At 66.2% G+C, this 56602-nt stretch carries 52 protein-coding genes (1 of these 52 cut by a window edge); 13 read left to right on the top strand and 39 right to left on the bottom strand.

Features of this window, described 5'->3' with window-relative positions:
- Positions 1 to 80: 80 nt before the first annotated feature.
- Positions 81 to 779, top strand: a complete 699-nt coding sequence (locus ACU0BR_RS01980; RefSeq protein WP_446155163.1) for a GntR family transcriptional regulator — start codon at positions 81 to 83, stop codon at positions 777 to 779.
- Positions 780 to 867: 88 nt separating this feature from the next.
- On the opposite strand, the gene ACU0BR_RS01975 is transcribed toward ACU0BR_RS01980, so the two are convergent.
- The 3 genes from ACU0BR_RS01975 to ACU0BR_RS01965 all read right to left on the bottom strand — a co-directional run bounded on the left by ACU0BR_RS01975 (position 868) and on the right by ACU0BR_RS01965 (position 2874).
- Positions 868 to 1602 carry a hypothetical protein gene (locus ACU0BR_RS01975; RefSeq protein ID WP_446155162.1) on the bottom strand — a complete coding sequence of 245 codons (735 nt, stop codon included), beginning with the start codon at positions 1600 to 1602 and terminating at the stop codon, positions 868 to 870.
- Positions 1603 to 1735: 133 nt separating this feature from the next.
- Complete coding sequence (locus ACU0BR_RS01970) at positions 1736 to 2464, bottom strand: HupE/UreJ family protein (protein ID WP_446155161.1); 729 nt, start codon at positions 2462 to 2464, stop codon at positions 1736 to 1738.
- Positions 2465 to 2526: 62 nt separating this feature from the next.
- Positions 2527 to 2874: a hypothetical protein gene (locus tag ACU0BR_RS01965; RefSeq protein WP_446155160.1), complete on the bottom strand. Its 348-nt coding sequence runs from the start codon at positions 2872 to 2874 to the stop codon at positions 2527 to 2529.
- Positions 2875 to 3231: 357 nt separating this feature from the next.
- On the opposite strand from ACU0BR_RS01965, the gene ACU0BR_RS01960 reads away from it, so the two are divergent.
- A complete protein-coding gene (locus ACU0BR_RS01960; RefSeq protein WP_446155159.1) occupies positions 3232 to 4206 on the top strand; it encodes a LysR family transcriptional regulator in 975 nt (324 codons plus the stop codon).
- Between the two features lie 198 nt (positions 4207 to 4404).
- Positions 4405 to 6840, top strand: coding sequence for a GcvT family protein (locus ACU0BR_RS01955; protein ID WP_446155158.1), 2436 nt, complete (start codon positions 4405 to 4407; stop codon positions 6838 to 6840).
- A 52-nt stretch (positions 6841 to 6892) separates the two neighbouring features.
- On the opposite strand, the gene ACU0BR_RS01950 is transcribed toward ACU0BR_RS01955, so the two are convergent.
- The 7 genes from ACU0BR_RS01950 to ACU0BR_RS01920 all read right to left on the bottom strand — a co-directional run bounded on the left by ACU0BR_RS01950 (position 6893) and on the right by ACU0BR_RS01920 (position 15079).
- Positions 6893 to 7429: a LysR substrate-binding domain-containing protein gene (locus ACU0BR_RS01950; protein ID WP_446155175.1), complete on the bottom strand. Its 537-nt coding sequence runs from the start codon at positions 7427 to 7429 to the stop codon at positions 6893 to 6895.
- A 13-nt stretch (positions 7430 to 7442) separates the two neighbouring features.
- Entirely contained in the window at positions 7443 to 8402 is a 960-nt protein-coding gene (locus ACU0BR_RS01945) for an oligopeptide/dipeptide ABC transporter ATP-binding protein (protein ID WP_446155157.1), read from the bottom strand.
- The gene (locus tag ACU0BR_RS01940) at positions 8399 to 9436 is read right to left on the bottom strand and encodes an ABC transporter ATP-binding protein (RefSeq protein ID WP_446155156.1); all 1038 of its coding nucleotides are present in this window, start codon (positions 9434 to 9436) and stop codon (positions 8399 to 8401) included. The genes ACU0BR_RS01945 and ACU0BR_RS01940 overlap by 4 nt, the downstream gene beginning before the upstream one ends.
- Positions 9436 to 10332: an ABC transporter permease gene (locus tag ACU0BR_RS01935; RefSeq protein ID WP_446155155.1), complete on the bottom strand. Its 897-nt coding sequence runs from the start codon at positions 10330 to 10332 to the stop codon at positions 9436 to 9438. Before ACU0BR_RS01935 ends, ACU0BR_RS01940 begins: the two co-directional genes overlap by 1 nt.
- A 1-nt stretch (position 10333) precedes the next feature.
- Positions 10334 to 11272 (bottom strand): ABC transporter permease, encoded by a 939-nt coding sequence (locus tag ACU0BR_RS01930; RefSeq protein ID WP_446155154.1) that lies wholly within the window; start codon positions 11270 to 11272, stop codon positions 10334 to 10336.
- A 20-nt stretch (positions 11273 to 11292) separates the two neighbouring features.
- Complete coding sequence (locus ACU0BR_RS01925; protein WP_446155153.1) at positions 11293 to 12894, bottom strand: ABC transporter substrate-binding protein; 1602 nt, start codon at positions 12892 to 12894, stop codon at positions 11293 to 11295.
- Positions 12895 to 13057: 163 nt separating this feature from the next.
- A complete protein-coding gene (locus tag ACU0BR_RS01920; protein ID WP_446155152.1) occupies positions 13058 to 15079 on the bottom strand; it encodes a CocE/NonD family hydrolase in 2022 nt (673 codons plus the stop codon).
- A gap of 166 nt (positions 15080 to 15245) precedes the next feature.
- Here ACU0BR_RS01920 and ACU0BR_RS01915 point away from each other — a divergent pair, with 166 nt between their 5' ends.
- A complete protein-coding gene (locus ACU0BR_RS01915; protein WP_446155151.1) occupies positions 15246 to 16052 on the top strand; it encodes a helix-turn-helix domain-containing protein in 807 nt (268 codons plus the stop codon).
- Positions 16053 to 16415: 363 nt separating this feature from the next.
- Positions 16416 to 18056, top strand: a complete 1641-nt coding sequence (gene ctaD / locus ACU0BR_RS01910; protein WP_446155150.1) for a cytochrome c oxidase subunit I — start codon at positions 16416 to 16418, stop codon at positions 18054 to 18056.
- A gap of 129 nt (positions 18057 to 18185) precedes the next feature.
- On the opposite strand, the gene ACU0BR_RS01905 is transcribed toward ctaD, so the two are convergent.
- From ACU0BR_RS01905 to ACU0BR_RS01885, 5 genes are read right to left on the bottom strand one after another with little or no spacing between them, the layout of a single operon-like run.
- Positions 18186 to 19664, bottom strand: coding sequence for a sulfatase-like hydrolase/transferase (locus ACU0BR_RS01905; protein WP_446155149.1), 1479 nt, complete (start codon positions 19662 to 19664; stop codon positions 18186 to 18188).
- A 12-nt stretch (positions 19665 to 19676) separates the two neighbouring features.
- Entirely contained in the window at positions 19677 to 20963 is a 1287-nt protein-coding gene (locus ACU0BR_RS01900; RefSeq protein ID WP_446155148.1) for a sulfatase family protein, read from the bottom strand.
- Between the two features lie 20 nt (positions 20964 to 20983).
- The gene (locus tag ACU0BR_RS01895) at positions 20984 to 21958 is read right to left on the bottom strand and encodes a formylglycine-generating enzyme family protein (RefSeq protein WP_446155147.1); all 975 of its coding nucleotides are present in this window, start codon (positions 21956 to 21958) and stop codon (positions 20984 to 20986) included.
- An 8-nt stretch (positions 21959 to 21966) separates the two neighbouring features.
- On the bottom strand, positions 21967 to 22968 hold the full coding sequence (locus ACU0BR_RS01890; protein WP_446155146.1) for an ABC transporter ATP-binding protein: 1002 nt from the start codon (positions 22966 to 22968) through the stop codon (positions 21967 to 21969).
- Position 22969: 1 nt separating this feature from the next.
- Entirely contained in the window at positions 22970 to 23254 is a 285-nt protein-coding gene (locus tag ACU0BR_RS01885) for a hypothetical protein (protein WP_446155145.1), read from the bottom strand.
- A gap of 418 nt (positions 23255 to 23672) precedes the next feature.
- On the opposite strand from ACU0BR_RS01885, the gene ACU0BR_RS01880 reads away from it, so the two are divergent.
- Positions 23673 to 24077: a DUF488 domain-containing protein gene (locus tag ACU0BR_RS01880; protein ID WP_446155144.1), complete on the top strand. Its 405-nt coding sequence runs from the start codon at positions 23673 to 23675 to the stop codon at positions 24075 to 24077.
- A 38-nt stretch (positions 24078 to 24115) separates the two neighbouring features.
- On the opposite strand, the gene ACU0BR_RS01875 is transcribed toward ACU0BR_RS01880, so the two are convergent.
- The gene (locus tag ACU0BR_RS01875) at positions 24116 to 25696 is read right to left on the bottom strand and encodes an amidohydrolase (RefSeq protein WP_446155143.1); all 1581 of its coding nucleotides are present in this window, start codon (positions 25694 to 25696) and stop codon (positions 24116 to 24118) included.
- 265 nt (positions 25697 to 25961) lie between these two features.
- Between ACU0BR_RS01875 and ACU0BR_RS01870 the strand changes: the two genes are divergently transcribed.
- Positions 25962 to 27125 (top strand): alanine racemase, encoded by a 1164-nt coding sequence (locus ACU0BR_RS01870; RefSeq protein ID WP_446155142.1) that lies wholly within the window; start codon positions 25962 to 25964, stop codon positions 27123 to 27125.
- A gap of 63 nt (positions 27126 to 27188) precedes the next feature.
- On the opposite strand, the gene ACU0BR_RS01865 is transcribed toward ACU0BR_RS01870, so the two are convergent.
- The 12 genes from ACU0BR_RS01865 to ACU0BR_RS01810 all read right to left on the bottom strand — a co-directional run bounded on the left by ACU0BR_RS01865 (position 27189) and on the right by ACU0BR_RS01810 (position 41278).
- The gene (locus ACU0BR_RS01865; protein WP_446155141.1) at positions 27189 to 28055 is read right to left on the bottom strand and encodes an ABC transporter permease; all 867 of its coding nucleotides are present in this window, start codon (positions 28053 to 28055) and stop codon (positions 27189 to 27191) included.
- 4 nt (positions 28056 to 28059) lie between these two features.
- The gene (locus tag ACU0BR_RS01860) at positions 28060 to 28929 is read right to left on the bottom strand and encodes an ABC transporter permease (protein ID WP_446155140.1); all 870 of its coding nucleotides are present in this window, start codon (positions 28927 to 28929) and stop codon (positions 28060 to 28062) included.
- On the bottom strand, positions 28926 to 29861 hold the full coding sequence (locus ACU0BR_RS01855; RefSeq protein WP_446155139.1) for an ABC transporter ATP-binding protein: 936 nt from the start codon (positions 29859 to 29861) through the stop codon (positions 28926 to 28928). The genes ACU0BR_RS01860 and ACU0BR_RS01855 overlap by 4 nt, the downstream gene beginning before the upstream one ends.
- Before the next feature lie 263 nt (positions 29862 to 30124).
- Positions 30125 to 31195, bottom strand: coding sequence for an extracellular solute-binding protein (locus ACU0BR_RS01850; protein ID WP_446155138.1), 1071 nt, complete (start codon positions 31193 to 31195; stop codon positions 30125 to 30127).
- A 582-nt stretch (positions 31196 to 31777) separates the two neighbouring features.
- Positions 31778 to 32896 (bottom strand): mandelate racemase/muconate lactonizing enzyme family protein, encoded by a 1119-nt coding sequence (locus ACU0BR_RS01845; protein ID WP_446155137.1) that lies wholly within the window; start codon positions 32894 to 32896, stop codon positions 31778 to 31780.
- A 361-nt stretch (positions 32897 to 33257) separates the two neighbouring features.
- Complete coding sequence (locus tag ACU0BR_RS01840) at positions 33258 to 34973, bottom strand: GMC family oxidoreductase (protein ID WP_446155136.1); 1716 nt, start codon at positions 34971 to 34973, stop codon at positions 33258 to 33260.
- A 198-nt stretch (positions 34974 to 35171) separates the two neighbouring features.
- Positions 35172 to 36953 carry an IlvD/Edd family dehydratase gene (locus ACU0BR_RS01835; protein WP_446155135.1) on the bottom strand — a complete coding sequence of 594 codons (1782 nt, stop codon included), beginning with the start codon at positions 36951 to 36953 and terminating at the stop codon, positions 35172 to 35174.
- 26 nt (positions 36954 to 36979) lie between these two features.
- Entirely contained in the window at positions 36980 to 37894 is a 915-nt protein-coding gene (locus ACU0BR_RS01830) for a sugar kinase (protein WP_446155134.1), read from the bottom strand.
- Position 37895: 1 nt separating this feature from the next.
- Complete coding sequence (locus ACU0BR_RS01825; RefSeq protein ID WP_446155133.1) at positions 37896 to 39212, bottom strand: TRAP transporter large permease; 1317 nt, start codon at positions 39210 to 39212, stop codon at positions 37896 to 37898.
- Positions 39209 to 39814 carry a TRAP transporter small permease subunit gene (locus ACU0BR_RS01820; RefSeq protein ID WP_446155132.1) on the bottom strand — a complete coding sequence of 202 codons (606 nt, stop codon included), beginning with the start codon at positions 39812 to 39814 and terminating at the stop codon, positions 39209 to 39211. The genes ACU0BR_RS01825 and ACU0BR_RS01820 overlap by 4 nt, the downstream gene beginning before the upstream one ends.
- 70 nt (positions 39815 to 39884) lie before the next feature.
- Positions 39885 to 40901 (bottom strand): TRAP transporter substrate-binding protein, encoded by a 1017-nt coding sequence (locus ACU0BR_RS01815; protein WP_446155131.1) that lies wholly within the window; start codon positions 40899 to 40901, stop codon positions 39885 to 39887.
- Complete coding sequence (locus ACU0BR_RS01810; RefSeq protein WP_446155130.1) at positions 40898 to 41278, bottom strand: hypothetical protein; 381 nt, start codon at positions 41276 to 41278, stop codon at positions 40898 to 40900. Before ACU0BR_RS01810 ends, ACU0BR_RS01815 begins: the two co-directional genes overlap by 4 nt.
- 87 nt (positions 41279 to 41365) lie before the next feature.
- Here ACU0BR_RS01810 and ACU0BR_RS01805 point away from each other — a divergent pair, with 87 nt between their 5' ends.
- The 3 genes from ACU0BR_RS01805 (at position 41366) to ACU0BR_RS01795 (ending at position 44142) form a co-directional block, all read left to right on the top strand.
- Positions 41366 to 42097 (top strand): FadR/GntR family transcriptional regulator, encoded by a 732-nt coding sequence (locus tag ACU0BR_RS01805; protein WP_446155129.1) that lies wholly within the window; start codon positions 41366 to 41368, stop codon positions 42095 to 42097.
- Between the two features lie 83 nt (positions 42098 to 42180).
- Entirely contained in the window at positions 42181 to 43290 is a 1110-nt protein-coding gene (locus ACU0BR_RS01800; RefSeq protein WP_446155128.1) for a patatin-like phospholipase family protein, read from the top strand.
- Between the two features lie 69 nt (positions 43291 to 43359).
- Positions 43360 to 44142 (top strand): 3-hydroxybutyrate dehydrogenase, encoded by a 783-nt coding sequence (locus ACU0BR_RS01795; RefSeq protein ID WP_446155127.1) that lies wholly within the window; start codon positions 43360 to 43362, stop codon positions 44140 to 44142.
- A 66-nt stretch (positions 44143 to 44208) separates the two neighbouring features.
- Here the strand turns inward: ACU0BR_RS01795 and ACU0BR_RS01790 are convergent, their stop codons facing one another.
- The 6 genes from ACU0BR_RS01790 to ACU0BR_RS01765 form a co-directional block, all read right to left on the bottom strand.
- Entirely contained in the window at positions 44209 to 44892 is a 684-nt protein-coding gene (locus ACU0BR_RS01790; protein ID WP_446155126.1) for a VIT1/CCC1 transporter family protein, read from the bottom strand.
- A gap of 219 nt (positions 44893 to 45111) precedes the next feature.
- Positions 45112 to 45525, bottom strand: a complete 414-nt coding sequence (locus ACU0BR_RS01785) for an aconitase X swivel domain-containing protein (RefSeq protein ID WP_446155125.1) — start codon at positions 45523 to 45525, stop codon at positions 45112 to 45114.
- Positions 45525 to 46766 (bottom strand): aconitase X, encoded by a 1242-nt coding sequence (locus ACU0BR_RS01780; RefSeq protein ID WP_446155124.1) that lies wholly within the window; start codon positions 46764 to 46766, stop codon positions 45525 to 45527. The genes ACU0BR_RS01785 and ACU0BR_RS01780 overlap by 1 nt, the downstream gene beginning before the upstream one ends.
- A 40-nt stretch (positions 46767 to 46806) precedes the next feature.
- Positions 46807 to 48102 carry a TRAP transporter large permease gene (locus ACU0BR_RS01775; protein ID WP_446155123.1) on the bottom strand — a complete coding sequence of 432 codons (1296 nt, stop codon included), beginning with the start codon at positions 48100 to 48102 and terminating at the stop codon, positions 46807 to 46809.
- A 3-nt stretch (positions 48103 to 48105) separates the two neighbouring features.
- A complete protein-coding gene (locus tag ACU0BR_RS01770) occupies positions 48106 to 48591 on the bottom strand; it encodes a TRAP transporter small permease (protein WP_446155122.1) in 486 nt (161 codons plus the stop codon).
- Positions 48592 to 48832: 241 nt separating this feature from the next.
- Positions 48833 to 49834: a TRAP transporter substrate-binding protein gene (locus tag ACU0BR_RS01765; RefSeq protein WP_446155121.1), complete on the bottom strand. Its 1002-nt coding sequence runs from the start codon at positions 49832 to 49834 to the stop codon at positions 48833 to 48835.
- Positions 49835 to 50017: 183 nt separating this feature from the next.
- Here ACU0BR_RS01765 and ACU0BR_RS01760 point away from each other — a divergent pair, with 183 nt between their 5' ends.
- Positions 50018 to 50785, top strand: a complete 768-nt coding sequence (locus ACU0BR_RS01760; protein ID WP_446155120.1) for a GntR family transcriptional regulator — start codon at positions 50018 to 50020, stop codon at positions 50783 to 50785.
- On the opposite strand, the gene ACU0BR_RS01755 is transcribed toward ACU0BR_RS01760, so the two are convergent.
- Positions 50778 to 51641 (bottom strand): helix-turn-helix domain-containing protein, encoded by an 864-nt coding sequence (locus tag ACU0BR_RS01755; protein WP_446155119.1) that lies wholly within the window; start codon positions 51639 to 51641, stop codon positions 50778 to 50780. The two genes, ACU0BR_RS01760 and ACU0BR_RS01755, sit on opposite strands and share 8 nt — an antisense overlap.
- Before the next feature lie 110 nt (positions 51642 to 51751).
- On the opposite strand from ACU0BR_RS01755, the gene ACU0BR_RS01750 reads away from it, so the two are divergent.
- A complete protein-coding gene (locus tag ACU0BR_RS01750) occupies positions 51752 to 51997 on the top strand; it encodes a DUF2061 domain-containing protein (protein ID WP_446155118.1) in 246 nt (81 codons plus the stop codon).
- Here ACU0BR_RS01750 and mntR read toward each other — a convergent pair.
- Positions 51994 to 52464, bottom strand: coding sequence for a manganese-binding transcriptional regulator MntR (gene mntR / locus ACU0BR_RS01745; RefSeq protein ID WP_446155117.1), 471 nt, complete (start codon positions 52462 to 52464; stop codon positions 51994 to 51996). The genes ACU0BR_RS01750 and mntR overlap by 4 nt on opposite strands.
- A gap of 252 nt (positions 52465 to 52716) precedes the next feature.
- Here mntR and ACU0BR_RS01740 point away from each other — a divergent pair, with 252 nt between their 5' ends.
- On the top strand, positions 52717 to 53994 hold the full coding sequence (locus ACU0BR_RS01740; RefSeq protein ID WP_446155116.1) for an Nramp family divalent metal transporter: 1278 nt from the start codon (positions 52717 to 52719) through the stop codon (positions 53992 to 53994).
- 72 nt (positions 53995 to 54066) lie between these two features.
- On the opposite strand, the gene ACU0BR_RS01735 is transcribed toward ACU0BR_RS01740, so the two are convergent.
- The 3 genes in view from ACU0BR_RS01735 to ACU0BR_RS01725 are tightly spaced (at most 9 nt apart) and all read right to left on the bottom strand, a layout consistent with a single transcriptional unit that may run on beyond the window.
- On the bottom strand, positions 54067 to 55098 hold the full coding sequence (locus ACU0BR_RS01735) for a phosphotransferase family protein (protein ID WP_446155115.1): 1032 nt from the start codon (positions 55096 to 55098) through the stop codon (positions 54067 to 54069).
- Positions 55095 to 56300, bottom strand: a complete 1206-nt coding sequence (locus ACU0BR_RS01730) for an acyl-CoA dehydrogenase family protein (protein ID WP_446155114.1) — start codon at positions 56298 to 56300, stop codon at positions 55095 to 55097. Before ACU0BR_RS01730 ends, ACU0BR_RS01735 begins: the two co-directional genes overlap by 4 nt.
- Positions 56301 to 56309: 9 nt before the next feature.
- Positions 56310 to 56602 carry the end of an SDR family NAD(P)-dependent oxidoreductase gene (locus tag ACU0BR_RS01725; protein ID WP_446155113.1) on the bottom strand. It continues 463 nt past the right edge of the window, so the window shows 293 of its 756 coding nt (coding positions 464-756); the start codon falls outside the window, past its right edge — the gene reads right to left on this strand; the stop codon is at positions 56310 to 56312.

The following is a 56602-nucleotide window of genomic DNA, read 5'->3' as shown; positions in this document are numbered from 1 at the left end:
TATACAAGTATTATTATAGAGGTCTTGGCGCACCCCGTTCCACGGTGCTAGAAGGGCCGAGCCGGAACGAAAGGATGCCGATGCCGCCGCTCTATAAAACTGTGATCGACACGATTGTGGAGCGCATCGCCTCGGGCGTGCTGACGCCCGGCGCGATGCTTCCGAGCGAGGTTCAGCTGGGTGCGGAACTGGGGGTCAGCCAAGGCACCGCGCGCAAGGCGTTGATGGAGCTGGAATCGCGCGGGCTGGTGCACCGTGCGCAGGGCAGGGGCACCTTCGTGACGGTGCGCACGCCCGAATCCTCGCTGTTCAACTTCTTCCGCCTGCGCAATCCCGACGGCAGCCAGGTGATCCCGATGCTGGAGCAGGAGGCCGTGCGCAGGCGCGCCGCCACGCCCGACGACACCGCCCTGCTGCACGGCGCCCCCCGCGAGGTGGTCGAGATCGAGCGGTTGCGCAGCCTGGGCGGGCGGCATCTGGTTCATGAGGTGTCGGTGGTGCCGCTGCCGCTGTTTCCCGGCCTTGCCGAACGCGCGCCCCTTCCGAACACGCTATACGTGTTCTACCAGCACGCCTATTCCTGCATCATCGTGCGCGCCGAGGAACAGCTGAAGGCCATCGCCGCCGACGCCGCCACCGCCAGATCGCTGAATGTCGCGCCCGGTCACCCGGTCCTGTCGGTCGAGCGGCTTGCAATCGACGTGCTCGACCGGGTGGTGGAACGGCGTCGCATCGTGTCGCTGACCGACACCTACAGCTATTTCGTGTCGCTGTCGTAACGTCGGCGATGGCGGGAAAGCAAGACGGCAAGGGTGGGCCGGCCGGGGCCACGACAGCCGCGGCCGGTTCGGTTTCATAATCGGTGCACTAGGGCCGTTTCACCGCCGTATATTCCCCGCGCGTCCTGAGCGTGAGGGTAACCGGCGCATCGGTACGATTGCGCCAGAACCAGCCATGGCTGCCGGCGAAAGCGGCAACTAACGCGCCCTCCTGACCCGGCACGCTCCGGCCCTGCTCATAGGACGTCTTTTGACCGTCGCCTTCGCCATGCGTGTCATAGTTGAGCACCGCTCCACCGGCGTTCCAGTCGAATTCGGCTACCGCGCCCTCTTCCATCACAAGCTTGACCTCGATCCCTTCGGCGGGTGACAAAGTATAGACGATCTCGTCGCGCCATCCGGGCGCGGCGGACGCGGGCGGCTGCGCTTCCGCGTCGGGACTTGCCGCTACAGAACGGAGTGGGGCTGTTGCAGAGTCAGCGGGACGGCGCGGGTCGGCATCTTCGGCAACGGGCTGCGGCGTGATCGGAGCCACGCCCATGACCGCGCCGATCGCGGCAAGCTGGCGCTCGATCGCGGAAAGCCGGGCGACCACCTCCGGATCGGCCGTTGCCCGACCACTGGGCATCGCGACGGTCTCGGCATTTCGGGCAGCGTCCTGGGCGCGCGCCTCGGAATAGAGCTGCTGTTTGATTTCTCCCATCTCGGTCAGACCCATGAGGCGGCCCATGCCGGTCGCGTCGATCCCATATTCGGCAGGCAGCCATACCAGCACGAGGATGGCGCCGGCCGCCAACGCGGACCAGAGGGTCGCGCGGATCAAGCCGCCACCGCTTGCCTGCACCCCACGAATATGCCCTTCGCGTGTTGCGCTGTGGCGTGAATCCGCGCTGAGGCGGGGGGAGGAGGCATTCGCCAAGTCGGTTCGTTCTCTTTGCATGTGTTTTCTCCAGGGGTCAGGCGACGGCAAGGCCGACGAGCTGAAAGCCCATCAGCGTGAAGCCGGTGACAATCATCAGGACGTTCGCGGCATAGGCCTGCCGTGCGAAGGATGCCGATTTCCGCCATCTGTTCATCACGATCAGGATCGCCGCAAGCGCGGTAAGCTGGCCGATTTCGACCCCCGCGTTGAAAGCCAGCAGATTCGCCAGAAGACCGTCCTGCGAAATGTTGTAGTCGAGAATTTTCGATGCCAGGCCAAAGCCATGCAGGAAACCGAATATCAGCGTGGCGAGCTTGGTGTCGGGCTGAACGCCGAACCATTTTCTGAACGCACCTAGGTTGTCGAGCGCCTTGTAGGCGACCGAAAAGCCGATGATCGCGTCGATGACATAGCTGTTGATCCCGAAGTCGAACCACACACCCGCAAGCATGGTCGTCGAGTGGCCGATGGCAAAGAGTGTCACGTAGATGCCGATCTCCTTCATTCCGTAGAGAAAGAAGATCACGCCGAACAGAAACAGAATATGGTCGTATCCAGTCACCATGTGTTTGGCGCCGAGGTACAGAAACGGGATGATCCGCATCCCGGAAATTTCCTGAATGTAGCCCTTGTCGCCGAGCGTGACGGAATGCGCTAAAGCGGGATGCGTCCACAACAGCGCCACGATGGCGAGCGTGAGCAAGCATGCCGCGCGCCACGGGGGAATTGCCGGAAGGGGTTTCCCGGCAGAAAACGAGGTCATTTTAGGACCCTTTCATCTGAACTTGGAATATGTACGGCCGAGGCCGCACAGCTGCCGCAAACTCAGATGACGCGGGGCGGTCGTCGCGGACCGTCGCGGATGATCCCGGCCTGGGCGCGGGTGCGCACCGGCGGCTGGGTCACAAGCCTTACGCGCGACGCCGCGCCGGGTTGTGCGACAAGACCTGTGACGACATGTTCGTGATCGGCAGGATCGTGATCGACGAAAAGCCCGCCAGAGATGTCGCCGTGCACATGGCCGTGCCACGTCGACACCTCGGCGACCATCGCTGCCGAAGGGCCGTGCGTCAGGTGGACGATCATCGGCGCGAGAACAAGGGCGAGAACGCTCAGCCACACGCCAAGTCTGCGTGCGACAGATCTTGTGGATGATCCGCTGGTCGTCGTCATGCCTTGCCTGCCGTGGTTTCGCCGCCGCGCGTCCGCGATCTTCTCCGATCCCCGTCGGGGGACAATCGCATTTAGCCGAGACGCCGTTCATCGTGCAACCCGGTGCGACAACAGAACTCTGCCGTGGCTAACTATCTAGTAATAGTAATTATGTGTTAATTTTCGGTTATGGTGTTTTCATGTATCCTTTCGTCTTTGATGACGCCCCGCGCGGGTGATGCGGCTTTCTCGACCGGAACGCTTCCGCATTTCGCGCATGCGGCGGATCGAGGCCCGGTACTGGCACTTTTTACGATTGTTATTTCGATCTTCTCGCAGATGATGGGCGGCGCATCGATTTGCTGAAAGGCCGTGCCAATGCCCAGGCCATCGCCCCGCAAGGATCCGAGCCTCAAGGCGCTTGAGCTGTTCCAGATCTGCGCCGAAAAAGGATCGCTGCAGGCGGTCGCGCGGGAAACCGGCCTGTCGGTCAGCACGGTGTCGCATCATCTGCGCAGCCTCGAGGATCACCTGGGGGTGGAGCTGTTCAACCACAGCCGCCGTCCGATGGTGCTGACCCCCAAGGGGCGGGCCTTTCTGCGCAATATCGATCCGGCGCTGCACGCCATCCGCAAGGCCAAGGCCGAAGCATCGGCCGGGAATATCGGCGATGCCAGCTATCTGCGGCTTGGCACGATCGAGGATTTCGACAGCGACATCATCCCAGAGCTGGCGGTGTTCATGTCGCGCAGCATGCCCCGCTGCGATTTCATGTATCACACGGATTCGAGCCATCAGATCATCGAACTGCTGCGCAACCGCCAGCTGGATCTGGGCATCGCCTCCAGCCCGACGGAGCGGCTGCCCGATCTGCAGGACCGCCCGCTGCTGCGCGACCCGTTCGTCGTGGTTCTGCCGCGCGGCACCGAGCAGCCGGTTTCGGACATCGTTGCGGGAAACGGTCGGCTGCCGTTCCTGCGCTTTTCCGCGAACCTGATGATCGCGCGTCAGATCGAGACGCAGCTGCGCCGCCTCGGGATGAGCCTGCCGCATCGCTTCGAATGCGGCAACAACCAGACGTTGATGGCGATGGTCGCCGCCGAGGCAGGATGGACGATCACCACGCCGCTGCTCTTTGCCCGTGCGAAGCGGTTTCACCCGCGGCTGCGGATGCACCGTTTCCCCGGCAAACGGTTCGCGCGGCGGATCTCTATCGTCACGACGCCGGATTGCGCGCGCTCGGTGCTGGATCTGGTCGATGCAAGGATGCGGGCCATGATCGCCGCGCAGGCGATCAAACCCTTTCACCACAGCGACCCCTGGCTTGCCGACAGTTTCACCCTGATCGACTGATCCGCCATCACTGCGGCCGCAGACGGCGAAGTCGGCTAAAGGATGCGGAAGCGGGCGCCGGTCAGGGTGTCAAAGCAAGTGCCGACGCCTTGTTCGCAAATCATCCAACTGAGTTCGCGAAAACTTCGGAAGGAAACACCCGTCGTTGCACAGGCCCCGCCCGGCGCCCTATTGCATCCCCACAGAGGAGGCAGGCCCATGAAATCGCGCACCAAGGTTGTGGTCATCGGCGGCGGCATCGCCGGTTGCTCGACGCTCTATCATCTCACCCGCGAAGGCTGGAGCGATGTGGTGCTGATCGAGCGCAACGAGTTGACCAGCGGCACCACCTGGCATTCTGCGGCGCAGGTGACCAATTTCGGGATGACCCAGACGATGGTTGGCCTCAAGACCCATTCGATCAACCTTTACAAAGAGTTGGCCGAAGACCCCGAATACCCGATCAACTACCATCACGGCGACGGTGGCATGAGGCTTGCCAACACGCCCGAACAGATGCAGGCCTATCGTCACTTCGCCTCGATGGCGCGCGGCATGGACGTGCATTTCGAGGTGATCGACGCCGCGGAATGCGCCCGGCGCCATCCGCTGATCTCGACCGACAACCTTCTTGGCGGGCTTTGGGATCCGCTCGATGGTGACATCGATCCGGCGCAACTGTGCCAGGCGCTGGCCCGGCGCGCCCGCGCCGCCGGGGCCGAGGTCTATCGCAACACCCCCGTGACCGCGCTGACCCAGCACAAGGACGACAGCTGGACCGTCCATACCGATCAGGGCGACATCGATTGCGACATCGTGGTCAACGCCTGCGGCTACCGGGTCAACGAGGTTGGCGCGATGATGGGCGTGCATCACCCGGTCGCCTCGATGGAGCATCAGTATTTCCTGACCGAGGAGATTCCGGCGATCCGTGACGCGGGTCACCGGATGCCGCTGATCCGCTGCCCCATCTCGGATTATTACTGCCGTCAGGAAAAGAACGGCCTGCTGGTCGGTTTCTATGAACAGGATTGCAAGACCTGGGGCATGGACGGGATCGACCCGAATTTCGTCAACGCGCTGTGCCCGGACGATCTTGACCGGGTGATGGACGTGCTGGAAGGCGCCTTCGCGCGCATGCCCGCGCTGCGCGAAACCGGCATTCACACCGTCGTCAACGGCCCCATCACCTATACGATCGATGGCGCGCCGCTGGTCGGCCCGATCCCCGGCAAGCGCAATGCCTTTTGCATCATCGGCCTGCGCGCGGGTCTTGGCGAGGGGGGCGGACACGGCTGGCTGCTGGCCCAGCAGATCGTGCATGGCGAGGCGTGTTACGACACCTGGGTGATCGACCCGCGCCGCTTTACCACCCACGCCAATGTCGAGCTGACGGCGCTGAAGGCGGTGGAGGATTATCAAAACGAGTTCCGCTTTCATTTCCCCCATGAACACCGCCCGGCGGGCCGCCCTGCCAAGACCACGCCGCTTACCCCGGTTCTGGCTGCGGAAGGCGCCGAGTTCACCGTCGTCAACGGCTGGGAGCGGGTCGATTACATCAAACCGGCGCCAGACTTCAAACCGACGCTGAGCTTCAACTTCGACGAGGCCTTCGACCTGGTCGGCGCCGAAGTGCGCCATGTCGCGGGCAAGGTGGGCCTGTGCGAGGTCAGCGGCTTCAACCGCTTCGAGATCACCGGCGCCGACCGGCATGATTTCCTCGACCGGATGTTCTGCGGCAATGTCACGCGACGCACGGGCCGGGTGGGCCTGGGCTATCTGCTCAACGCGCAAGGCATGGTCAAGGGCGAGGCCACCATCGCCAACCTGCCCGCCAGCGACCACGGCCCCGCGCGGGTCTGGTACGGCTCGGCCGCGGCCAGCGAGTTCCATGACATGGATTGGCTGCAAGGCCACCTGCGCCGCGACGAGGATGTGCAGATCCGCAGCCTCACCGCCGATCAGACCATCCTGGTACTGGCCGGCCCCAATGCCCGCGACGTGCTTGCCGCCTGCGCCCGTGGCGATTGGTCGAAAGCGGCGTTTCCCTGGCTCTCGGTCCGGGAATGTTTCATCGGCCATGCCCCGGCCACGGTGATGGGGGTGAGCTTTTCGGGCGAGCTGGCCTATGAAATCCATGTGCCCAACGCTTCGCTATACGCGGCCTATCGGGCCCTGTGGCAGGCCGGGGCGGCGCATGAGCTCAAGCTCTTCGGCGCCCGTGCGGTCGATTCGATGCGGCTGGAAAAGGGATTTTTACACTGGAAGGCCGACCTGCTGACCGAATTCGATCCGTTCGAAACCGGGCTGGGGCGGTTCGTGAAGCTCGACAAAGGCGATTTCATCGGCCGCACGGCCCTGTTGCAGCGGCAGGCAGAGGCGCCCCGCAAGCATCTGGTCACCCTCAAGGTCGACGCCAGCCACGCCCCCGCGCATGGCGGCGCCTCCTTGATGCAGGGCGCACAGGTGGTCGGCACGGTCACCTCGGGCGACTGGGGCCACCGCACCGGGCTGAACCTCGCCTATGCCTTCGTCACCCCGCCCCATGCGCAGACCGGCAGCCGCCTGCATCTCGACCTCTGCGGCGCGCTGGTCGGCGCCGAGGTGATCGCCCCCTCGCCCTATGATCCTGATTTCACGCGCATGCGAAGCTGACCGCCCCGCGCTGCGTTCCAGACCGCCGCAATCCGATGTTCGGGTCCGGTCCTCAGCCCGCCGCCACGACCGGGTTGGCGCCCATCTCCTCCAGCAGGCGCAGAACCTCGGCCTTCCAGCCGTCGCGCATGCGGATGGCCAGTTGCGACAGCGGCTTGTAGCGCGGGCTGAGCAGCGCATAGTCGTAGCGCAGCGGCCTTGCCCCCGGCCCGCGGATCGGGCGGAACACCACCTTGCCGGCCGACACGTTCGACAGTCTTTCGCTGGCAACGCTCAGCGGGTCGACGATGGCGCAGCACTGATCGGCGGCCACGAAATGCAGCAACGGCAGGAAGAACTGGCTTTCGACGGTCTTGTTCAATTCCACGCCCGCCGCGGCAAAGCGGCTCTGCAGTTGACGGGAACTGGCGTGATCGGAATGCAGCGCCCCCATTGGCACGCCATCCAGCGCGCGCAGCTCCACCATCGGTTCCGCCGCCAGCGGATGGGCGGCGGGCACGGCGCAAAAGCAATCGCCCGACAGCACTTCCTCGCGGTAGGACGGCGGCATCTGCCGGGGCGGCATCAGATCGGCAAAGCCCAGATCGATGCGCTGCGTTTCTTCAAAGCGGGTACATGCAGCGGTGGCCGCGTTTTTCCTCGCCGTACCACTGCGGCACCTTTTGTGAACAATCGGGCCGGGCGTGGGGGCAGCGGGGGTGAAAGTCGCAGCCCGACGGGCGGTTGACCGGGCTTGGCACTTCGCCCGACAGGTGCACGCGGTCCTGGCGGGCGTCGGGGTCGGGTTCGGGGTTGGCGGACAGCAGCGCCTCCGTATAGGGGTGGCGCGGGTGGTGGAACACCTGCTCTGTCGTGCCCTCTTCCACAAACCGGCCCAGGTACATGATCGCCATCCGGTCGGTGATGTGGCGCACCAGGTTCAGGTTGTGCGTGATCACAAGGATGGCGACATTGGTGCGCTGCTGCACCTCTCCCAGCAGATTCAGCACCTCGCCCTGCACCGACATGTCCAGCCCGGCGGTGGGCTCGTCCGCGATCAGCAGCTTCGGGTCCAGCGCCAGGGCGCGGGCCACACCCACCCGCCGGGCCTGACCGCCCGACAGCTGATGCGGAAAGCGCGTGGCGAATTGCGGCGTCAGCCCCACCAGACCCAGCAGCCGCTCGGCCTCTCCGGCCGGGACCTTGCGCCCGTGGATGCGCAGCGGCTCGGTCACCAGCGCGCGCACGGTCAGCCGCGGCGAGAGAGAGCCGACCGGATCCTGCCACATCATCGACATTTCGCGCCGCAGCCGGGCCCAGTCGCGCGTCCCGGCGCGAATGATCTCTTGGCCATCGAAACGGATGCTGCCCGAAGCCGCGCGTTTCAGCCCGATCAGCGTGCGCGCGATGGTCGACTTGCCCGAGCCGCTTTCGCCCACCAGCCCCAGCGTCTGCCCGGCCTCGATCGAAAATGAGACGCCCGAGACGGCCTCGAAATCATGGCGCTCGCGGCGCAGCGCAGCGCGCAGTCGTCCCTGCGACGGGTAGCGGATGCGCAGATCCTCGACCTCCAGCAGGCTCATGCGGCGTCCTCCGGGGTGTCCAGCAGATGACAGCGCGCAAGCTGCCCCCCCGGCGCGGCATAAAGCGGCGGGTGATCTTCCGCGCAACGCTGCCACGCATGGAGACAGCGCAGGCGGAAGGCACATCCGGCGGGCGGCTGGCGCAGGTCGGGCAGCGTGCCGGGAATGGTCGGCAGCTGCCGCGTGGCCTCGGCGATACGCGCGGGGTCACAATCGAAAAGCGCCTGTGTGTAGGGGTGGCGCGGCGTGTGGAAGATCTGGCGCGCGCTGCCCGTTTCCACCACCTCGCCCGCGTACATCACCGCCACGTCGTCGCACAGCTCGGCCACCGTGCCCAAATGATGCGACACGAACAGCACCGAACAGCCGAAATCGCGCTGAAGATCGCGCAGCAGCGCCACGATCTGCATCTCCAGCGTCGCGTCGAGGGCGGTCGTGGGTTCGTCCGCGATCAGCAGGTCGGGCCGGGTCAGCAGCGCCATCGCGATACAGACCCGCTGACGCATGCCGCCCGACAGCTGGTGCGGGTAGACGTCAAGCTTGGCCTCGGGGTCCGGGATCTGCACCCGGCCCAGGAAATCGATGGCGCGGGCGCGTTTGTCGGCCCGGCTGCCCGGCTCGCGGTATTGGATGTCCAGCATCTGTCGGCCGATGGCCGCGACCGGGTTCAGCGCCGTCATCGGGTCCTGAAAGATCATCGCGATGCGCCGCCCGCGCAGATCGCGCCAGGCGGCAGGCCCCAGCCGCGCCAGATCGTGACGGCCCATGCGGATCGCGCCCCCGGCGATGCGCGCGTTGTCGGCCAGCAACCCGATCAGCGCATAGGCCAGCGTGGACTTGCCGCAGCCCGATTCGCCCACCAGCCCCAGCACCCGGCCGCGCGGCACCTTCAGATTGATGTCGCGCAGCGCGTGGATGGTGCCGCGCGGCGTGGCGAAATCGACCGAGAGCGCCTCGATTGTCACCAGTGGCTCGTCTGCGGGGCCGTCAGGGGCGAAACCAGGCGCGGCGGAAGCATCGGAAGGTCGTTGCATCAGCCGGCCTTTCTCAGCTTGGGGTCGAAGATGTCGCGCAGCGCCTCGCCCATGAAGGTGAACCCCAGCGTGACCAGGATGATCGGAACAGAACCGCCGATCACCGGCCAGGGCGAATTGCGGATGAAGTTGTAGCCATCGTTCAGGATCACCCCCCAGGACGGCGTGGGCGGGCGCACACCCATGCCGAGAAAGCTCAGCCCCGCCTCGGTCGCGATCACCAGCGGCACATCCATCGAGGCCAGGATCAGCAGCGGGCCCAGCACGTTGGGCAACACATGCACGAATAGGATGCGCGGCAGGCTGGCGCCCATCGCCCGCTCGGCCAGGATGAACTCGGCCGTTTTCAGCGCCATCGTCTGGGTGCGCACCACCCGCGCGTAAATCGGCACCGAAGTGATCGCCACCACCAGTACCACGGTGAACAGGCTGGGGCCGATGATGGTGACCACCGCCAGCCCGAAGACGATCGTGGGAAAGGAGCGGAGCGCGTCGAAGACCAGCAGCAGCAGATTGTCCAGCCAGCGCGCGCCCAGCCCCGCGATCAGCCCCAGCGCCAGCCCCAGGCTGAGCGCGGCGCTGAGCGCGGCGGCGGCCACCAGCATCGCCACCCGCCCGCCGGCGATGACGCGGCTGAAGATGTCGCGCCCGATGTTGTCGGTGCCCAGCCAATGGTCGGCGGAGGGCGGCGCCATGCGCGGGCCGGTCATGATCGCCGTGGGATCGTAGGGCACGATCCAGGGCGCAAGGATCGCCGATCCCACGATCAGCGTCACCAGGATGAACCCCAGCACCCCGGTGCGATTGCCCGACAACACCCGCAGCGTGCGCGACAGAAGCGACGGTTCGGGAAGGGCGGATGAGACCTCCGCGGCGGTCGAAGCGGCTCGCACCATCTTACAGCTCCTCCCGCTGGCGCGGGTCGAGCCAGGCCACGATCAGATCGGAAATCAGCGTGGCCAGCACGATGATCCCGGTCGTCACCAGCACCGCGCCCAGCACGATGGGATAATTGCGCTCGTTCACCGCCTGCACGATCAACGCGCCGATGCCGGGGCGGGCAAAGATCACCTCCACAAAAACCGCGGCGGAGAAGAGATGCGCAACCCCCGTGCCGATCAGCGTCACCGCCGGAAGCACCGCGATCCGCAGGACATGCGAGCGGATGATCCGCCCCTCCGGCAGACCGAAGGCGCGCGCCATGCGCACATGCGGGTAATTCACCACCTCCAGCATCGAGGCCCGCACGATCCGGGCGACATAGCCGACCCAGGCGACGCCGATGGCAAAGGCGGGCAGGATCAGGTGCTTCGCCCCCCCCCAGACCCCCTGCCCGGCGCCGATCGCGGGCAGCCAGTTCAGCCAGACCGCGAAGATCAGCACTGAGTAGAGCGCCATGACGAAGGCGGGAATGGAGATCGTGCCGACCGACAGCACCCCGGTGAGCGTGTCCAGCCAGGTGTTGCGGCGCAGCGCCGAATAGCTGCCCAGCACGATCCCCAGCGCGGCGGCCCAGGCGATTGCCACCGAAATCAGGATCAGCGTGTAGGGCAGCTGTTCAAAGACGATCTGCGCGACCGATCGGCCGGTAAAGACATCCTGCCCCAGATCGCCGCGCAGGATGTTGCCGAAGAAGGTGACGATCTGCACCGGCAGCGGCCGGTCCAGTCCCATCGCCTGGCGCGTCTGCTCGATCAGCTCGGGCGTGGCGCGCGGCCCCAGGATCATCACCGCGGGATCGCCGGGGACCACGTGCAGCATCAGACTGAGGATGGAGACCGCGACCATGATGATCACGACCGACAGGACGAGCCGTTGTGCAGCATAAAGTATCACGTCTCGCGGTCTCCTCTGGTTCAGACTTCGCCGTCGAAGTCGATGAAGAGCGGACGCCCATCCGGGCGCAGCGCCGGTTTCAGCCCTTCGCGGTACATCACCGGGGTACCTTCGTGGGTGATGAACTTATAGGCGCCCGTGGCCTCCATCATATCCTGCATCTCGCGGTACATGCCGGCGCGTTTGTCGCCGTCGGTCTCGCTCAGCGCCTGCTGGTGCAGCTTGTCGAACTCCGGGTTCGAGAACCGTTCCCAGTTCCACACGCCGACCTGGTCGCTGATGAACCAGCTGGTCGCGTAATAGGGGTCGGGCAGCATCGAGAAACGGTTCAGCACAAGCTGCATGTCCTTCCAGCGCGACCCCTCGCTTTCCATGCCCAGCGTCCAGAAGGAGCCGGAATCCTGCACGTTGATCTGCGTCGGGATGCCGACCTGCGCCAGCTGCGCCTGCACCACCTCGGCGATGGTCTTCCAGACGGTCGCGTTCAGCGTGTCGATGGTCAACGGCTCGGTCGGCGGGCCGCCGGCGGCCTCCAGGAACTGTCGTGCCTTGTCCAGATCGCCCGCGACCGGGACACTCGGCGCATCGCGGTGGCCCGGCAGACCCGGTGCGATCAACCCGGTGGCCGGGGCCGCCTCTCCGAAATAGGCGGCGTCGATGATCTGCTCGGCGTTGATGGCGTGCTGGATCGCCTTGCGCAGGTTGATGTCGCCAAGCGCCGGATTGTCGAGGTTCATGCCCAGCCAGACATAATAGAGCGAGGGGTATTCCTCGATCACCGTGTTCGCGGGCGGGTTGTCGCGGTATTGCGCCAGGGACGACAGGGTGATCTCGGTGAAATCCAGATCGCCCGCCTCATAGGCACGCTCGGCGGTCTTGGTGTCGTCCATCGGCAGGATGCGGATCTCGTCAAAGCCCGGCGCCGCGCCCTTCCAGTCGGGATTGCGCACCAGGTGCACATATTGGTTCGGCTTCCACTCCTGCAGGATATAGGGGCCGGAAAAGGCCGGTGGCTCCATGCCGAAGTTGCCGCCGTCCCCGGTGGCCTCCGTCACCGCCTTCTTAGAGACGATGTGCCCGGTGCCATAGGGCAGCGTGATCGACCAGAGCGGCTGAAACGGCTCTTTCAGGACAATCACGCCTTCGTGGGTCCCGGTCACCTCGACGTGGTCGAGCGGGCCCCAGTCACCTTTGACCGGGCTGTCGTGTTCCAGCACGCGCTCGAACGAAAACTTGACATCCTCGGCGGTCATTTCGCCATAGCCGCCGGTGAACATCAGCCCCGGCTTCAGCTTGAAGCGGATATGGGTGTCATCGAGCTGCTCGATCTCCTCGGCGGCTTCCAGCTCCCAGTCCCATTCGCGGCCGGGCACGTAGCGCACCAGCTTGGAGTAGATGCAGTTCATCACATCGACGTTGTAGCCGTTCTGGTAGAAACCCGGGTCTAACGCGTCGATGTCCGCGTAGGAGCTGACGCGCAGCACCTTGCCCGATTGCGCCCAGATACGGGAGCCCAGCGGCATCGTCGCCCCCGCCAGCCCGGCGGCGGCGACCGTCTGCAGAAACGCGCGGCGGCCGGGGTTGGGGATGGGGCTGCGGGGTGTTCGGGGTGTCTGTGTCATCTCTGTCTCCCTTATAGCCGCGCTGCGGCTTTCATGATGCTCTTGGGCGGCAGTGCCCGCCGCGGCGGCAGTTTTCCTCTACCGATGATTGCGCAGGGTACCGCTGCAAAGCAATTTCGCATTGCTCGCAGATATACGCGCTTAATGCGTCGCTCTGCGAAGGTCACATCAGATCGCGCGGAATTTCGATGCTCCATTCCTGCTCATGGGCCACTGCGTCGCCTTCCTTTGCGCTCAGCTTGGCGCGGATGACGAAGTGGCTCTCGGTGGCGGTCAGCTCCGTTTCGGTGCGGCTCGACATGCGCCAGTCGCCGCGCGACATGTGCAAATCCCAGACGACATGCCCGCGAACCGAATGCCAGTCGCCCGCGGTAAAGCTGTAGCGTTCCTGCCCCTGGCCGCCGGTCGTCAGCCCGTTGTCGGCAATGCGGATCGCCCCCTCGTCGTCGGTGATCGTCACGCAGGTCTCGCCCGTGGCGAGATTCTCGGTGACCTGCCAATCGGCGTGCGCCGGGGCCAGCACCTGTGCCTCCATCGGGGCGGCGCCCCGCGGTGTGCCCAGATCGCGCGGCGCGGGCTGAGCGTTCGGGGCGCGCACCGGCAGGACCAGCCGCGTCGCATCCAGCTGCACCGACAAGGTCGCGGGCTGCGGCGCGGGCCAGGCCACGGGGAAATAGCTGGTGGAAATCGCCAGCCGCAGGCGATGCCCTTCGCGGAAGGTCTGGGCCACATGTTTGAACGGCACGGTGGCGGTATAGACCTGTCCCGGCACCAACGCCTCGGGCGTCTCGTGGCTGTCGCGATGCGTCAGGTTCAGCAAGCCATAGCTGACGCGCGTGGCCGATCCGTCGGGCGCCACATCCACCAGCCGCACGGCGACCTGCGCCACCGGCCGGTCGACGCTAAAGCGCAGCTCCAGCTCGGCATCGCCCGCGATTTCCAGCGGCGCGTCCAGCGGCGCGGTCTCGAACGTCAGGCTGCCGGCGTCGTCGCGGCGTTGATCCACCGGCTGATCGCCCGGCTTGGCATAGGAACACCACTTGCCCCCCGCGATCCCCACGTTCAAGGGCGAGCGGATATCGCGAACGCCGCCCTGCGGCTGGTTAGCGGCGGTCTGCGGCCGCAACCCGCCATCGGCGCCCGGAACGAAGCGCTGCCGCGCCACATTGGGCGATGGCCAGCAAGGCTCCTCGACCCAGCGCCCGTCGCGGTGGGTGTACTGGCTGGTCGGCGCGGCGTGGTCCTGCATGTAAAGCCGCAGCTGCGGTTCCTCCATGATGCCGGTATCGCGCCCTTTCAGCCAATGATCCCACCAGCGCAGCTCTTCGCTCAGCCAGTCGATGGCGGGACCGGGTGCGCCCAGATGCGGATATTTATGCGCCCAGGGGCCCACCAGCCCTTTCTTCGGGCCTTTCAGCGTTTCCATCAGGCGGAACACGGCGCGGCAATAGCCGTCGGCCCAGCCGCTGACGGCGTAGATCGGCACCTCGATCGCACCGATGTCCTCGCAAACCGATCCGTGTTTCCAGAATGCGTCGCGGCGCTGATGCTCCAGCCAGTTCTTCAGCCACAGGCCCGAGCCCGTCAGCCGCTGCATCCACATCTCGCGCCAGCGCTCGCCCACCAGATCGGGATCGGGCGGCAGCGTGTTGAGCGCGAACATGTTCGACGCCCAGGACAGCTGGTCGATCACCATCGCGCCGCCCATGTAGTGCACGTCATCGGCGTAGCGGTCGTCGGTGGACGCGATGGAAACCACCGCCTTCAGCGCGGGCGGGCGCAGCGCGGCCACCTGCAACCCGTTGAACCCGCCCCAGGAAATGCCGACCATGCCCACCTTGCCATCGCACCAGTCCTGTGCGGCCAGCCAGGCGATGACGTCGCAGCCGTCGGCCAGTTCCTGCGAGGTGTATTCATCGACCATCAGCCCTTCGGACTCGCCGGTGCCGCGCAGATCGACGCGCACATAGGCATAGCCGCGGGCCGCGATGTAGGGCGCGCGCACCGCGTCGCGGGCAAGCGTCCCGTCACCCTTGCGGTACGGCAGGTATTCCAGAACCGCAGGCACCGGCGCGCCACCGGCAGGGCGCCAGATGCGCGCGCCCAGCCGACAGCCGTCTGGCATGGCGATCTCGACGTGGCGCTCTTCGGTGACGTGGTGCAGGGGGTCGGGCTGCTGGTTCATGGCTGCGCATCCTTCGTGAATTTATCCGGCCCGCGCCCTCTGGCCGGTCTTGCGACCGCGGGCCAACGGATCGGGTCACGGGCAAGGGTGACACGACGGAAAGGGCGCAACAACTTCGCGCCCTGCCGCAGGTTGACTATGCAAGTGCTTCAGGTAGCGTATGGTGATGTCTTCAGATCCCCTTCCCGAAAACCTCGGGTTCGCCTGCAGCCTGTTTCCCTCGATCGCGCAGGTTTGCCGCCGGATCGGCGTGAACCGGCAGCAATTCAACAAGTACCTTGCCGGCAGCGTGCGGCCCTCGCGCCACAACATGCGCAGGATCTGCGATTTCTTCGGTGTGACGGAGGCCGAATTGCTGATGGAGCCGCCGCGCTTTGCAGAGCTGCTGTCCCTGCGCCGTCGCCCCGGCACCGGCGCCGAAGCGTCGCCGCTGGGGCCGACACTCGACCGGCTGATGCGCAATTCCGCACCGCTCGACCGCTATTGCGGCGCCTATTTCCGCTACTTCTATTCCTACAGCAATCCCGGCCAGATCATCCGGTCCTTCGCCCTGATGATGCGGCGCGAAAACCATTACCTGTGGAAGAACATCGAACGCGAACAAGGCGCGGCGCATGGCGCGAAGGACGTCTATAAATATGAAGGCATGGCCTTTTTCCTGGGCGAGCGGATCACCGTGGTGGAGAATGAGGCGATGCTGTCGTCCTCGATCACGCAGATGATGCTTTATCCGTCCTACACGGCGGGCATCGATTATCTGTTGGGCATTCAGACCGGCGGGCCGCTCAAGCGCGGGCGCAAGCCGGCCGCGTCGCGGGTGCTGCTCGACTATCTGGGCCAGAACGTCGACCCGCGCCGCGCGCTGGCCCAGTGCGGCCTGTTCGAGCCGGACGACCTGGACCCCCGCATCGTCAACCTCTTGCGCAACGAAATGGCGCCGGGTGCCTGGGTGTTCGAGGTGGAGCAGCTTTAGCGCCGCCGCCCTCACAGTCCTGGATAAAGACCGCCCCCAGGGGCGAGGCGCGCGAGCGTCCCGTCCGCCAAAAGATATGCGCCCGCCCAGAAGGCATCGCCCTGGCGCCACCCCGGCCGTCCCGCCGCTCCAGAAACGAGGCCGCTGCCCCGCAGGCCGCAGGCGGCGGAAAACGATGCGCATTCACGCTTCTTAAATGGGCATTGACAATGCGCATTATCCCTCGCAATAATCGGCATTGTTAATACCAGTTATTGCACTATCGGGCAGCCCGCCAAGCCGCCGGTCGGCACGACGCCCCCCGGAATGACGCGGGTTGAACGCAGCAACACCAATTGAATTTCCAGAAGGTTGGAGGCTCCGATGACGGAAGCAGCATGCGCATCTGAAGGGGAACGCAGAGGCTTTTTCACCAAATGGTTCATGTCGACGAACCACAAGGATATCGGCGTCCTCTATCTGTTCACCTCGGCTGCCATCGGCCTGATCGCCGTGCTGCTTTCGGTCTACATGCGGCTGGAACTGATGCATCCGGGGGTGCAGTACATGTGCCTCGAAGGCATGCGCCTCTCGCCCGCCGCAGCGGGTTGCACGCCCAACGGGCACTTGTGGAACGTTCTCGTCACCTATCACGGCCTCCTGATGATGTTCTTCGTGGTGATCCCGGCGCTGTTCGGCGGCTTTGGAAACTATTTCATGCCGTTGATGATCGGTGCGCCCGACATGGCCTTCCCACGGCTCAACAATCTCAGCTACTGGCTTTTCGTGGCGGGAACCGCCCTTGCCCTTGCGTCCATCCTTGCGCCCGGAGGCGACGGGGCGCGCGGCGCGGGCGTCGGCTGGACGCTCTATGCCCCGCTTTCGGTCCGTGACGGCGGAATGTCGATGGACCTTGCCATCTTTGCAATCCACGTCTCGGGCGCCAGCTCCATTCTGGGGGCGATCAACATGATCACCACGGTCCTGAACATGCGCGCGCCGGGCATGGGCCTGTTCAAGGTGCCGCTTTTCGTCTGGTCAATCTTTGTCACCGCGTGGATGCTGCTTCTGGCGGTGCCGGTTCTGGCGGGGGCCGTCACGATGCTTCTGGTCGACCGGAACTTCGGCGCCACGTTTTTCGATCCCGCCGGCGGCGGCGATCCGCTGCTCTACCAGCACCTGTTCTGGTTCTTCGGCCATCCCGAAGTCTATATCGTCATCTTGCCCGGCTTTGGCATCATCAGCCATGTGATCGCCACCTTCTCGAAAAAGCCGATCTTCGGGTATCTGCCGATGGTCTGGGCGTTGATCGCGATCGGAGGGCTCGGCTTTCTTGTCTGGGCGCATCACATGTTCACCGCCGGAATGTCGGTCACACAACAAAGCTTTTTCCAGATCGCCTCGGTGACCATCGCCGTGCCGACGGGCATCAAGGTCTTCAGCTGGCTTGCCACGATGTGGCGCGGATCGGTCGAATTCAGGACGCCCATGCTTTTTGCGACCGGCTTCATTTTCCTGTTCACCGTGGGCGGCGTGACCGGCGTTGTCGTGGCGCAGGCAAGCGTCGACCGGGTCTATCAGGACACCTATTACGTCGTCGCCCACTTCCATTATGTGATGAGCCTGGGCGCGGTATTCGCGCTGATTGCAGGGATATACTACTGGCTGGCCAAGATGTCGGGCCGACAATACCCGGAATGGGCCGGCAAGCTGCATTTCTGGATGTTCTTCATCGGCGCCAACATCACCTTCTTCCCGCAGCACTTCCTGGGCCGTCAGGGCATGCCGCGCCGCTACATCGACTACCCCGAAGCATTCGGGTTCTGGAACGCCATCTCAAGCTGGGGCGCGCTGCTGTCCTTTGCTTCGTTCCTGCTATTCATCGGGATCATCATCTATACGCTCATTGCCGGCAAACGCGAGACGCGCGCCAGCTATTGGAGCGACTCCGCCGATACGCTCGAATGGACGCTGCCGACCCCGGTGCCGGAGCATACATTCGAAACATTGCCTGAGCGGTTCTGATAGGCACGGATCGCCCGCCGCATCGAAAAGGACAGGTGGCTGCCCGCGCCCGCGTGGGCCACTGCCTGAAATGCGTGTCCCGACACTCCTTGCGCCGCCCCTTTCGGAGAGGCGGCGCGGCGAGCCAGCCTACCAAGGGCGGGTGCGGGGTGCGCTGCGGTCCTCCGACAGGGCCATGACATCCAGCAGCGTCGCTTTCATCCTTGCGCGCTGCGCGGCATGTTCGGGCCGGTGGTAGAGGTTTTCCAGCTCGTCGGGATCGCGGGAAAGGTCGTAGAGTTCCGCGTCGCGGGTGTTTTCGCAGGCGGGCTGGCCGTGCCAGACGATCAGCTTCCAGTTGTCGTGGCGCAGCATCGTCGTCATGATCAGCGGATCGGTGGCAAAGCCCGAATACCTGTATTCGCTCAGCGCCCAGCTGCGCCAGTCGTCTGTCTGCCCCTGCAAAAGCGGCCGCAGCGACCGGCCCTGCCCGCCCTCTGCCGGCGCGCAGCTTGCCGCGTCGAGGAACGTCGCGGGCAGGTCGATCCACTGCACCGGCGCCGCGATCCGCGTGGCTTGCGGTATCTGCCCCGGCCAGCGGACGATCAGCGGCACGCGTGTCAGGTCGTCGTAGAGCTGCGGCCCCTTCAGCAGCTGCTGGTGGTTGCCAAGCATCTCGCCGTGGTCCGATGAAAAGACGACCAGCGTATCCCCCGCCTGCCCAGAGGCGGCAAGCGCATCCAGGATACGCCCGACCTCATGGTCGATCAGCGCGATCATCGCCCAGTATTGGGCGCGGATCTCCTTGATCTGATCGGCGGTGTAATCCTGAAAACCGGGGGCGGTTCCGCTGTAGCTCTTTTCGGAATAGGCCCGGTGGGGGCCGGGTTTTTCATCCAGCTCGCCGGGGGTGGTGACGGGCGCGGGAATGGCCTCGGCGTCGATCATGTCGCGAAATTCCTTCGGCGCGCCGAAGGAATGATGCGGGTCGAAGAAATTCGCCATCAAAAAGAAAGGCTCCCCCTCGCGCGGCTGGTCGATGAAATCGATGGCACGTTCCGCGACCCAATGGGAATAATGCGTTTCCTTTGGCACATGGTCGATGGGCGTGCCGCTGCGCGCCTGGTTGCTGTATTCCGTATCCTCGTTGGCGCCCTTTTCGGGAAAGACCCTGGCAAAGATGTCGGGCTGCGTCCGGCGCAGCCAGCGGTGATAATCGTTTTCCAGCGCCCGGTGATTGGGCCCATGCGCCCATTCGAACACGCGATAGCCGTCGTCGCGGCGCGGCTCGGTCCGCCAGGTGTCGCAGGGCGCCAGGTGCTGCTTGCCGATCATCCCGCAGTCATAGCCCGCATCCGCCAGCGTCCGGGTGAACATGCGCTGATGGGCGGGCAGCGGCACGCCATTGGCATAAAGCCCGTGATTGGCCACGTATTTCCCGGTGAACAAGGAGGCGCGCGACGGGCTGCACACCGGGTTCTGCACATAGCAGTTGCGAAACAGCGCGCCCTCGGCCGCCAGCGCGTCGAGGTTCGGCGTGACCGCCCAATCGGCGCCGGTGCAGCCCAGGCTGTCGCCGCGCTGCTGGTCGGTACAGATGAACAGGATATTCGGGCGGTTCTGGGCCATCGGATGCGCCTTTCAGAATTTCGCGATACGGCGTTCGGTCCGGTCCTCGCGCGCCACGCGCGCGTCGATCATGAAATCGATCATCCCCCCGAGCGTGCCCTGATGCGCGGGGCTGGCCGCCAGATCGCGGGTTTCCTGCGGGTCGGCGTCCAGATCGAAAAGCGCGAAGTCGGGGGCCTTGCCCACATCGGGCCGGCCGTGGGCCACGATCAGTTTCCACCGACCCTTGCGCAGCGCGGTCTGCCAGGGGGCGTCGGGGCTGCGCAGACGGCAAAGGGTCCAGCCCACCGCCGCATCGCCTGCGGGTGCGCGCGGCAGCGACCGGCCCTGGATGCGCGGGGGCGGCGGCACCTGTGCCAGGGCATAAAGCGTGGGCGCGACGTCGATGGTGGACACCACCGCATCCACCGCGCGCGGCGCCACGCCGGGAAACCGCACCATCAGCGGCACATTGATGGCGCTTTCGTGCATCAGGCGGGTTGCCTCGGCGGGATCGGATGCACCATTGGCCCCGGCACCATTGGCCCCAACACCACGCGTCGACGTCACCAGCAAGACGGTCTGCGCGGCCTGGCCCGTGTCCTCCAGCCTTTGCACGATCCGGGCGAGCGCCGCGTCGGCCTGGCAAAGCGCGCGTGCATCAAGCGCGTCGCCATGCGCGGCCCCCCGTGGTGCGCCGCCCATCGCATCGCCCACGACAAAGCCCGCCACACCGAAAAACGGCCCGTCGTCGCGGCCCTCGGCAATGCGGTCGCAGACCCGCGCGCCAAGCCAGCTGTTAAAGCTCAGCGCGTCGGGCAGCGCGGCCATCGCGGCGCGTTGCCCGCCTGCGATCTGCGTCGCGTCCGGGTCGGGCTGCCGGGGAAAGATATCGTCATAGGCCGCGGGGGCGGTCGCCTGAAGCCAGCCCAGATAGGCGTTTTGCCGCGATCGGTGCAGCGGCCCATGCGCCCATTCCAGATCCGTGTATTCGCGCGGGCGGGCGTGTTCGGTCGTCCAGTGCGACACGCCCGCCAGATGCCTGCGCCCCACCAGCCAGGTCCTATAGCCGCAGGTGGCGAACTGCTGGGCCAGGGTCGTTTCCCTTTCGGGCAGGGCCACGCCATCGGTCCAGACGCCATGCGCCGCCGGGTCCAGCCCGGTGAACAGGCTTGCGCGGGCCGGGCCGCTTTCGGGCGAGGGGGCATAGGCGTTGGGATACCACATCGCCTGCCCGCGCAGGGCGGTCAGCGCGGGAAGTTTCCGGCGCAGGGCGCCGCAGGCCGCTTCGCTCAGGCTGTCGAAGACGATCAGCAACACGTTCGGGCGCCCCTGGCGCTTCATTTGTCCCACACCACGCGGAACCCCTGATGCGGCGTGGCGGTATCGGGTGAATTTCCGATCCGCGCGGCCACGCGGTAGCGATAGCAATAGCTGCGGTGACACAGGAAAGAGCCGCCCTTGAGCAGTCGGAAACCGCGCATGTCCTGCAACTTGCGGCGCACTGCCTTTTTCAGGGATTTCACCCGATAGGCGTCGGCGTTCCATTCCCAGACGTTGCCGACCATGTTGTAAAGCCCGAAGCCGTTGGGTGCGAAGGATCGCGCCGGTGCGGTGCCCTTCCAGCCGTCGGCGCCGGTGTTGGCAGCCGGAAACCGGCCCTGCCAGATGTTGCACGGCAGGAACGAGGCCTCGTCGGGCTCGTCATCCCCCCAGGGGAACCGCACATCCCCCAGACCGCCGCGCGCGGCATGTTCCCATTCCGCCTCGCTTGGCAGGCGGCCGCCGCACCATGCGGCAAAGGCCCTGGCATCGTTCCAGGATACCTGCGTCACCGGATGATCAAGCCGCCACTCGCGCGCGCTGTCGCCGCCGTGCGGGGCGCGCCAATGCGCACCGTCGACCCGGCGCCACCATTCGGTGCCGACCACGCCCTGCGTTTCCCGAATGGTCTTGGGCACATCGGAATGAAAGACGAAGGACCAGCCGAAACGCTCGGCGTCGGTAACATAGGCGGTGTCGAGGATGAACTTGGTGAAGGCGGCATTGGTCACCGTCGTCTGCGTCATCGTGAAGGGTTTCACAGGCACCGACCGCAGCGGCCCCTCGCCGTCGTCGGCGATCACCGGGGTGGCGGTGCCGACCAGGGCGCGGCCACCGGGGATGTCGACGGTGGGTTGGGGCAGGATCTGCGCCTGTCGCTGTGCCTGTGTCGGCAGCGGCCGTTGCGCCGCCCCGCCCACACCTTTGCCCGCACCTGCTCCCTGGGGGCTGCAACAGCCCCCGGCCGCACCCGGATTGACCTCCTCGACCATTGCCCCCCTCATCCCAACCGAAGACCCTTTGCATCGAACCTGTGCATGTTCGCCTCTTGCGGGGTGACGAAGACGCGGTCGTGATAGTCCAGCCGCATCTTTCCCGGTGCGCGCACGGTCATGGTTTCGCTGACGCCGTCGACATCGACCCGGATGAACGTGTCGCTGCCCAGATGTTCCGAAACACCGACCGTCCCCGCCCACAGCCCGCTGTCGGGCGACAGCGCAAGATGTTCGGGGCGGATGCCGAGGGTCTGCGCGCCCTGGGCGGTCGCGGCCTCGCCGTCGATGATGTTCATCATCGGAGAGCCGATGAACCGGGCGACGAACAGGTTGCGCGGGTTGTCGTAAAGTTCCAGCGGCGATCCGACCTGTTCGATCACCCCCTTGTTCAGCACGACGATCTTGTCGGCCATTGTCATCGCCTCGACCTGATCGTGGGTGACGTAGATCATCGTCGTCTCGAGCCGCTTGTGCAATTCGCTGATTTCCAGCCGCATGCCGACGCGCAGCGCGGCGTCGAGGTTCGACAGCGGCTCGTCGAAAAGAAACGCCGCCGGTTCGCGCACGATGGCCCGCCCGATGGCGACGCGCTGGCGCTGGCCGCCGGACAATTGCCCCGGCCGCCGGTCCAGATAATCCGTCAGGTTCAGCGCCGCCGCATTGTCGATCCGGCGTTCCTGTTCCGCCCGCGGCAGCCCGGCCATGCGCATCGGAAAGGCGATGTTCTGCGCGACGGTCAGATGCGGATAAAGCGCATAGGACTGGAACACCATCGCCAGCCCCCGCTTGCCCGGCGGCTGGTCGGTCGCATCCTTGCCGTCGATCTCGATGGTGCCGTGGGTGATGTTCTCCAGCCCGGCGATCAGCCGCAGCAGGGTGGATTTCCCGCAGCCCGAAGGCCCCACGAACACCACGAACTCGCCGCTTTCGATTTCCAGATCGAGCGGCGGGATGACCGTCACCTCGCCAAAGTCCTTGCGGACGCCCTTCAGTTGAATGTGCCCCATGTCAGCGGCTCCCTTCGCGGTGCTGGCCGCGCGCGATGTTCAGCGGCGGCGACATCATGGCATGCGCGCCGCGCACGCAGGCGGCGACGAAGCCCTGCGTCTTCAGCCCGCTTTCGGTGCGCCAGCGCAGGATCTCGCCGATCAGCCTTTCGCGGGTGGCCGCATGGGCCGGATCGTCCCACAGGTTGACCTGCTCTTTCGGGTCGTTTGCAAGATCGAAAAGCTGGCCCTGATCGCTGTCGACGAAATGCACCAGCTTGACCGACCCCTCAAGCACCATCGTCATCATGCGCGTGCCGGTCAGCAAGGCATCGTTGGAATGCTCGGCGAAGACCCGGGTTCGTTCAGGTGCGGCAGGGTCAGCGTCATATAGGCAAAGACCAGCCCGGTGTAGCTGTCGATCAGCCCGGCGAATGGAGTCTGGCCGAGGCAATCCCTGCCACGTGCAAGCTGCCGGAGCCGGAAATGGCCGCCACCGCGACGGCGCCCATGCGCGACGCGAGGCACCAGCACATGAACGACTGCACGCTGAACGGGCAGCGGCCAGGAGGGGCCCCGCCGCATGTCTTGCCCCGCGGCGGAAATGGGCCTTTACTGCAAGGATCGGCGCCTGCGCCCCGCGCCCGCCGTGCCCCGCTTCCGCCGTGCCCGCCCGGGCCCCTGCCGCCCGGACTCCGTCGATCCAGAACCCCGCAAGGCCCCCGATGCCGACACGACCTTCCGTACCCGCCGCCCCCGCAGACCGCATCCGCATCAAGCGGATCTACCGGGCGGCGCGGATCTCGGACGGGCGGCGCATATTGGTCGACCGCCTTTGGCCGCGCGGCGTGGCAAAGGATCGCGCGCGGCTGTTCAGCTGGGAAAGGGACATCGCGCCGAGCGATGCGCTGCGGCGTTGGTTCCATGCGCACCCGGACCTCTGGCAGGATTTCGTCACCCGCTACCGGGCAGAGCTCGCAGCCCGCGACGATCTGGTCGCGGCCCTGGCCGGACAGGCGCGCGACGGCGTCGTCACGCTGCTTTACGCCGCAAAGGACGAGGATCACAACAACGCGGTGGTGTTGCAGGATTGCCTGCGTCGGCGGCTTGACGGGGTTCCGACAACGTGACCGGCGATCCCGCGCACGGCACCCCCACCCCTGCGTTTTCAGGCATCGGCCATGTCCGACGGGATGCACCAGTCGCGCCCGCGCGGGGTTTCGACATATTCGGGCCAGCGGAAATGGATCGGCGGCGCATAATCGCAAAGCGGCGCCATCCATCTGTCGCCGCCCACCCCGCCGCCGGTGCGCGCCTCGAATTCGGCGCGGGCCGCGTCGCGGGCGGGCTTGTCCTGCAACAGCCGCAGCGCCGCCAGCGACAGCACCCGCGCCGCGCTGCGCACCATCGGGTCGATCGTGGCGGGAATGCCGCCCAGGGCGTTCATCACCCAGTTGGGATAGGGTGCCCCCGCGGGCCTGAGCGCCGGGCGCGCGATGTAGAACCGGGCCAGCGGCGCGTGCCAGCTCATGTCCGTGTAATCGTCCGAGGTGCTATTGGCCTGGCTGGGCGGCAGATCGCGGCGCAGGATGGCTTCGGCCTCCTGCGGGTCGATCAGGCGGCTCATCTCGGCGATGAAGGGGGCCTCCATCGGCGCAAGGCCCAGGGCCGCCTGAACCTCGCGCGCGACCTGCACCGCCGCGTCGCCCCATTGCGGCGCGCCCGCCGCCTGCATCGCATCCCACACCAACGCGGCCATCGCGTGATTGGCCAGCCCGGGGCGTGACTTGCAGACCCAGTGGCGTTCCCAGCGGCACCCGGTCATCGCGGCGACCGCCCCGGCGTTGCGGTCAAGCGCCGCCGTCACCTGTTCGGCCATCTCCACCGTGGGGGTGCGCAGCATGTATTGCACTTCGGCCAGCCCCGCGGGCTGATTGTCGGCCGTGGCCTGCCCGGCGGTCAGGATCGCCTCGGAGATTGACCAGCCACCCTGATGCGGCAGCATGGAATCGCGCAGCGTCTTGGACATCTGGAACATGCTCATCAACGCTTCCGAGGCGCCGGGCGCCCGGATCGCGGAATGCGATTGCGGGATCGGCGCGCCATCGCCGTGGCCCCAGCTTTCGGGCGCGTCGCAGATAAAGCGATAGACCATCGAATAGGCGGCGCCGCAATGCGTGTCCCAGCGCACCGTGTTGCACATCGGCAGCATGTAGAACGGATGGAACGACAGCATTGCCGCCAGCCCGTCGTAATAGCCCTTTGCGGCGTGGATCGGCTTGGACCCGCGGACCTTTTCGGCCGGCTCGCCGGTAAAGCGCAGCCCGCCCGCGATGCCATGCGCCTGCATCGCGGCCTTGGTGGCCAGCAGCCCGCCAAGCGCGCCGATGCCCAGCCCCGAATGCGGATCGGTATGCCCGCCCGCCTGAAACCCCAGCCCCCTGCGCGGCGCGCGACGGGGGGCCGCGGCCTGGCAATTGCCGGGGATGCCGTCGTATTCGGCATACATGCCGATCACCGGGCCCGCGCCGTTCGACCATTCGGCGCAAAAGGCCGTGGGCATCCCGCCCGAGCCCTCTTCGACCGCGAACCCCTCGGCGCGCAGGCGCGCCACGTACCATTCGGCAGAGCGGTATTCGCGCCACGCCGTCTCGCCGAAATCGAAGATCGTCGCGCACCAGTCCGACAGCTCGGGCATGCGGGCATCGACGGCGGCGAGCGCGGTGGCTTGGGCATCGGACAGGGGCACGGCGGCAGGTTCCTTTTCATGACGCGGGGCATCCCCGCAGGGTTCACAATGCCCGCAGGGGGGGCGGACCGCCGCATGGTGACGCCTTTCCGCCCGAATGGCAAAACCCGCGCAATTCGGCAGGACGGCAGGCTGCGCGGCACGGCGGCCCACCCTTACCATCCCACCTCCTTACCCCCCGTCACCTTCAATCCCGCGCGGGGGCGCCGAAATTCCGCGCCGCCCGCCCTTACCGTCCGCTTTCGGTTGCGATAGGCTGCCGCCCATGTCCGATGATGCCCGCCTGACCCCCCTGCCCACGCCCTGCCTGCTGGTCGACGAGGCCCGCATGAAACGCAATATCGCGCGACTGGCGCAGCATGCGACGGCGCTTGGCGTCACGCTGCGTCCGCATCTGAAAACCACCAAAAGCATCGAGGCCGCGCGCCATGTGCTGACGGGAGGCTGCGGCCCGGCCACCGTCTCGACCCTGGCCGAGGCCGAGGTGTTCGCCGCCGCGGGCATCGACGATATCCTCTATGCGGTCGGCATCAGCCCCGACAAGCTTGGGCGCGTCATCGCGCTGCACCGGGCGGGGTGCCGCCTGAGCGTGCTGCTCGACAGTGTTGCGCAGGCCAAGGCCGTCGCCGCCGCCGCCCGCCAGGCAGGCATAGCCATCCCCGCGATGATCGAGATCGACAGCGACGGGCACCGCAGCGGGCTGGCCCCCGACGACCCGGCCCTGATCGACGTGGGCCGCATCCTGCACGAGGACGGCGCGGCGCTGGCCGGGGTTCTGTGCCACGCGGGGGAAAGCTATACCGCCGTGGGCCGCGACGCCCACGCCCGTTTCGCCGAGGCCGAGCGGCGCGCCGTGGTCGATGCCGCCACCGCGCTGCGCCGGGCGGGGCTGCCCTGCCCCGCCGTCAGCGTGGGCTCCACCCCCACGGCACATGGCGCGCGCGATCTGTCCGGCGTGACCGAGCTGCGCGCCGGGGTCTATGTCTTCTTCGATCTGGTGATGGCCGGGATCGAGGCCTGCACCGTCGACGATATCGCGCTCAGCGTGCTGACCACGGTGATCGGCCACCAGACCGCGCGCGGCTGGACGATCTGCGATGCGGGCTGGATGGCGATGTCGCGCGACCGCGGCACGGCGGCGCAGCGGGTCGATCAGGGCTATGGCCTTGTCTGCGACACGGCCGGCCGCGTGATCCCCGGCCTTTATGTCAGCCAGGCCAACCAGGAACACGGCGTGATCGCCAGGCATCCCGACCACGACGGCGAGGTGCCGGACCTGCTCCTGGGCACCCGGCTGCGCATCCTGCCCAACCACGCCTGCGCCACCGCCGCGCAGCATCAGCGCTATCACGTGCTGCCCGACGGTGGCGACGGTGGCGACAATCCCGGGGCGCCGCTGCTGGAATGGCCCCGGTTCGGGGGCTGGTAAGGCGGGTTCGGGACCTTGCAGGGGGGATCCGGGGCCCTCGCAGGGCGCTGTGGCGGGGCCGCCTCAACCCCGGTCGCGCTGCATCGCCACGCTCAGCAATGCCAGCACGCCCGAGCCGATCATCAGGAACACCGAGACCGCGTTCAGCACCGGGGTGGAGCCCACCTTGACCATGCGATCGTACATGGTGATCGTCAGCGGCGCGTCCGAACCCACAAGCATCAGCGTGGTGTTGAAATTCTCGAACGACACCAGAAAGGCCACCACAAAGGCCGAAAACAGCGCCGGGATCAGATAAGGCAGGGTGACCGTCGCCAGCACGCGCGGACGGCTGGCGCCGAGGTTCAGCGCGGCTTCCTCCAGCGCGATGTCGAACTTTTGCAGCCGCGCCGCGATGACCAGCGATGTGATCGTGGTCAGAAAGGAAAACTGCCCCAGCACCACCAGCGGAATGCCGGGCCGCAGCCATGTCGGGTTGAAGCCGAACGACTGGTCGATGCCGTTGGCGATCATGCTGGCCAGCACCAGGATGGAAATGCCCAGGATCACGCCGGGGATCACCAGGGGCACGACCATCATCACGTAAAGCACGCTTTTGAACGGAAAATCCCGCCGGACGAACAGAAAGGCGTTGCAGGTGTCCGCCGCCACCGCCAGCGCCGAGACGATCGCCCCGATATAAAGCGAATTCGTCAGCCCGCGCAGCAGCCGGTTGTCGTGGAACATGCCCAGCTTGGGCTCGGTCGGGTTGAAGAACCAGTCCAGCGTGAACCCCTGCCACGGCAGCGACGGAAACAGCGAATCGTTGAAGGCGAACGCCCCCGCCGCCAGCAGCGGTGCCGCCAGATACAGGAAGAAGATCACCACATAGGCGCGGTAGACAAAGCTGATCCAGGGGGATTTCCGCGCCGCGCTCGATGCCTGTGCCATGCGCCTAATCCTTTGCCACTGTGCTGGCCAGGCTCTGCCCGGTCAGCCGCAGCCCCAGCCAGATCACCAGCGAGGTGAACCCGAGCAGCAGCACGCCGAAGGTCGCGCCCGCCTCCCAGTTGTAGCGGGTGATGAACTGGTTATAGATCTGCTCGGTGAACCAGCTGCTGTTCTTGCCGCCCAGCAGCACCGGCGTCAGATAGCTGCCCGCCGTCAGCATGAAGGTGATGATGCAGCCCGCCACGATGCCCGGCATCGCATAGGGCACGATGATGCGGCGGAACACGGTGAACCGGCTGCCGCCCAGGTTGTAGCCCGCCTCCAGCAGGGCGTCGTCCATGCCGTCCAGCGTCGAGACCAGCGGCACGATCATGAACAGCACCACCGTATAGACCAGCCCGATCACCACGGTGACGTCGTTGTAAAGCAGCTCGACCGGGCCGCTGATCAGCCCCGCCCATTGCAGCGCGCCCGACACCAGCCCGGTTTCGCGCAAAAGCACGATCCAGCCGAAGGCGCGCACCAGATCGCTGACCCAAAGCGGGATCAGGCACAGAAGGAACAGCGCCGCGCGCGACCGCTGCCGCGCGATCTTGGCGATGTAATAGGCCACGGGAAAGCCCACCAGCAGTGCCAGGATCGTCACCAGGATCGACATCCAGGCGGTGCGCAGCAGCGTGTTCCAATAGATCGGCTCGCCCAGGAAATTCATGTAGTTGCCAAGCCCGAAGGTATATTCCCCCGGCCCCACCTTTTCGCGCAGCGACACATAGCCGATGCCCAGCTGCGGCAGCACGATCAGCAGCGCGATCCACAGCGCGAAAGGCGCCATCAGCAAAAACAGCGACAGCTTGCCCGCATCGCGCCCCATCATGCGGCCCCCGCCGCAAAGGCCAGCGCCCGCCCGCCCTGCCAGTTGATCGCGATCGCGTCGCCCTCGGCGATATCGCCCGCGCCGCTGCGGTCGGCCACCTCGATCAGCCGGCCGCTGTCGCTGCGCACCAGGATGCGGCTGTTCGCGCCGTTGAACAAAAGGCTGTCGACGGTGCCCGTCAGGGTCTTGCCCTCCTCGCCGGGGCCGACCGATATCGCCTCGGGACGGACAAAGACCTCGACCGCGTCATCCACGCGCAGCGGCGCGTTCGCCGCCGCCAGCACCGTGCCGCCGTCTTGCAGCGCGACGCGCACATGGCCGTCGGCCACGCGGTCGACGCGCCCGGCCCAGCGGTTGCTGTCGCCCACGAACCCCGCCACGAACCCCGAAACGGGGCTGTCGTACAGCGCCTTGGGCGGGCCGATCTGTTCGAACCGCCCCGCGTTCATCACCGCCACGTTGTCGGACATCACCAGCGCCTCGGACTGGTCGTGGGTGATGTAAAGGAACGTCGTCTCGAACTGGTGCTGCAATTGCTTCAGCTCGATCTTCATATGTTCGCGCAGCTTCAGATCCAGCGCGCCCAGCGGTTCATCCAGCAGCAGCACGTCGGGTTCCAGCACCATGCAGCGCGCGATGGCGATGCGCTGTTTCTGCCCGCCCGACAACTGGGAAATCCGCTTGTCCTCGACCCCCGGCAGGCCCACCCGGTCCAGCACCGCGCGCACCCTGTCGGTGATCTGCGCCTTGGCATCGCCCCGGCAGCGCAGCCCATAGGCGATGTTCTCGCCCACGTTCATCATCGGAAACAGCGCCAGATGCTGAAACACCATCTTCACGTTGCGCTTGTTGGGCGCCAGGTTCAGCACCGAGCTGCCCTTGATCAGAATATCGCCCTCATCGGGCGTCTCGAAGCCTGCGATCATGCGCATCAAGGTGGTCTTGCCGCAGCCCGAAGGCCGAGGATTGAAAAGAACGACCCGCTTGGCACATCGAAGCTGACACCATCGACGGCGGTGAAATCCCCGAAACGCTTGGTCACGCGGTCGCATCTTAGATCGTACATGGCTTTTCCCTGGCGCAGGCCGCTGGTCGTGGAAATCGGCGGGGGCGTGGCGGATCGTGCCGCACGCCCCCGCCCCTGGTTTCGGTGAGTGGGTCGTCGCTTGCCGCGGTTTTTGCGGCTTGCCGGGGTTTATTGCGCGGCCTTGATCCGCTCCAGCGCAATGCCCTCCATATCCTCCAGCCCGGCGGGGATATTGGCAAAGAACTTGAGGTTATCGAGGTCCTTTTGCGTAAACGCCGCCTGCACCGCCGCGCGCTTGTCGTCGGGCAACAGGTCGATCCCGTTGGGCACCGCCGCGATCGCCCCGGTGGAGGCCGACATCACCTTGATGTTCTCGGGCTTCAGCACGAAGTTGATCCACTTGTAGGCGGCATCGTCGGCCTCGCCGCCGCGGGGGATGGCGAAAGTGTCGATCCAGGCCAGCGCGCCGGTTTCAGGCGGCACGAAGACGATATCGGGGTTCTGCGCATACAGCTTGAACGCCGTCGAATCCCAGGTTTCCGACACGATGACCTCGCCCGAGAGCATCAGCGCCGACAGGTCGTCGCCGCCGGTCCAATAGGTCTTGATGTTGGATTTGCACTCGATCAGCTTCTGCGTGACCTTGTCGAGCATGTCCTGATAGGCGGCCTTGTCGCCATAGAGATCGAACGGGTTCACCCCCATCCCGAAGGCCGTGCCCAGAAGGATCGTGCGCCGCAGCCGCATCGAGGTCTTGCCCTTGTAGGCCGGGTCGCACAGGTCGTTCCAGCCGGTGACGTCGGGGGCCTCCTTCATGTTGGTCATGATCCCCGAGGTGCCCCACTGATGCGGCACGGCATAGACCTCGCCGTCGATGGTGGTGTTGGCCTTCACGCCTTCCAGCAGGTTTTTCGACATCACCGAGGTGTCGATCTTCGACAGATCCAGGGGCTTGTAGATGTTGTATTCCTGCTGCGCCGCAAAGATCCGGTCGTGGCTGGGCTGGGCCAGATCATAGCCCGACCCGCCGGTCGCGCGCAGCTTGGCGATCATTTCCTCGTTGTTGGAAAAGGTCACCTCGACGGTGATATCGGGGTTTTCCTTTTCGAACTTGGCGATCAGCTCTTCGGGGGCGTAGCTGCCCCAGGTCAGCAGGCGCAGCGTCTCGGCCTGCGCGCCCGTGGCCGCGACCAGCCCGAAGGCGGTGCCGAGCAGCGCCAGCTTGATGGAGTGTCTCATCTCAATTCTCCCTGACTTCGGTGATGCGATTGTTTTTGTGGTATCGGCGTCGTGTGACAATTTGCTGACAAAATGTCGTCGATATGTATTGCGTGGTCGAAATTCCCAAATTTTTTCGGGTGTTGAAATGTTCAAATACCTATCCGATCCTTGCGACGGCGAAGTTCAACCCCGGCGGGCAGAAACCACGCCCTGCCCCGATAGAGCGGGCGCGTGGGACAGCCGATCCGGCCCAGCCAGGTTTCGGCAGCTGCAACGGTGCCCGCTTCGGCGTCTTCTTCGGAACCCGCATCGGCGCTGGTCGCGCACACGGTCCTCATACCCAGACAGCTTGCCATTCCGACACCCGATCCGCAGCAGCCCATCGCATGGTGGACGTGATCTTTCTGCCCCACATGGCCGCGCGAATCAAAGGAATATCCGATAGCCTCTCCAGGAATGGATGAGGCGGCAGTTCGCCGGCTGCGGCAATACGCGCGCCATCTTGCCAGGAAGCCGTCCGCCGCTGCTGCGCGTGCCGGTCTCAGCCGCGCTGAGCCGCCCGCCAAAGAGGATGCGTTTGCCGGCGGCGCAGGGTGCGGTTCATCCCGGCATCTCGCTGAGCTGATACGTGGACCGCGCCAGCCATTCCGGGTTGACCTCGACCCCCCAGCCCGGCGCGTCGGTGACCTCGGCCATGCCGTCCATGATCGCATAGGGGTCCGAGACGAAGAGATCCTGCTGCCAGGGATAGTAATCCGCCCCCTCGATCGAGAACTCCAGGTATTTGCCGGCGTTGGGAATCGCGCGGAGCAGATGCATGGTGAACAGCGTAACCATCGACAGGTTGGCGCAATGCGGCGTGACGGGCAGACCCGCCGCCGCCGCCATCGCGGCCACCCGCATCGTGCGCCCCATGCCGCCCATGTACATCACGTCGGGTTGCACGATGTCGACCGCGCGCATGTCGATCATCCGCTTCCAGATCGGCAGCAGGCAATCCTGCTCGCCGCCGGTCACGTCGATGTTCAGATCGGCCAGCGCCCGGGTGACCTCGCGCGTCTGCTCCAGCTCCCAATAGGGGCAGGGTTCCTCGAAATGGGTGATGCCGTTCTGTTCCAGAACCCTGCCGTAGGCGATGGCCTGGGCGGGCGAATAGCAGGAATTGGCATCCACCAGCAGCGCCACCTGTTCGCCTCGGAAGGCGTCCGCAATGGTGGGGATGATCTCTTCGGTCCGGCCGTCCCATTCGTCGCGCCCGCGCCCGACCTCCGCCCCCAGGCGGAACTTGAACGCATCGAACCCCTGCTCCGCGCGCAGCCTGCGAAAGCGCTCGGCCTCGTCGGCGGGGGTGATGTCGCGCCGCATCGATGACGCATAGGCCCTGATCCGCCCCGGCGTGCCGCCCAGCAGCGCCGTCACCGGCTTGCCCGCCGCCTTGCCGCGCAGATCCCAGATCGCGGTTTCCAGCCCGCCCATCGCCCGACAGAGGTAGGAGCCGGGGAACTTGTGTTCCCGCTCCTGCACCAGATCGAGGTGATCGTCCAGATCGTCGATCCGCCGCCCCAGCGTCCAGGGTGCGACCTGGCGGTGCAGCACCTGTGCGGTGATGTCGGAGTGGTAGGTCGACATCTGCCCCCAGCCCTGGGCGCCGGTTTCGTCGGTGACCCGGGTGAAGCCCACGAAGGCGTTGCAGAAGGTTTCGATGCGGATGATCTTCATCGCTGGCAGGATCCCGGCAATTTCGACGGCGGCGCCCCAAGGCGCACCGGAACAGGTTGAGCCGGGAATTGGGCCGGTGACAAGGCCCACTTTGAACCGGCTGGCATACCAATCGGCAGAGGGTGGCGGGCGTGTCGAAATACATAGGCGGCGCATTGAGCCCGACGCTTTCGATCCCGCGCGGTGGCCACACCGCCTGCGCCGCGGGCATCGCGACGGCGCCGCTTTGGCGCCATGCGCTTGCTCCCGTCGCGCGGCAGGTCTTCACCCTTGGGCTCTGCGCCGTCCTCCCCGCGCAGATCGCGCGTGGTGTGACCGATCTGGCACGGGTCGTCGAGGATCTGGCGGCAGCGGCGCGCGGTCAGCCGCGATCGTGCAAGATCAGCGCCGCCGCCTTTTCGCCGGTCATGATCGACGGCGCGTTCAGGTTGCCCGAGGGGATGCGCGGAAAGATCGAGGCATCGGCCACGCGCAAGCCCTGCACGCCATGCACCCGCAGCCGCGCATCCACCACCGCGCCCGCCGCCGGGTCCGGCCCCATCGCGCAGCTGCCGCAGGGGTGGAACACGGTGCCCGCCCGCGCGCGGATGTCGTCGCGGATCGCCTGGGGCGAGGTCACATCGGGACCGGGCACGACCTGCTTTTCGATCGCGTCGGCCAGGGGCGGCGCGGCGGCGATGCGGCGCAGCATCTGCGCGCCCTCGGCCAGTTCCTCCAGATCCTCCGGCGCGCTGAGATACCGCGGGTGAATTTCCGGCGGCTCCAGCGGATCGCTGCTGCGGATATGCAGATGCCCCCGGCTTTGCGGATGACAATTCGAGATCCCCAGCAACATGCCCGGCCAGGGGTCCGGCGCCATCAACCTGCGCCTGCCCGGCGCCGCGCGCGTGTAACTGACCGGCGAGAAGTAGAGTTGCAGGTTCGGCCTGTCGCGCCGGTCGCCGCTGCGGAAGAACCCGCCCCCCTGGTTGACGCTCAGCGACAACGGGCCGCCCCGCGTCAACGCATAGCGCAACCCCACCAGCACGCGCCCCGCCCACGGGCGCAGCACGTTGTTCAGCGTCGGGCAGTTGGCGCGGTAGATATAATCGTATCCGATATGATCCTGCAGGTTCTCGCCGACCCCGTGGGCCGCCTGCACAACCTCGATCCCCAGCACCCGCAGCCGCGCGGGCGCGCCTATGCCCGACAGCTCCAGCAGTTGCGGAGAGTTCACCGCACCCGCCGACAGGATGACCTCCCGGCGGGCCATCGCGCGCAGGGTCTGCGCCCCGCGGCGGTATTCCACACCGACCGCGCGGCGTCCGTCGAACAGCACCCGCGTGGCATGGGCGTGGGGGATCACCCGCAGATTCGGGCGTCGGCGCGCAGGGGCCAGATATCCCGTCGCCGCCGAACAGCGGACACCGCGGCGCGTGGTGATCTGGTACAGCCCGACACCCTCTTGCGTGGCGCCGTTGAAATCGCGGTTCAACGCCAGCCCCGCCGCCTGCCCCGAGGCCACGTAATCGTGGCTGAGCGGATGCACCGCCCCGTCGATGGGGCTGACGGCGATCGGCCCGCCGGTACCGCGCAGATCGTCGCCGCCCGCCAGGTTGTCCTCCATCGCGCGGAAATGCGGCAGCAGATCGTCGAACCCCCAGCCGGGATTGCCCAACGCGCGCCAGCCGTCGTAATCGGCGGCCTGCCCCCGGATGAACACCATCGCGTTGATCGCACTCGATCCGCCCATGACCTTGCCGCGCGGCCAATAGCTGACGCGGTTGCCGGTGCCGGGATCGGCTTCGGTCGAATAGCGCCAGTTCAGGCGCGGGTGATGGAACGCGCCGCCGTAGCCGATGGGCATCCGCACCCAGAAACTCAGATCCGATCCGCCCGCTTCGAGCACCGCGACGCTCGAGCGGCCGTCCGCACTCAGCCGATTGGCGAGCACGCAGCCCGCCGATCCGGCGCCGACCACGACGTAATCGGCGACAATTTCCGCCGCGCCGCCGTTCTGGCCGCCGTTCTGGCCGCCGTTCTGGCCGCCGCCCTGCCTGCCGCCCTGTCTGCCGTTCTGCCTGTCGCCTTGCCCCATCGGACTGCCCTCTGCCTGTCGCGACCCCGCCCAGGCCCCTGCCGGGAGCGGCCGGGCGCGGTGCGCTGCAAGCCATCGCCCCCGCGCCCCGTCCGGGTCGCGGGCCGTTGCGAACCAACTTGAAGGCCAATCGCGGGCGCCATGCAAGCAGCGATATCTTCGCAGCCGCGGCGCCCCGGCGGGCGCAGCGCGCCGATGCTAGTGATTGTCGCGCGGCAGATCGCGTGCGATGCGGTGGTATTTCGTGGCCAGTTCCAGACAACCGCCCTCGCCGAGCTGGCCGACATGGGTGCGGTAAATTTCCTGCCAGGGCGTCTGATGGTGCAGGTCAGGCGGGCTCCAGGCCGCGGCGCGCGCGCGCCATTCGGCATCCTCCACCAGCGCGTTCAGAGTGCGTTCGTTCAGATCCAGCCGCACCCGGTCGCCGGTTTTCAGCAAGGCCAGCCCGCCGCCCACCGCCGCCTCGGGCGAGGCGTTCAGGATTGACGGGCTTTCGGATGTGCCCGACTGCCGCCCGTCGCCCACCGTGGGCAGATGGTCGATGCCGCGCTTGAGGATCGCGTCGGGCGGCTGCATGTTGACCACCTCCGCCGAACCGGGATAGCCCACGCAGCCGACGCCCCGGATGAACAGGATCGCGCACTCGTCGATGTGTAGCGCGGGGTCGTTGATGCGGTCGTGGTAATCCTCGGGGCCCTCGAACACGACGGCGCGGCCCTCGTGGATGCCTTCGCGGCCCGCCTGCGACAGGAACCGGTCGTGAAAATCCGCCGAGATCACGGAGGTTTTCATCAGCGCATTGTCGAACAGGTTGCCCGACAGCACCAGAAAGCCCGCGTCGCGGCGCATCGGGTCGTCGACGGGGCGGATCACGGCCCTGTCGCGGCTTTCCCACCCCTCCAGCAGCGCCGCCCATGGCCGACCCGAGGCGGTGCGCGCGCCCAGCCGCAGCAGGCCCGCCTTGTTCAGCTCTCCCATCACCGCCTGCACGCCGCCCGCGCGGAAAAAGCTCTCGCCCAGATATTCGCCCGCCGGCTGCATGTTGACCAGCAGCGGCACCTCGAAGCCCAGCGTTTCCCAGTCCTTGAGCGCCAGCGCCACGCCCGCGTGGCGCGCGACGGCTTGCAGATGCGGCGGCGCGTTGGTCGAGCCACCGATGGCGGTATTGACGACGATGGCGTTCTCGAAGGCCGCGCGCGTCAGGATGTCGGAGGGTTTCAGATCCTCATGCGCCATCTCCACGATCCGGCGCCCCGTGGCATAGGCCATCGCCATGCGTTCACGGAACGGCGCCGGGATCGCGGAGGAGCCGGGAAGGGTCATGCCCAACGCCTCCGCCAGCGCGTTCATCGTGCTGGCGGTGCCCATCGTGTTGCAATGACCCAGCGAGGGCGCCGAGGCACAGGCGCGCTGCATGAATTCGTCATAGTCGATCTTGCCCTCGGCCAGCAGCCGCCTGCTTTCCCAGATGACGGTGCCCGACCCGGCGCGCTTGCCCTTCCACCAGCCGTCCAGCATCGGGCCGCCGTTCAGCGCGATTGCCGGGATGTCCACGGTCGCGGCCCCCATCAGCAGCGCGGGCGTGGTCTTGTCGCAGCCGGTGGTCAGCACCACCGCGTCGATCGGATAGCCGTGCAGCACCTCGACCAGGCTGAGATAGGTCAGGTTGCGGTCCAGCGCGGCGGTCGGCCGCTTGCCGGTTTCCTGGATCGGATGGACCGGAAATTCCATCGGGATGCCGCCCGCATCGCGGATGCCCGCCTTGACGCGGTCGGCCAGAAAGACGTGGATCTTGTTGCACGGCGCCAGATCGGAGCCGGTCTGCGCGATACCGATGACCGGCCGCCCCGACTGCAATTCCTCGCGGGTGAACTGCTGGTTCTGGTAACGCTCCAGATAGAGGGCGGTCATGCCCGGATTGTTGGGGTTATCGAACCATTCCTGGGAACGGAACCTCTTGTTCGCGCGCGTATCGGCCATTGTCCTGTTCTCCTTGGTTGCGGTACTTAGCGGCCAGGGGCCGTGTCGACCAGCGCGCCGCGCGCCGAAATGGTCCGCGCGGCCTGCACCCCGCCCGCCCGCACCGCCGCCGCATCGTCGCGGGACGCGAGGAATTCCGCCAGATAGGCCGCGTTGAACGAATCCCCCGCCGCGGTCGAATCGACCACCCGCGCCACCGGCGTGACGGGATGTTCGGCGCTTGCGCCGTCGATCCGCGTCACGACCGCCGCCGCGCCGTTCTTGACCACCACATGCCCGCAGCCAAGCGCCCCGTAACGCGCCGCCGTCGCGGCGGGGTCCGCATCGCCGAAAGCCGCCGCCTCATCCTCGTGGCTGGGCAGCACGATCGTGGCCGTGCGCGCGGCCCGCTCGATCAGCGCGCGCATCCGGGCGGGATCGTCCCACAGGCGCGGGCGGATATTGGGGTCGAACGCGACCACCGCGCCCGCGCCGCGCACGGCCTCCACCTGCGCCAGCAATGCACAGGCGTCCCGATGCGGCAGGATCGCCAGCGTGATCCCCGTCAGGTAGATCACCTCCGCGCCCTCCAGCCGCGCCGCGACCTGGCCCGGCGCCGTCATCATCGCCCGCGCCGCGGAACTGTCGCGCCAATAGCTGAAGCTGCGCTCGCCCTGCCGCAAATGGATCATGTAAAGCCCCAGCGTGCGGCCCGCCAGCCGGGGGGCGCCCGCGCAGGACACACCCGCCGCCGCGGCGAAGGCGCGGAATTCATCGGACAGCGCGTCGGTGCCCAGCCCGGTCAGGAATTCCACCTGCCATTGCGGCCCCAGCGCCCGGGCCGCGTACCACAGCGTGTTGAACACATCGCCCGCAAACCCCTTGCGGAACAGCCCCTGCCCTTCGGGCGACAGCTCCACCATGCATTCGCCGATGCCCAGAAAGCGTCTTGCATCCCCCATGTCAGTAGACCGCGATCCAGGGGAAGGCGATCAGGATCGCCACCGCCAGCGCCTGCAACCCGATGAACGGCAGCAAGGAGCGGAAGATATCGCCGAGCGAGATCTCGGGCGGGGCCACCGATTTCAGATAGAACGCGGCCGGCCCGAAGGGCGGCGACAGGAAGCTGACCTGCATGTTCATGCAGAACAGCACCCCGAACCAGATCGGATCCAGCCCCAGCGTCTTCACGATGGGCACGAAGATCGGCATGGTCAGCAGCGCGATGCCCACCCAGTCCAGAAACGCCCCCAGCACGAAGAGGATCGCCATCATCACCAGCACGATCACCGTCGGATTGTCCGAGATCCCGGTCATCAGATCGGAGACGAAGCGGATACCGCCCATCAGGTTGTAAACCCCCACCAGCGCCGTGGCCCCGATGCCGATCCACACGATCATGCCCACCGTCGCCAGCGTCTGCATCGCGGAATCGCGCAGCAGCCGCCAGCTGAATTCGCCGCGCAGCAGCGTCGACAGGATCACCCCGCCCACGCCCACCGCCGAGGCCTCGGTGACCGAGGCGACGCCCGCATAGATCGAGCCCAGCACGAAGACCACCACCATGATCGGCAGGATCAGACCCTTCAGCAGGCGGAGCTTCTCGGCCGTGGGGATGGGATCGGCTTCGGGGGCGGGGGCGACCTTGGGATCGGTGTAGGCGCGGATCAGCACATAGGCCACATAGAACGACGCCAGCATGAACCCCGGCACGAAGGCCGCGGTGAACAGATCGCCGATCGACACATTCGCCGTCAGCCCATAGATGATCAGCACGATCGACGGCGGCACCATCGTGCCCAGCGACCCGCCCGCGCAGACCACGCCGATCGCCAGGTTGCGGTCATAGCCCAGCCGCAGCATCTGCGGCAGCGCGATCATCCCCAGCAACACGATCTCGCCGCCGATGATCCCCGACATCGCCGCCAGGATGACCGATACAAAGATCGTCTGCACCGCCACTCCGCCGCGCAGCCGGCCGCCGATCAGCTTCATCGCGTCGAACAGATCGCGCGCGATCCCCGAGCGGTCCAGGATCGCGGCCATCAGCACGAACATCGGGACCGAGACGAACACGAAGCTTTCGACGAAGGTATAGATCCGGCTGGTGATCACCGATACGGCGATGGGCCCGAACCCCAGCAGGGCAAAGACCAGCGCCACCAGCAGCGTGACGAAGGCCAGCGGCATCCCGGTCAGCAGCAGGATCACCATCAGGCCGAACATCAAGATTGTGCTGGTGCCGATCCCCAGCGCGGCAAGGTCGATCATCGCATTCATTGGGCGCGCCCCCGGCGCATGCGCCTTGCGTGGTTATAGGCCAGCACCAGAAACTGGATCGTCAGCACGATCAGCATGAGGAAAAGAAAGATCTTGACCAGCGCGGGCGTCGGCGGATTCCAGGCGCTGCCCGAGCGTTCCAGGCGAAAGTCGCCGGTGGGGGCAAAGGTGGCCTTGGCCACCATGATGTAGCCTGCATAGGTAAAGAACCCCGCCGCCACCGCGCAGGCGGCAAAGATCGCCACATCGAACAGACGGCGCACAGGACCCGACAGCATGTCGTAGATCAGCACCACCCGGATGTGCGTGTCGCGCGCCGCGCAGAACAGCCCGCCATAGAGAAAGGAGATGGCGCACAGGAATGTCGTCGTCTCATGCGCCCAGATCGTCGGCGCGTTGAAGACATAGCGCAGGAAGACCTCGATCAGCAGGATCACCGCCGACAGGACGATCATCGCGGCGAAGAAATAGCCGCCCGCATTCACCGCGCGCCCCAGCGCCCCGGCCTGCGGTAGCGCGGACGGCTCACGCGTGTGGGGCCTTTCGGCCAGCGCTTCGCTGGTCGCGGCCAGATCCGTATCCAGCGGGTCGCGTCCGCTCATCCTGTCCCCTCCGGTCGTTTGCACCGATGAAAGCGGCGGGCGCATGACCGCCCGCCAGCCCGTCTTGCGCTTATTGCATGAGGCCCTTGTCGGTCAGATAGGCGGTCAGCGTGTCATAGACCTTCTGCGCCATCGGGGACTGGCTTGCCAGCTTCTGCCACTCGCCCCGCGCGATTCCGCGGAACTTCGCACGCTCTTCGGGTGCCCAGTCGTGCACGGTGATCTTGCCTCCGGCCTCGGCGGCCTTCACGGCATCCAGGTCACGCTGTTTCAGGGCGTTTACCTGGGTCTGCTGGAACTTCTTGACCGACTCCTCGAATATCTTCTGCACGTCGGCGGGCAGCGCGTCCCATTTGTCCTTGTTCATCGACACCTCGACCAGCGGCAGCGAGTGGAAGCCCGGATAGACCGGATTGGGCGCGATGTCGTTCAGGCCCACTTCCTGATTGACCGAGAACACCGAATAATCGGCCGCGTCGATCACGCCCTTGTCGAGCGAGGTGAACACCTCGGAGGCAGGCAGGTTCACCGGCGCGGCGCCCGCGGCGGCAAAGACGTTGGCGATCAGCCCCTCGGGGGTGCGGATCTTGACGCCCTGCAGATCGGCCACCCCATCGAGCGGCACCTTGGAGACGAAGGCCTCCAGCCCCGGCGTGGTCACGCCGATGAAATGCAGCCCGTAGGGGCCGACCATTTCGTTCATCAGCTCCTTGCCGCCGCCGTTCTCGACGAAATCGATCATCTCGTTGGGGTCGGACCAGGCGCCGACCGGGTTGGCGATCAGGCCGAAGGCCGGATCCTTGCCCGCGAAATAGGAGGTGTCGGTGATATGCCCGTCGATCAGACCGGCGCCCACGGCGTCCTGCGTTTCCTTGTAGTCGACGATGGTGCCCACGGGCAGCATCTCGACGCTGACCCTGCCGTCGGACATTTTGCGCAGATCCTCGGTCCAGGCTTGCTGGAACTCGAAGTTGGGGTTGCCGGCCGGATCGGACGATTGGAAGCGGAAGCTGTAGTCCTGCGCATGGGCCCCGAATGCGACCAGCCCCAGGGCCAGCGCGGTCGATGCGAGTTTCGTGATTTTCATGGTCTTTCCTCCCTTGATGGATAGCGGTGACAGGCGCTCCTCATGCCTGCCGGAATTGCAGTTGAACTTTCATCGCGCGCGCCTTGTCGGAGGTGTGCTCGAACGCTTCGGCGGCGCGATCCATGGAGTATTCGCGCGTCGGAAGCGGTCGCAACGAACAGCTTCAGGCTCATTGGACTGTCCTCCGAAACGCGGCGGGCCAGATCGGTGCGCCGGAAAAAGCCGGGCGTCAGGGCCGTGCCCAGGCCGGGGCCTTCCATCGGATAGACGAACCCGCCCTCGATGCGCGGCACCTCGGTCACCAGATCGCGATACCAGCCGTTGTAAAAGGCCCGCACGGATTTCTGGATCAGCGTGTTGGGCTGGCTGAAGCTCATGATGCAGGGTCCGCACGAATTCTCTGTGAGTCTGTACACCCCTCTGATAGATTCGATCAACGGAAATTAACATTACTGTGCTACAAAATGACAAAACCTATCATACAATCTAAAACCGCAAGCCACACAAGCACCTCCGGGCTGGTCGAGCGCACCATTGCGGACATCCGCGATTTCATCCGCGAGAACGAATTGAAGGCCGGCGACGCCCTGCCCAGCGAAACCGCGCTTTCGGCGCGGCTCGGCGTGTCGCGCACCGTCGCCCGCGAGGCGATGCGCGCGCTCTCCGCGCTGCGCATCCTGGAAATCGGCAATGGCAGACGGGCGCGGGTCGCGGCGCCCGACGCGGCCGCGCTTTCGATGATCCTGGATCACACGGTCTATACAAGGCAGCTGTCGATCCAGCAGATCCTCGACGCGCGCCGCACGCTGGAGCTGCGCACCGCCAGCCTGGCCGCGCTGCGCCGCAGCGACGCACAGGCGCGCGAGCTTCTGGATATCGTCGCCGCCATGTTCGACGAGCTGCATCAGCCTATGCGCGTCATGGAACATGACATCCGGTTTCATGAGGTCATCGCCACGGCCTCCGGCAATTCGCTCTATGCGATCATCGTCAACTCGTTCAGCGTGATCACGCGGCAGACCTGGGATATCGGCTGGCGCAGCCGCGCCACCGAAGAAAACCGGCGCGAAAACATCCGCTGCCATGAACGCATCGCCACCGCCATCATGGCCCAGGATCCCGGCCGGGCCGAGGCCGCGATGTCGGAGCATTTCGACAGCAACGTCAGCGTATTGGTGAAGGCCGGGATCACGTAGGGCATTACGAATTTGTAAATATTCAGCCGCCCCGCCCGCGCTAGATAACGGATCATCCCCCGGCCGACGATCGGATTCCCGCCATGAAAGCCCGCGAAAGCAATGTATTCGTCCTTCAGGGCGGCGGCGCGCTGGGGGCCTATCAGGCCGGCGCCTTCGAAGGGCTGAGCGATACGTTCACCAAAATCGCCTGGGTTGCGGGCATTTCCATCGGGTCGATCAACGCCGCGATCATCGCGGGCAACCCCCCCGAGCGGCGGGTCGAGCGGCTGCGCGCGTTCTGGGAACAGGCCACATCGATGGGTCTGTCCCAACCAATGGCCGAGGGGTACTGGGCGCGCGGAATGCTCAACCGGCTCAGCGCCGCGGCCACGGCGATGGTCGGGGTGCCCGGCTTTTTCACCCCGCGCTTTCCGCCCGCCGCGCTGCTGCCCTTCGGGGCCGCGGGCGCGACCAGCTATTACGACACCGCGCCGCTGCGCCGCACCCTGGAAGAGCTGGTCGATTTCGACCTGCTCAACACCGGGAACGTGCGTTTCAGCGTCGGCGCGGTCAATGTCGAAACCGGCAACATGACCTGGTTCGACAGCTCCGAACGGACCATCGGGCCGGAACATGTCATGGCCTCGGGGGCGTTGCCGCCGGGGTTTCCGGCGGTGCAGATCGACGGCGCGTCCTACTGGGACGGCGGTTTGGTGTCGAACACGCCGCTGCAATACGTGCTGGACAGGCGCCTGCCCGACCGCGATCTCTGCGTTTTTCAGGTGGATCTGTTCAACGCGCGTGGCCCGATACCGCGATCGGTCTGGGAAATCGAGGCGCGCGAAAAGGACATCCGCTTTTCCAGCCGGACCCGGTTCAACACCGACATGATGCGCCGCCTGCACGAAACGCGCGCCGCGGCGCGCAGGCTCTACGACCGCCTGCCCGCCGCGCTGCGCGACGACCCGGACGCGCGGGCGCTGATCGCGGGCCCGCCCGATCCGCGCATCACCATCGCGCATCTGATCTATCGCCAGACCCGCTATGAAAGCGCGTCCAAGGATTACGAGTTCTCGCGCCGGTCGATGCAGGCCCACTGGGCCGCCGGGCGCAATGATGCCAAACGCACGATGACCCACCCCGAATGGGAAAAGCGCCACGATTCGGCCGAACGGATGCAGGTTTTCGACCTGTCCGACGCGCGTGCATGACTGTAGACCGGGCATCGGATCGCCGCACCGCGCGAAGCCACCCCGTCAGTTTGAACAAGGAGAAAGATCATGGACCTCAAGGGAAAATCCTGCATCGTGACCGGCTCGGCCAGCGGCATCGGCAAGGCGATCGCGCGGCGCTATATCGCCGACGGGGCCAATGTCGCCATCGCCGACCTGCGGCTTGACGCGGCCCGCGCCACCGCCGAGGAACTGACCGCCGAGGGTCCGGGCACCGCCATCGGCGTGGAAATGGATGTCACCGACGAGGACGCGGTGAACGCGGGCGTGGCCGAGGTTGTCGACACCTGGGGCGGGGTCGATGTGCTGGTCTCCAACGCGGGCATCCAGATCGTCCACCCGGTGCAGGATTTCCCCTTTGCGGAGTGGAAAAAGATGCTGGCGATCCACCTGGACGGCGCCTTCCTGACCTCGAAGGCCTGCCTGCCGCATATGTACAAGGCCGGCTCGGGCTCGGTGATCTTCATGGGCTCGGTCCATTCCAAGGAAGCCTCGCCGCTGAAATCGGCCTATGTCACGGCCAAGCACGGGCTGCTGGGCCTCGCCCGCGTGATCGCCAAGGAAGGCGCCGCGCATGGCGTGCGCTCGAACGTGATCTGCCCCGGCTTCGTCAAGACGCCGCTGGTGGAAAGGCAGATCCCCGAACAGGCGCGCGATCTGGGCATTTCCGAAAAGGAGGTGGTCGAAAAGATGATGCTGGGCGGTACCGTCGACAAGGAATTCACCACCGTCGAGGACGTGGCCGAGATCGCCCACCTCTTTGCCGCTTTCCCGACCAATGCGCTGACCGGGCAATCGATGATCGTCAGCCACGGCTGGTTCATGGAATAAACCCGACCAGGCCGCTGTGGACAGGCGGCGCCGGGCCATTGAAATGCCCGGGGCCGCCCGACGCGGCTAGAGCCGCGTGCCGAACACCGCGCCGATCACGTAGGTCGCGCCCATCGCGATCACGCCCCAGAACGCCACCCGCAGCGCGGCGCGCCCCATCGGCGCCCCGCCCGCGCGCGCGCCGACCGCGCCCAGCACGAACAGCAGCACCAGCGTCAGCGCGAAAATGCCATAGCTGATCGCGCCATGCGGCAGGATCATCGCCAGTATCAACGGCAGCGCACCGCCCGCCAGGAACGCGGTGGCCGAGGCGATCGCCGCCTGCAACGGATTGGCCGACAGATGGTCCGACAGGCCCAGCTCCTCCCGCGCGTGGGCGGCGAGGGCATCGTGTTCGGTCATGTCCCGCGCCGCCAGCCGGGCGGTCTCGGGCGACATCCCGCGCCCTTCCAGCAGCTCGACCAGCTCGTTCAATTCGCCCTCGGGATCAGCGCTGAGCGCGCGTGTCTCGCGCTCCAGGTCGGCGGCTTCGCTGTCGGCCTGCGAACTGACGGAGACATATTCCCCCGCCGCCATCGACAGCGCGCCCGCGCTCAGCCCCGCCAGCCCCGCGAGCAGGATCTGCCCCTGGCTGGACGCCGCGGCCGCCACCCCGACCAAGATGCTGGACGTCGACAATAGCCCGTCGTTGGCCCCCAGCACCGCCGCCCGCAGCCAGCCTGTCCGGCTGACGTAATGTTGTTCGCTCATCGCTCGTCCCTTTTCGTGACCGCAGGCGGCGCAACCGCCGCCGAGGCTGTGGCGTCAGAAGACCTGCCGCAGCGTCGCGGCCGCGCATGACCGCGGCAGGGACTGCCGACTTTAGCCGCCCCGCGGGGCGGGAAAAAGGCCCGAATGACGCGCGCGGTCAAGACGCCGCGGCCGAAGCGGCCCCGGGCGAGGGGGATACCGCCCCGACCCCGCTGCCGGTCAACGGTTGGTGATCGTCACCGTTCCCGCTTCGGGATCGACCTGCAGGGTGTCGCCGGTGCGAAACAGCGTGGTGACATCGCCGTCCTCGAACCGGTCGACCATGCTCATCTCGGCCAGCGCCGCGCCCTGGGCCAGGATGGTATTGGCCGAATTGAAGATGATCGCCTTGGGGCAGATGTTGCGCGATGCCATCTCATGCAGCATCCAGGCGGATGCGACGCCGCCCTTGGCGGTGTTCAGCACCAGGATCTTGCCGTTGTACTGCTGCCCGTAAAGCTTGTGCTGCGGGCGCGAGAACACGCCCTCGATGCGGTTCAGGTCATAGCGGGCCGAGAAATTGTCATCGGCGACAAGCGCTTCGCCCTCGACCTTCTTGCCGATGCCGACATGACATTTATAGGTTGTGGCCATCAGACGATTTCCCCCTTCACGGCGCTTTCTATGCAGTTTTCCATCGAGGCCAGCGAAGGCTGATAGCCATAGCCGCCCAGAATGTTCACGATCTTGGTGGAATTGGACAGCAGCCGCTTCCAGCCGTTGGCCTCGCCGATCTCGCGCGCGTATTGCTGGTAGAAGCAGGTACCTTGCAGCACCTTGCCGCCGAACTCCTCGATCGCGTCGTTATAGCCCATGCGCCGCGCGTCGGTGTAGACGCTGGGCGAGGTGCACACGATGAGCGAAGTGTCCTTGTGGCGCTGCCTGTCGCGGCAGAGCGCGGCGACGCTCTGCATTTCCACCAGCGACAGCTGCGGCGCGGCAAAGACCACCACATCGACCTTGGCGCCGCGCCCGCCGAAGGGGGCGCGCAGGGCTTCGATATCGTCGGCGGTGATATCCTCCGGCGTCAGGTTTTCGCCGCCGACATCTTTCAACGTGGCGCATTCGGGCGTGACGCCCGCGATGTGGAACAGCGGCGTCGACCCGTAGCTCGCCATCGCCGCGCCGAAATGCTTGGCCGCGTCGCTGGAGGGGGCCTTCTCGATCCCCTCGATCACCGGCACCTCCCAATAGCTGCCGGCCTTGCGCCCGATCACCGCGCCCAGAACGCCCCAGTCGGTCAGCCCCTCGGGCTGCTGGCGCACGACGTAACGGCGCGTGGCGCGGCGGTGGCGATCCAGATGCAGGCCATAGCGCGGGGTGCGCCCCGTCAGCCCCGCCGCCAGCGCCGAGGGCCCCCCCTCGAAGTTCGAGCGCGCGCCGCAGACGCTGTTGGAATAGATCACCACGCCGGTGTCGCCATAGGCCACATGGTCGCCCAGAACCGGCGGCATGATGGTCTGATAATTGATGCAGGTGTCGGTCATCATGATGTTGAGCGCCCGGCAGGCGGCGATGAACCGGCGCTCGATGTCGGCCATCTCCTCGGTCTGGCCCAGCGGGTCGTAATAGCTCAGATCGACGCCGCGCGGATCGGTGATCATCGGCACCGCGACGCGGCGCTGCTCCTCGGGCAGGGCGGCGAAGCGTTCGACGAACTCGACCCCCGCCAGGCCCACCGACTCCGGGTCGCCCATCATATGGGCCTGACTGACGGGCACCATGTCCTGCGCGTCGAACATGCGCCCGACCTGCACCTGATGGTCCATCGCCCATTGCCGCGCCGGGCCCATCTTGCCCGCCAGCATGGCCTGTTCTTCGTCGTTCAGTTTCACATCAAGTCTCCAGATCAGCGGTTGGGATTGCGCGCAGGGCTCAGTGCATCGACATCGGCAGCCACAGCACGATTTGCGGAAAGAAATAGACCAGATACAGCATCGCGATCTGGATCAGCAGGAAGGGCGCCGCGCCGCGCGCCAGACGGCTGAGCCGGATTCCCGAGATGCCGTGGATGGTGAACAGGTTCACCCCGATCGGCGGCGAGATCTGCGCGATCTCCATCGAGATCGCGGCGAAGATGCCGAAGGTCAGCGGGTGCATCCCGATCTGTTCGGCCACCGGAAAGAAGATCGGGATCGAAATCAGCAGCATCGCCGCGCTTTCCAGGAACATCCCCATAACGATGTAGGCCAGGATCATCAGCGTGACGGCCCAGACGCCGGTGGCATTTTCCACGATCGCCGCGGCGATCTGCTGGGGGATCTGCTCGAACGTCAGGAAATGCGCGAAATACTGGCCGAAGACGATCAGCATGATCAGCATCGCGGTGGTGGCGGTGGCGGACTCGGCGGCGCCAAGCAGCTTGGCCACGTTCAACCTGCCCTGCACCAGCCCCAGCACGGTGACATAGATCACCGAGAGCGCGCCGACCTCGGTGGGCGAAAAGATGCCCGTGTAGATCGCCACGATGATCACCACCGGCAGCAGCACCACCCCGAAGGACGAGGCGGTGATCGTCAGCCGCCGGCGCATCGGCACCTTGTATTCGGTCTTGATCCGCGGCCGCGACATCAGCACGTAGAGGGTGAACAGGCCCAGCATGATGACACCCGGCACCACGCCCGCGATGAACAGCTGCCCGATCGAGGTTTCGGTGATCACACCGTAGAGGATCAGCGGAATCGACGGCGGGATGATGATGCCCAGCGTACCGCCCCCCGCCACGAAGCCGCCCGCGCGCGCCTCGCCGTAGCCTTCCTTCGTCAGCAGCGGAATCGCGACCAGCCCCACCGTGGCCGCCGTCGCGATGCTCGACCCCGAGATCGCGGCGAAGATCCCACAGGCCAGGATCGTCGACACGCCCAGCGAATTCGGCACCGACCCGGCCCAGGCCTTGGTCACCTCGAACAGGTCGCGCCCCGCGTCGGTGCGCTGCATGATCGTGCCGGTCAGGATGAACAGCGGCAGCGCCACCAGCTCGAAGATCGAGGCGCCCTGCCATGAGATGTTGATGAAGTTGCGGAACACCTGGAACGGATCTTCCAGCAGCAGCGATGCCATGAACGCGGCCAGCCCCATCGACACGAAGACCGGCACCGACAGCACCATCAGCAGAAACAGAAGGAAGATCGCCACATAGGCGCCGTAGTCGTATATCAGATCGGTCCACATGGCTCAGTCTCCGACATGGGGGTTGGAGACCTCTTCGCCGGTGAGCATCATTACCAGCGTCTGCATGAACAGCCCCAGCCCGCCCAGCGGTATCGCCAGTTGCGGGATGAACAGCGGCACCTCGAGCATGGTGGCGGCCAGGATGCCCTTGGAAAAGGAGTTCCAGGCGAAATAGCTGCCCGCCGCGATGATCAGCAGGGCGAACCCCAGCGTGCAGAGCTGGGCGAAAAGATCCAGCGGGCGGCGCAGCGCGGGGTACATGTCGCGCAGCAGCGTCACCCGGAAATGCGCGCCGGTGCGCACCGCCAGCGCATTGCCCAGGAACCCCAGAAAGATGAAGGCATAGAGCGTCGTCTCGAAGACCCAGATCGTCGGCGCGCCGAAGGCGCGGGCGATGGCCTCATAGGTGATGGGGATCGACAGCAGCAGCATCAGCGCGATCGAGATGTAAGTCAGCGCCTTGCCAAACATGCGCGCGGGTTCAAGCATGGGGTCGCCCTTTTGTGATAATCGGGTTTTGCGTTTGCGCGACCCGCAGGTCGGCAGCCGAAGGGGTGTCGAGTCGAGCGGGCGGCACCCGGGTTTCGGGGCCGGTTTCGGAGTTGGTTTTGCGGCCGGTTTCGAGGCCAGCTTTGCGGCCGGGAAGGCACAGCGGAATCAGGCGGCCCGTGTGGGAGATACGGGCCGCCGCGCCCCGGCGCGGCCGGTCACCCGGCGCGCGCGCAAGGCATCACTTGGCCGCGATAAGCTCGACCAGCTCGGCGGGATAGGTCGCGCGGGCATCGTCGGCCAGGGGCTCCAGCTTGGTCGCGAAAGCATCCCAAAGCGGGGTGCCGGGCTTGGCGGCGGTGACGGTGTTGCCGCTGTCGCGCACCACCTGAACCAGCTTTTCGGTGCTGTCGATGCCGAACTGCTGCATCTGATCGCGCGCCTCGGTGGCGGCCGACATCAGCTGATCCTGCTGCTCGGGGCTGAGGCTGTCGAACTTGTCCTTGTTCATCACATAGCCATGCAGCAGCGTGCCCAGGACGCCGTTCGGCATGAACATGTGGTCGGTCACCTCATAGTGCTTCAGCCCGACCGCGCCGCCCAGGCCGCCAAGCGCACCGTCGACCGTGCCGCGTTGCAGCCCGGAATACACATCGCCCACGCCCATGATGGTGGGCGCGCCGCCCAGGGCCTGCACCACGATGCCCGATCCCTTGGAATAGACCCGGATCGCCTTGCCCTCGAAGCTTTCGGGGCCGGTCACCTCGAAATTCGACGACAGCACCGGCGGGCCGATGTCGAACAGCGCGATGATCACCGCGCCCGCGTCGCGGAACTTGGCGTCGAAATAGTCGAAGACCGGGTTGCCGGGCTTCATGTTGTCACGCGTCCATTCCATCGAATGGGTCCACAGCGGCGTGGTCAGGATCGACACCTCGGGCACCTGCCCCGACCAGTTGTCGAGCGTGGTCAGCGAAATGTCGACGGTGCCCTGCGGGATGCCCGAGGCCACGAACTGCTGCTTGAGCATCTCGCCGCCCATGAAGGTCTTCATCCGGAACTCGCCGCCGCTCTTTTCCTCCAGCAGCTTTTCGAAGACGGGGACGAATTTCTCGACCTGGAAATGCTTCGGGCTGCCCCATGTCGACAGCGACAACCGTTCGGCCGCCTGCGCGGCACCCGCGCCGATCAGGGCCGCGGCCGACAGGCTGGCGGCGGCGTGCAGTATCTTGGTGAATTTCATGTTCGGGTCTCCTCCCTGCGAAATGCGATGCGCGGCGGTGCGCGCCGCCACTTTTTCCCCGCCTCTCCCAAAGCGGCAAAAATTGCTACGTAGGTATTTGTGCATAGCAATATTGTGCCGTCAACTTATTTCGGTATTCTGCTATCACATCGCCCGACCCACTCTGCGAAAGGCCCGATATCCGTGCAGCACGCCCAAGCCACTTGCGAAGATTTCATCAGCCGCTATTGGGACCCCTCCGATGCCATACCCAAGCACGAGCGTCTGCGCCGCGCGTTCACCGAATCGATTCACGACGGCTATTGGATGGCCGGGATGCGCCTGCCGACCGAGGCGGAGCTGGTGCGCGCCTCGCCCTGCGGACTGGGCACGGTGCAGCGCGCGCTGCGCGCGCTGGTTGCCGACCGGCTGGTGATCCGCAGACAGGGCAGCGGCACCGTGGTGGCACGGCTCAGCCGCAGGTTGGACGAACCCTGGCACATCCGCTTTTCCGATCCCGACAGCCCGGGCAGCTTTCTTCCGGTCTATACCAATGTCGTCTCTCGCACGCTCTGCCGCGAACGCGGCCCTTGGTCAGATGAGATCGGACAGGACGGTCAGGCGCTCCTGCGTATCGACAGGGTGTTCACGGTCAGCGACAAGCTGCGCCTCTACGCGGTGTTCCGCGCGCTGTCGGACAAGTTCCCGGAACTGACCCACCTGCCGACCGCGGATCTGGACGGCACCAATTTCAAGACGCTGATCGCACAGCGCTACGACCTGCCGGTCAGCAAACTCAAGCAAAGCGTCAGAATCACCGCCCCGCCCGCGCTGGCGGTTCAGCACAGCGATTGCCAGGCCGACCGGCCCGTGCTGCATCTGGTCTTCACCGCCTATTCGCTGAAGGACGTGCCGGTGTATCATCAGGAATTCTTCGTGCCGCAGACCGACATGCTGCTGAACCTCAGCTAGCCGCGCTTTCCCCGATCACCGCGCCGATGTGGGCCGCCGCGTCGCGCGCGTCCACGCGGGCCTCGCGCACCAGCCAGTCGAAATGATCGCTCAACGAGCGCACCCGGCCGCTTTCGCGGAACGCCATGTAAAACCGCCCCATATAGACCACCGCCAGCCGCGGTCCGAACACCGAGGCGGGCGCGCTGTAGACCTGGCGCGCGTCGAACAGGAAAAGTTTCATCTTGGGGTACATCCGGTCGCACAGATCCGCGATGGCGCGCAGCTGCGCGTGGCGGGTGGCACGGTCCAGCCCCGCGTAATAGCCGGTGCCCTCGGCGCAGGATCTCACCTCATGCAGCGGCAGCGCGATTTCGTAATCCGAGATGCCCGACATCAACCAGTCGCGCAGCTGTTGCGTCGTGCCGATCGCATGCTGCGCGCCATGTTCGCGGATCCCGGCATATTCCCAGTCGAGCATGGCATCGGTCTTGAGGATATCGGGCAGGGTCGCGGGCACGTGGCGCACGCGGTATCCCGCCGCTTCCTGATGCCAGCCCAAAAGCTGCGCATCGGCGGAGCTGCGTTCCGCCGGGCTGACCGCGACGGCGGCCGCCACGATGTCGCCGGGGCGTTCGGGACGGTCGGTCAGCCCCAGCAGCCAATCGGTGCTGACCCCGAGGACTGCCGCCGCATCCGCCGTAAGCTGCGCACCGGGCAGCCGCGCCTGATCCGGGCGCAGCACCTGCCCGATGGTGGAGCGGTCCACGCCCGTGGCCCGCGCCAGCGCGCTGCGGGTCATGCCCTTGCGGTCCATTGCCCAGCTCAGGCGCTGGCGGAATGCTGCGGATCTGTCGCGCTTGTCGATAATAGTCACCAAACCGATTTTTTATCTTCTCACGGGTTATTGTGCAGCAAAGACACAGAATGTCCACAGACGGGGCGCCACGATACCAAGGGCGCAAAACCAAGTGAAAGGCGCTCGATATGGACAGCAAGATCAGGATCATGGTCAAGGCCGCGACGTGGCAGGGCGTGGGGCTGATCGTGATGTCGGTGATCGGCTACGGCTTCACCGGCTCATTCACCACCGGCGGGGGCATCGCGCTGGCGGGAGCGGCGACGGGCTTTGTCAGCTATTTTCTGCATGAAATCTGCTGGTCGCGGATCTTGTGGGGGCGCGACCGGAGCAGCGCCGCCGATGTGCAAAGATCACAGGCCGGGGACGCCTAACCGCCCCGCTGCCGGTCGAGAAACCGCTCGAACGCCGCCAGCGACACCTCGGAGACGTGATGCTCCATCCCTTCGGCATCCAGCTCGGCTGCTTCCTCGGGCACACCCACGGCGATCAGGAAATCGACCACGGTTCTGTGGCGCGCGCGCACCCGGTCGGCCAGGGCCGCGCCCGCTTCGGTCAGAAACACACCGCGGTAAGGCCGCGACACGGCCAGATCCTCTCGCTTCAGCCGCGCGACGGCCTTGGTGGCGGTGGGATGGGTCACCCCCATGCGCGCGGCGATATCGGTGATACGCGCCTCGCCCATTTCCTCGATCAGATCGCCGATCATCTCGACATAATCTTCGAGGATGGCGACGGCCTGCGCCGCGCGCGCCTGGTCAAAGCGCGCAGTGTGCTGGGCCGTGTGTCGAGCCGTCTGCCGGGGGTCGTTCCGCGGCGGGGTTTCGGGCGCATCGGGCATGGGGGCGCCTTTCGTGCTATGGCCCTCGGTGGGGTGTTTTGTAGCTCTCGGCGCCCCCGGATGCAAGCGCGCGATCAGATTGCAGCCACGGCTACAATTCCCTCTCACATGCGCCCTGCCGGGAACGTGATGCGCCTTTTCACGTTTCATCGGAAAGTGATCGGTGCAGGTGCGGCACAATATTAATGCCAATTGACATTAATGTAGCCTAGGCATTATTTCAGCACCAAGGCATTCAGACAGGCAGACATCATGCTGAGCTTCTCGACCGGGCGGACCCAGGAAGCGATGGCCGAGGTGCTTGCGGGCACACGGCGCGGACCCCGCGCGGCGCTGCTCTTCGCAGGCCCCGCCATCATCGCATCCGTGGCCTACATGGACCCCGGCAATTACGCGACGAACATCCAGGCCGGCGCGGGCTACGGCTACGCGCTGCTATGGGTGGTTCTGGTGGCGAACCTGATCGCCATGCTGTTCCAGGCTTTGTCGGCAAGGGTGGGCATCGTCACCGGGCAGAACCTGGCCGAGCTTTGCCGCGACCATTTTCCCCGCCCCGTCACCTGGGCGATGTGGGGGGTCAGCGAAATCGCCGCGATGGCCACCGATCTGGCGGAGTTTCTCGGCGGCGCCATCGGGCTCGCGCTTTTGTTCGGGATACCGCTGATCTGGGGCATGGTGATAACCGCGATCGTGACCTATGCGATCCTGATCCTCGCCGGTCAGGGGTTCCGCCCGATGGAGCTGATCATCGGCGCTTTCGTCGGTGTCATCGGCCTGTGCTATCTGGTCGAGATCTTCATCGCTCCCGTCGGCTGGACCGATGCCGCGCTCGGCATCGTCATGCCCTCGCTGCCCGATACCGCCGCGCTGACCATCGCGGTGGGCATCATCGGGGCCACCGTGATGCCCCATGCGATCTATCTGCATTCCGGCCTGACCCAGCATCGCGCCGTCGCGCGCGACGATACCGACCGCCAGAAGATCTTGCGCTTCTCCAACAGGGAGGTCGTCCTGGCGCTGGCGGCGGCCGGCCTGGTCAACATGGCGATGGTGATGATGGCCGCGGCGGCGTTTCATTCGGGCTACAGCGAAGTGGCCGAGATCGAGACCGCCTATCACACGCTCACACCGCTGCTGGGCGCGGCGGCGGCCTCGGTCTTTCTGCTGTCGCTGATCGCCTCGGGCATTTCAAGCTCGGTGGTGGGCACGATGGCGGGGCAGCTGATCATGCAGGGCTTCGTCAACATGCGCCTGCCGATCTGGCTGCGTCGGCTGGTCACGATGGTGCCCGCCTTCGCCGTGGTGGCGATGGGGGTGAATGCGACCGAGGCGCTGGTGATGTCTCAGGTCGTGCTCAGCATCGCGCTGCCGGTGCCGATGATCGCGCTGATCATCTTTTCCGCCCGCGCCGACGTGATGGGGCGGTTCCGTATCGGGCCGGTGACGCGGGCGCTGGCGATGCTGGCGGCGGCTGTCGTGCTGACGCTGAATGCGGTGCTGCTGGCGCAGATCGCGGGGCTGGGGTTCTGACGCGGAAAGGCACGGGCGGGCCCCTCCGGCGGGACCGCGCAGCGCGGGGCCTTGCCAGGGCCGCCGCGATCCTCAGCCGTCGCCCCCCGTCAACGCCAGGGCGCGCTCGGCAAAGCGTTCGGCCAGCGGCCCCACGCGTGACGCGTCGTGCGACGACGCCGTGCCCGCCGCGGCACGGTCCGCGATGCCCACGAAGATTACCGAGAAGCGGAACAGCGCAAAGACCTTGTGAAACGGCAGCAGATCGCCGGTCGGTACGGCGGCGGCGTAATATTCCGCGATGAAATCGGCCTCGGACGGAAGGCCGAGTCCGGGCAGATCCAGTCCCAGCAGCCCGCCGTATTCCTGCGGCGCGCTGTGCCAGGGCATGCAGCAGAACCCCAGATCGGCCAGCGGATGGCCCAGCGTCGAAAGCTCCCAGTCCAGCACGCCCACGACTTCGGGACGGCTGGGGTGAAAGATCATATTGCCGACCCGGAAATCGCCATGCGCGATGGCGACCTGGCCGTCATCGGGCGGCAGCGCCGCGCCCAGCCAGTCGATCACCCGGTCGAGCGCCGGGATGCGCGGCGCGGGCGAAGCGTCGTACTGCCCCCTCCATCGGGCGAGCTGCCGTTCGAAATAATTGCCGGGGCGGCCGTAATCGCCCAGCCCGATGCGCTGCGGCTCCTGCGCGTGCAGCGCGGCCAGCGTACGCGCCATGCTCAGATACATCGCGCGGCGTTCGGCGGGCGGCACACCGGGCAGGGCGGCATCGCCGAACACCCGCCCCGCAATTCGCTCCATCAGATAGAACGGCGTGCCCAGCAGCGCCGGGTCGTCGTGGAACAACACCGGGCGCGGCACCGGCACGGGCGTCTCCGACAGCGCGCTCAACACGCGGAATTCGCGGTCCACGGCATGGGCGCCACGCAGGATCGGCCCGTCCGGCTGCTTGCGCAGCACCATGTCGCGCCCGGCGTAGCGCAGGAAATAGGTCGGGTTCGACTGCCCGCCGCCGACCCGCTCCAGCGTGAAATCCTCCGCCGCCCCAAAGCGTCCGGCGAGAAAGCCACGCAGCACCGCCGCGTCGAAATCGGTCGCCGCCGCGGGCGCGCCGGTCATTGCGCCACGTCCCACTGCCAGAAATCGCGCGCCTCGGCGGCCATGTGGGTGTTCAGCACCATCTTGTGCACCTCATCGGCGCCGTCGACCAGCCGCGCCTGCCGGGCATAGCGATAGATCCATTCCAGCGGCGTGTCGGTCGAGTAGCCGCGCGCGCCGTTGATCTGGATCGCGGTATCGGCGGCCTGATGCAACAGATTGGCGACATGCACCTTGGCCATAGACACCTGCTTGCGCGCATAACGGCCCTGGTCCAGCTCCCAGGCGGCCTTCATCACCAGAAGGCGCCCGATCTCGATCTGCATCCCCAGATCGCCCAGCATCAGCTGAATGCTTTCGCGATCGGCCAGCCGCACGCCGAACCCGTGGCGCGTCTCGGCATAGTCGCGCGCGATTTCCACGCAGCGCCGCGCCAGCCCCAGCCAGCGCATGCAATGGGTCAGCCGCGCAGGCCCCAGCCGCATCTGCGTCAGCTTCAGCCCTCGGCCCTCTTCCAGCAGGATGTTCTCGGCCCCGATCTCCAGCCCGTCGAAGACCAGTTCGCAGTGGCCGCCGTGTTCCTCGGGGCCCATGATCGGGATGCGCCGCTCGATCCGCCAGCCGGGCTGGTCGCGGTCGAACAGGAAGGCCGTCAGCCCGCGGCGCGGATCGTCCGAGGTGCGCGCCATCAGGATGAAATGCTGCGCCTCCTCGGCGCCGGTGATGAACCACTTGCGGCCGTGCACCACATAGCTGTCGCCGCGCCGCTCGGCGGTGGTGCGCATCATCGACGGGTCCGACCCCGACCCCGGCCGCGGCTCGGTCATCGCGAAGGCGGAGCGCACGCGCCCCTTGACGATCGGCGCCAGCCAGCGGGCGCGCTGCGCGGGGGTGCCCGCCTGTTCCAGCACCATCATGTTGCCGTCGTCGGGGGCGGCGGAATTGAACACCACCGGCCCGAAGATCGAGCGGTTCATTTCCTCGTAGCAGACCGCCATGCCGACCTTGTCGAGCCCCCCGCCCCCGGTTTCCGGGCGCAGCTGCAAACACCACAGCCCCGCCGCGCGCGCCTTGTCGCGCAGCGGCTCCAACCGTTCGGCGCGGATGTTGCCATGCGCGTCATAGGCGCCGCGATCCGCCTCCACCGGCAGGATATGTTCGGCAACGAAATCGGCGATCCGCCTGCGGGTCTGCTCCAGCTGCGGGGAAATGGTAAAGTCCATCTGGCGTCCTTATAGCGATGATACGAGATGGCCGCCGTCGACGGCCAGCGACGCGCCGGTGATATAGCTGCCCGCGTCCGAGCACAGCAGCAACAGCGCCCCGTCCAGATCGCCCGCCTGCCCCAGCCGCCGCTGCGGAATGCGCTTGATCATGGCCTGCCCCGCCTCGGTGGCGAAGAAATCGCGGTTGATGTCGGTTTCGATGTAGCCGGGGCAAAGCGCGTTGACCCGGACGCCGTGGCGCGCCCAGTCCAGCGCCAGCGCCTTCGACAGCTGGATCACCCCGGCCTTGGATGCGGCAT

Source organism: Brevirhabdus sp., from assembly GCF_052826345.1.
This window is presented reverse-complemented; position numbering and strand designations above follow the sequence as displayed.

What these genes read in the sequence shown, in the direction of transcription:
- ACU0BR_RS01980 (WP_446155163.1), top strand. Translation starts at nt 81, where the DNA reads ATGCCGCCGCTCTATAAAACTGTGATCGACACGATTGTGGAGCGCATC.
- ACU0BR_RS01970 (WP_446155161.1), bottom strand. Translation starts at nt 2,464, where the DNA reads ATGACCTCGTTTTCTGCCGGGAAACCCCTTCCGGCAATTCCCCCGTGG.
- ACU0BR_RS01965 (WP_446155160.1), bottom strand. Translation starts at nt 2,874, where the DNA reads ATGACGACGACCAGCGGATCATCCACAAGATCTGTCGCACGCAGACTT.
- ACU0BR_RS01960 (WP_446155159.1), top strand. Translation starts at nt 3,232, where the DNA reads ATGCCCAGGCCATCGCCCCGCAAGGATCCGAGCCTCAAGGCGCTTGAG.
- ACU0BR_RS01955 (WP_446155158.1), top strand. Translation starts at nt 4,405, where the DNA reads ATGAAATCGCGCACCAAGGTTGTGGTCATCGGCGGCGGCATCGCCGGT.
- ACU0BR_RS01945 (WP_446155157.1), bottom strand. Translation starts at nt 8,402, where the DNA reads ATGAGCCTGCTGGAGGTCGAGGATCTGCGCATCCGCTACCCGTCGCAG.
- ACU0BR_RS01940 (WP_446155156.1), bottom strand. Translation starts at nt 9,436, where the DNA reads ATGCAACGACCTTCCGATGCTTCCGCCGCGCCTGGTTTCGCCCCTGAC.
- ACU0BR_RS01935 (WP_446155155.1), bottom strand. Translation starts at nt 10,332, where the DNA reads ATGGTGCGAGCCGCTTCGACCGCCGCGGAGGTCTCATCCGCCCTTCCC.
- ACU0BR_RS01925 (WP_446155153.1), bottom strand. Translation starts at nt 12,894, where the DNA reads ATGACACAGACACCCCGAACACCCCGCAGCCCCATCCCCAACCCCGGC.
- ACU0BR_RS01920 (WP_446155152.1), bottom strand. Translation starts at nt 15,079, where the DNA reads ATGAACCAGCAGCCCGACCCCCTGCACCACGTCACCGAAGAGCGCCAC.
- ACU0BR_RS01915 (WP_446155151.1), top strand. Translation starts at nt 15,246, where the DNA reads ATGTCTTCAGATCCCCTTCCCGAAAACCTCGGGTTCGCCTGCAGCCTG.
- ctaD (WP_446155150.1), top strand. Translation starts at nt 16,416, where the DNA reads ATGACGGAAGCAGCATGCGCATCTGAAGGGGAACGCAGAGGCTTTTTC.
- ACU0BR_RS01905 (WP_446155149.1), bottom strand. Translation starts at nt 19,664, where the DNA reads ATGGCCCAGAACCGCCCGAATATCCTGTTCATCTGTACCGACCAGCAG.
- ACU0BR_RS01895 (WP_446155147.1), bottom strand. Translation starts at nt 21,958, where the DNA reads ATGGTCGAGGAGGTCAATCCGGGTGCGGCCGGGGGCTGTTGCAGCCCC.
- ACU0BR_RS01890 (WP_446155146.1), bottom strand. Translation starts at nt 22,968, where the DNA reads ATGGGGCACATTCAACTGAAGGGCGTCCGCAAGGACTTTGGCGAGGTG.
- ACU0BR_RS01885 (WP_446155145.1), bottom strand. Translation starts at nt 23,254, where the DNA reads ATGACGATGGTGCTTGAGGGGTCGGTCAAGCTGGTGCATTTCGTCGAC.
- ACU0BR_RS01880 (WP_446155144.1), top strand. Translation starts at nt 23,673, where the DNA reads ATGCCGACACGACCTTCCGTACCCGCCGCCCCCGCAGACCGCATCCGC.
- ACU0BR_RS01870 (WP_446155142.1), top strand. Translation starts at nt 25,962, where the DNA reads ATGTCCGATGATGCCCGCCTGACCCCCCTGCCCACGCCCTGCCTGCTG.
- ACU0BR_RS01865 (WP_446155141.1), bottom strand. Translation starts at nt 28,055, where the DNA reads ATGGCACAGGCATCGAGCGCGGCGCGGAAATCCCCCTGGATCAGCTTT.
- ACU0BR_RS01860 (WP_446155140.1), bottom strand. Translation starts at nt 28,929, where the DNA reads ATGATGGGGCGCGATGCGGGCAAGCTGTCGCTGTTTTTGCTGATGGCG.
- ACU0BR_RS01855 (WP_446155139.1), bottom strand. Translation starts at nt 29,861, where the DNA reads ATGCGCATGATCGCAGGCTTCGAGACGCCCGATGAGGGCGATATTCTG.
- ACU0BR_RS01850 (WP_446155138.1), bottom strand. Translation starts at nt 31,195, where the DNA reads ATGAGACACTCCATCAAGCTGGCGCTGCTCGGCACCGCCTTCGGGCTG.
- ACU0BR_RS01845 (WP_446155137.1), bottom strand. Translation starts at nt 32,896, where the DNA reads ATGAAGATCATCCGCATCGAAACCTTCTGCAACGCCTTCGTGGGCTTC.
- ACU0BR_RS01840 (WP_446155136.1), bottom strand. Translation starts at nt 34,973, where the DNA reads ATGGGGCAAGGCGACAGGCAGAACGGCAGACAGGGCGGCAGGCAGGGC.
- ACU0BR_RS01835 (WP_446155135.1), bottom strand. Translation starts at nt 36,953, where the DNA reads ATGGCCGATACGCGCGCGAACAAGAGGTTCCGTTCCCAGGAATGGTTC.
- ACU0BR_RS01830 (WP_446155134.1), bottom strand. Translation starts at nt 37,894, where the DNA reads ATGGGGGATGCAAGACGCTTTCTGGGCATCGGCGAATGCATGGTGGAG.
- ACU0BR_RS01825 (WP_446155133.1), bottom strand. Translation starts at nt 39,212, where the DNA reads ATGAATGCGATGATCGACCTTGCCGCGCTGGGGATCGGCACCAGCACA.
- ACU0BR_RS01820 (WP_446155132.1), bottom strand. Translation starts at nt 39,814, where the DNA reads ATGAGCGGACGCGACCCGCTGGATACGGATCTGGCCGCGACCAGCGAA.
- ACU0BR_RS01815 (WP_446155131.1), bottom strand. Translation starts at nt 40,901, where the DNA reads ATGAAAATCACGAAACTCGCATCGACCGCGCTGGCCCTGGGGCTGGTC.
- ACU0BR_RS01810 (WP_446155130.1), bottom strand. Translation starts at nt 41,278, where the DNA reads ATGAGCTTCAGCCAGCCCAACACGCTGATCCAGAAATCCGTGCGGGCC.
- ACU0BR_RS01805 (WP_446155129.1), top strand. Translation starts at nt 41,366, where the DNA reads ATGACAAAACCTATCATACAATCTAAAACCGCAAGCCACACAAGCACC.
- ACU0BR_RS01800 (WP_446155128.1), top strand. Translation starts at nt 42,181, where the DNA reads ATGAAAGCCCGCGAAAGCAATGTATTCGTCCTTCAGGGCGGCGGCGCG.
- ACU0BR_RS01795 (WP_446155127.1), top strand. Translation starts at nt 43,360, where the DNA reads ATGGACCTCAAGGGAAAATCCTGCATCGTGACCGGCTCGGCCAGCGGC.
- ACU0BR_RS01790 (WP_446155126.1), bottom strand. Translation starts at nt 44,892, where the DNA reads ATGAGCGAACAACATTACGTCAGCCGGACAGGCTGGCTGCGGGCGGCG.
- ACU0BR_RS01785 (WP_446155125.1), bottom strand. Translation starts at nt 45,525, where the DNA reads ATGGCCACAACCTATAAATGTCATGTCGGCATCGGCAAGAAGGTCGAG.
- ACU0BR_RS01775 (WP_446155123.1), bottom strand. Translation starts at nt 48,102, where the DNA reads ATGTGGACCGATCTGATATACGACTACGGCGCCTATGTGGCGATCTTC.
- ACU0BR_RS01770 (WP_446155122.1), bottom strand. Translation starts at nt 48,591, where the DNA reads ATGCTTGAACCCGCGCGCATGTTTGGCAAGGCGCTGACTTACATCTCG.
- ACU0BR_RS01765 (WP_446155121.1), bottom strand. Translation starts at nt 49,834, where the DNA reads ATGAAATTCACCAAGATACTGCACGCCGCCGCCAGCCTGTCGGCCGCG.
- ACU0BR_RS01750 (WP_446155118.1), top strand. Translation starts at nt 51,752, where the DNA reads ATGGACAGCAAGATCAGGATCATGGTCAAGGCCGCGACGTGGCAGGGC.
- mntR (WP_446155117.1), bottom strand. Translation starts at nt 52,464, where the DNA reads ATGCCCGATGCGCCCGAAACCCCGCCGCGGAACGACCCCCGGCAGACG.
- ACU0BR_RS01740 (WP_446155116.1), top strand. Translation starts at nt 52,717, where the DNA reads ATGCTGAGCTTCTCGACCGGGCGGACCCAGGAAGCGATGGCCGAGGTG.
- ACU0BR_RS01735 (WP_446155115.1), bottom strand. Translation starts at nt 55,098, where the DNA reads ATGACCGGCGCGCCCGCGGCGGCGACCGATTTCGACGCGGCGGTGCTG.
- ACU0BR_RS01730 (WP_446155114.1), bottom strand. Translation starts at nt 56,300, where the DNA reads ATGGACTTTACCATTTCCCCGCAGCTGGAGCAGACCCGCAGGCGGATC.